Origin of the sequence: Enterococcus sp. AZ095b, assembly GCF_051714725.1 — a bacterium.
GTDB lineage: Bacteria > Bacillota > Bacilli > Lactobacillales > Enterococcaceae > Enterococcus_B > Enterococcus_B pernyi.
This window is the reverse complement of record NZ_JBIOSL010000002.1, coordinates 1-57,671: the sequence shown is the minus strand read 5'-3', so window position 1 is coordinate 57,671 and position 57,671 is coordinate 1. Positions and strand designations below refer to the sequence as shown.

The window sequence follows — 57,671 nt, the reverse complement described above, 5'->3', positions numbered from 1 at the left end:
AAAAATGCATCAGGAAGATTTACCGAAGAGGCACAGACTGTTACTTATGTATATACTAAAGATATTCTAGATCCTGTGTTACCAGTCGATCCATTGGCACCCGAAAAAGAAGTTGATCCAGAAAATCCACCAGAACTTCCTGAAGATCAAGGGACACTGAGTATTGATTTTGCGTCACGCTTTTCATTTGGAACCCAAGGCATTTCTGCGCAGACCAAGCGCTATTATGCACAACCCCAACACTTGTTGAATGCTGACGGAAGCATCAATGACGCAGAAGAGCGACCAAATTATATCCAAGTCAGTGATCGTCGCCCAGAAGAGGAGCGTCACGGTTGGCAATTAGCAGTTACACAAAATAATCAGTTTACGGATCGTCAAGACAATCAACTTAGAGGCGCACGTTTGTTGCTTAATAACCAACAATTTGCATCTGTCCAAGAATCTAACGAACCAATGCTTCAAAATCAAGACGGGATTGTGCTGATCCCAGAAGAAAAAACGCTTCTTGTGACCGCGCACGATGGTCAAGGAGCGGGGACTTGGATTTATCGTTTCGGCAACAGGGAAAGTGCAGGTGAAAGTGTCGCCCTTGAAGTTCCACCAACGGCGAACCCAAGAACAGCTACCTATCAAACGACCCTTACGTGGGAATTGAGTGCAGTTCCCGACAATTAGTTGAAAAAGAAAAGGGCTGCGGCTCTTTTCTTTTTCTTCACAGAAAGAAAAAATTCAGAATTTATTTTATCATTTAGTCTTTATTACCAAAGACTATGTGTGGAGTAATATTTTTAGGGCTATCAGAAAAAGAGTGCATCATAGCTCAGACTCTGATCAATCAAACTGGCTTTGGACGTCGAATGATCATGTAATACATATAAGTAGAAAAAGATTATTTCGATGAGATGATCCAATTGGTCGGTAATGAAAAAGGTTACCAATTTTCTTTTTTTACGCGAAGGAGGTATTATGATAAGAAAGAAGCACTGATTCATGAAGAAAAGCCTTTTTTTGTTTGTGGATCAGTTAACTATGGGGAAAGAACTGACCATCCTTTATAGATGATTTTAGCGAATCAATTATGTTTCCTAAGCCATATCAAAGTAATGAATCAAGTCCCAAAAAAAGTACGCACAGGAAGGCTTGAATTAACAACTTTGCCCACAAGAGAAACAATCTAACGAACATTGTGTGGTTATTGTGAAGGGAAAAGGAACAAAATGAAAAAGTGAGGATAGGTATGCGCGAATTACAAATTGCTTTTATTACGAATGCCGAGATCCGTCGCTGGATGCGGATTTTGACTATTATTGAACGAGAACACCACTTTACGATTGTTGCGGTGAGTGAACGCTTGATGATCTCGCAACGAACGATGGTCAAAGATATTCAAGCAATCAAAAGTTACTTTGGGAAGACCATTGAATTGCTTTCACTGTATAACGGTTTTCATTTTGACGAACGTGACCGGGTAGGATACCAAGAAAAGAAAGAACAACTGTTAGAGAACGAAGTTCTCCTTGATATTGTCGGGACGATTTTTTACGGAGAGCCTATCGCATTAGCTGACTTGGCACACCAGTACAGTTATGCCGAAAGTACGTTGCGTCGGTTTTTAGTGAAAATTGAACCGCTCTTAGCTGAATATAATCTAACATTGACTCTTACCCCCGTGAATTTTGTAGGGGAAGAAGCCGACATCCGCAAGTTTTTTTTTGATTTTTATTACAGCAGTGAACAGACCCCCTTTACGATTCGTCCGCCCGAAGGGCTGCATGCATTGGTTCTGGATGAACTATCTAGCAAGCTGGGGGATTATGAGCTGGGGACAGGGACGACCGTTTCTGCTTTTTATTACCATCTTTATATCACGATGGTTCGTGTCAAACAACATCAGTTTATTTCATTGCCTAAGTGGTTGAAGAACGTCGATTATCAGGAAAAAGATTTTCAGCTACTTTATTCTTTACAAGCGAGGATCCATGAGGAATATGAGATCTATCTGCCAAAGGAAGAATTCGCTTGGGTCCATCTATCGATCATTTCCAAGCGAACGATTCATCGAGTAGATCAAGAACATACATTCAGTCAACGATTCAATCAGTGGGATGGCCTTGAACAAGTGGTATCAGATTATCTGTCGGATCCCTTCTTTGCACAATGGGATACCGACACGTTAGGGGAATTTATGACGTCGTTTTTAGTCTCACGTCTGATCAATGAAGCGTTAAGTCCGGTATTGAATAAAGAGTTAGAAGAAGTCCGTATCATGGCCAAGCAAACCTATGGACAGATCCATGAGATCAATTCCTGCTTCTTACAAAAGCATGCACAGACACTTCGCTTTTCAGCAGTGACCTTTGAAGATGTGGCCGTCAGTTTTACGTTATACATGGATATGTTGTTTCATTATTACCAACCCGTCAAGCAGGTTTTGTTTTTACTGGAAGGAGATTATTTGGTGGTGCAATCGATTCGACTGCAGGCCCAGGAGCTCTTAGGTAAGCATTACAATTTACTCTTTCTTCCACTGCAGGAATTGACGCAGGAAAGCTTGAATGATGCGCAAATTGATCTGATTGTCACCAACTACCGACCGTACCTTTTGGATTACGCACTGGAAACCGAGTATATCTTGATGAATAGTCTTCCGACGGCGCAAGACTGGACACGGGTCAAACATCGATTGAATCCATTGATCGACCGGATTGTTTTTTAAAAGAAAGAAGGAAAAGAAGCATGACAGGATTTACGACAAAGGAGGCCTATTTACAGGGCTTTCATAAAACTTTTGAAGCAGCAGGAAAACGAAAAAGCCCAGTCCTAAAGGACTATTTACACAGGCAAACGGACCGATTGGAGACCCTCATAGCACAAATCTCTCAAGATAATTTTTGGCAAGTCTGGCCAGAGATCTTAGGGATCGATGCGAAGCTGGGAATTGTTTCGGAAGTGCTTGTCTTTGATAATTTTTCGGATGAGGCCATTATTCGAATGGTTGAAACGGATTACCGCACCTATTTCAAAGAATTATGCGGATATGATCTCAGTATGGAACCGAAACATTCCATAATTTTCAATGTTCTATGATTGTTTAATGGGTAGATCGTCCAAATTATTACGAAAAAGATTTTGTAGAGTGTTCAAAAAATTACATTTTGAACACTCTTTTTGATAAGTATTGTTCCAGAAAAAAATTTTTCAACTCTATAAACACGACTAAATAATCTTTTAGTGAAAAATGTGAGTAAAGCTTCTTGTTCAGATAGGGGTATGATCAAAATTAAAAGTTATTGCTTCTTATTTATTGTTCTTTTAGCAGTTAACGTAATTAGGTTCAGTAAGATATTTTCCTAGAGACCAACAGAGTATACCCCAATGTCATTAAGTTAAGGCAAAAAAGTAAATAATAGTCTCAAGTATATCGCTTTTTTCTTATTAACTTGACCAATTTTATATTTTTAAGCAACACAAAAAAACGTCCTATATGGTATAGTCCGATTTATAATATTAGGCAATACGATATAAAAAACCAACAAATTTCTTTTTTGTTATATTTCTCTGGTCACTCCGATTCTGTCGTATGGGGAGGAGATATCTTCTTATCAAAATTTCTACATTGACGGTTTGATCAAGAAAAAATCTTTTACAAATGCCTATAGCTTGTGTGAAATTAAGCTGATAGAACTGCTTTAAAGGAGCTGATAACGCCACTACCTGAGCAATTTCCATTGAAAAGTTGTATATAATGAGACGAGCGTAAATTTCTTGAATAATAAACTCTAGTTTCTTTGAGTGGAATTGGTTTAAACCTAAGGCATATTTTAATTCTCTAAAGGAAGTTTCAATTCCCCAGCGTAAGTGATAAAGTACTTTTAAATCTTCGCTTTTAAAAGTGAAGGAATCAAGATTCGTGACTAAAGATTCATAACTATCCTCACTCAACTTAATCCGAACGACTCTGAGACTAACGGGATAGCTTTCTTTTGAATCGGATGGGAGATAATCAAAGCTGGCTTTTTTACGCACAAATTGATAGCTTTTGTCAGCTTTGATTTTATTGGTCTGTCTTCTTGTTAACCAAAGGTTAACCTCTTTATCAAATGTTCCTTTTTGAGGTAATCCAAGTCCTTTAAGAAAGCCATTACTTTTGGTATCTTTTACTCGAATTACGAATTTTTGACCACTTTTTCTAATATGTTCGTACACGTTAAATGACTCATGACCACGATCTGCAATAATAATTGTCGGCTTTTCAAAAGTAAACTCATCAACCATTTGACACAAACTGCTCCGTTCGTCTAGCTGTCTAATTTTTTGGAAGTTTACCGATGCATAGTATTTATTTAATGGGTCATATAAAGCATTGAGATGAAAAGATCCTACAGATTTATCAAACTTTCCGATGGTGTAATGGGATTCAGGATCGTTTTCATCATAAGGAATATTAATATCGGAGCCATCATGAGCCAATAGTTGGTACCCTTTATATTGCTTGTTTTGGTTACTTGAAGGAATGGTTCGGTAGAAGAGTTGTTTGAAAGCTTCAATCTTTATTTTACTTCGAGCCTGTACAAATGCGGAAGCAGTTGGCGTTTGAAGTGTAAAATCAAAGTAAGAGAGTAATTCACTAGAAAGACTTTGTCCACCGAAAGAGAGAATAATTTTGAGAGTGGTCTCAAAAGATAATTTTCTATTTCGTGAAAAATCAAGCGGAGATTGAGCAAAAATTTCAGGTTGATTTGTAATACAGCGAATTTGATCTTCTAAATTTTGTTTGATTTTATGAGCTGCTTGAAGTGTGGATGAAATGTTGATGGTATTAGACATAAGGGCACCTCCAGAATAAGTAGCGCTATGACGTTTTATTATTGTTAAAATAATTGTATCAAGAGAGTGTCCTTTTACATAGAAAAAATAAAGCAGGGAAACTTAAATGTTTTCCTGCTTTTTTCCTTAACTTAATGACATTGGAGTATACCCTGTTGGACACTTGCGTATCTGTAATGTACTTGAATTTATAGAATCACAACTAAGTTGAGCAATAGGGAATAAATCGCTAGTTAGTATTATTACTAAGTTGTGCTAAAATCTTATTTGATAGCTATATGAATCATAAAATATATACTTTTAATGAACTGAAATATATCATAAAAAAAGATACATTGGGAAATTTATTTCTTAGGAGGGAATTACCATAAAACAAATAGAGTTAGAAAGAATTGATACTGCGGAATCGGTAAGAAGGTTTTCAGAATTGATTAATGAAAAAAAGACATTTTTTTTAAATGGACCATGGGGATCTGGAAAAACTGAATTTTTGAATATGGTAAGCGATCAAGTATCAGAAAAAAAATTTATATATTTAAACTTGTGGGAGTTGAAAGATGAGAGAACAGTAATTCATATAGGAGTTAACCAATTATTTCATAAATGGTATATATTCTTTAAAATATTGTTTGTTATTTGTGTAGCAATTTCAATTTTGGCGACTCCAGTTATTAATTTGGGTTTAGAAGGAATACTTCCTAGTATTCTTATAAAATGTGCTGGAGTAATTGCTTTATTAGTAGCAATTTACCAGTTTTTTAAAATTAAATCAGATCAGTTTTTCTATTCAATCTTAAAATGTAATAGAATAGATAAGCTCCTTAAAAATAAAGTATTGGTAGTAGATGACTTTGATCGTGTATCTGTGAATAAGCAAGATGAAGCATATAAATTATTTAATATATTGCATAATCGCCTACCAATAATTTTTGTAGGTGACATTAAGAAAGTTCCTATTAGCGGAGATAATTATTTACAAAAAATAATTGATAAAAGGATAGATTTACCTTATGTATTACACTCTCGAGATATATGGAATAATTATTTTAAGAAATTAGAAAAAACATTTGATGTCGTTTTACCAGCAGATTTATTAGATCTATTTATTACAGAAAATAGGAATCTACGTGATAGAGTACAATTCAATGATTATGTAAATCAAGAATTCTTTTTACACGGGAAAAAAGACCATGTACAGTGTGGTCAACAGCTAGTGATCATATATATATATTTGTTTCATTATACAAGATACACTGACTTATTAAAGTATGGATATGTGTCATCTAAAAAAGACGAACTCGAACAAACCATAAGTGATCTATTAGGCGATAATAATGACTATCCAGTGTCATTTGCTAAAAGCAAAGAGATGTATTTTATATCTGAATCTGTAAGTAATATGACTGAGAAGGAAATAAATGATATATTGAATGATTTTGAAAATATCAATGAGAACATTTTGAAAAAAGGTGACTATAATGGTGATTTGTATAACTATCTTATGAAAAAATATGATCAATTAGAAGACGAAATTCAGAATATCATATTGAATGCTGCTATACAGAATACTTTGAATAATGATTATAATGATTTATCGAAACTTATAATTTCATTTGAGAAAGAGAAAATAAGAGAAAAATCATTGATACAAAAAACTGATATTGAAAAAAGAATATATGAAAACTGGTCAAAAAAATTAGCAAAATATAGAGTAGATTTGTCACAAAAGCTAAAGTTTATTGAAATGAATTCTATATTATCATTCGATACACTAAGTAAAATAGAACCTGATATTGATGTATTTTCAGAAGAATATTCAGATCAAACGGAAAAACTTTATTATTTATTAACATACTTGTCAAAGTTGGATTTATGGCAAAAGTTTGACAAATGGACACCAAGATTATGGGATAAAATTGAGGAATTGTACCACACAAACCCAAATCATTTTTTATTATACTTTAGATTTAATGGGTTGCTAGGTATTGCTGGAAGAAGAATGGATTTTCTTGAAGAAAACGACTTAATAAGAAATTATGTGGTTTATAAAAAAGTGAAATCGTTAGACAATCCAAATATAGAAATTAAATATATTGAAGATACAATTAAAAAAATAAAACCAAAATTAAATGAGTTGGGTAGTTTAGGTTATCATTTTGAATATTTAGACGAGAAAGAATAACTACCTGTGATAAAAACTTTTTATGACTATGAAAAATGGACTAATTGTAACTCGCTATATAATTATTGATTACTTAGACCTTTCTTTATCCTATAAATAGTTTGTCGGGTTACATTGTATTCTTTAGCAATCTTTGAAATAGCAATTCCCTTATTAAGATCCTCAACGATGCTTTTATAAACAAGGCGACGTTGTGGATCTTTTGCGTCCGCACTATAGAGCTTCGGACGTCCTTTGTAAACACCATTCGCCTTTGCAATCTTTATCCCTTGTGCCTGACGTCGTTTTGATTCAGTACGCTCTTGCTCGGCAATCATTGCCAAGATCTGAATGATCAAATCTTTAATGAATTTATCCAGGAGAGGATTTCCAATTGCTTCAGCCATGATTGGTAAACTAGTGATGATTAGTTGCACATTTTTCTTTTTGAGATAATTGACTGAGTCAATGATTTCGTCATAATTTCTGCCTAATCGATCGATGGCTTCGACAATAAAAATATCTTGTTCACGGACAAAATCTAAAGCTTCCTGGAAAATCGGTCGATGAGTGATCGTTGCTCCAGATTGTTTCTCGATGAAAATTTTTTCTGCACCGAACTTTTTCATTTCTGCAATTTGTCGTTGTTCATTTTGATCAATCGATGATACTCGAATATAAGCAACTTTCAATTTTTTACCTACTTTCTCAAACTATTTAAAATACACCCTAATCATACATTAGAAATCGAGATTTTTCAATGATACGCTAGTGTCTATTTAGGGTACAATCGTGTCAGAAACTTAATAGTTTTTGACACATGATTAAATTCGCGGTACAATAGGATTTATAGTGTTTCATAAACTTATGTCAAAAAGTTAAGGAGATTTTCCATGATTTTAGAGAATAAATTGGGTTTAACGAATCAGGTTGAGCTGGCCAAGGCTGAAGAAAAACTCAGCAAGCAAAAAGCGAAGGAATTATACGATTCAGGAAAAATAAACGAAATCGAAGTCGGCACGTTTAAAGGCTTATCTGAAATTCATGATTTTCTCTTTTCAGAAATTTACGATTTTGCCGGAAAAATTCGTACGGTCAATATTGCAAAAGGAAATTTTCGTTTCGCACCGGTCATGTACCTGGAACATTCGTTAAAGCATATTGATCAAATGCCACAAACTTCTTTTGAAGAGATTATTAATAAATACGTGGAGATGAATATCGCTCACCCTTTTCGTGAAGGGAATGGACGAAGTACTAGAATTTGGCTAGATCTCATTTTAAAGGAAGAATTGCAAAAAGTTGTTGATTGGAACTTGATTGATAAAGCAGACTATCTTTCTGCAATGGAGCGCAGTCCAATAAACGACTTGGAAATACGCTATCTGATTTCCAATGCCCTGACTGATCAAATCGACGATCGTGAGTTATATATGAAAGGAATCGATGTTAGCTATTTTTATGAAGGATACTCTGAATATACGATAGATGATTTGTAAGAGCAGGTGGGTTAAATGACAAAATATGGCTATGCACGTGTCTCAACTGCTTCTCAAAGTACAAAGGAGCAGATCCAACAGCTGCTTGAGAACGGTGTTGAGAAGAAGAATATTTTTTCTGAAAAATTTACAGGTACGAAACGAGATCGACCGAAGTTTAATCAGCTGTTAGCTGGTCTGAAGCCTGGAGACGAAATCGTTGTTACGAAACTTGATCGATTCGCCCGTAATACAAGAGAAGCACTAGAGATCATTGAACCTTTACTCGATGATAACGTCACGATTAAGGTATTGAATCTAGGAACGATCGAAAATACGTCAATGGGTCGAATGGTTACACGCACGTTGTTGAGTGTAGCTGAAATGGAACGTGATATGATTGTAGAACGTACTCAGGAAGGAAAATTGTTTGCGAAAAAGAATAATCCTAATTTTAAAGAGGGACGTCCGAAAGCAACAATCACACCAAAGAAGAGGCACGCATATGAATTGATTACTTCCGGGAAATCGTACAAAGAAGTGGAAGCCATAACGGGGTTCAGTCGTAGTACACTTTTTAGAATTAAGAAACAAATAGAAGGCAGTGATTAGAAGAATGATAAAATGAATATAAAAATCTCTTTCAATTTAAATGAATCGTTGTTTATACGAACATTCTAAGGTCAAGTTCGCTCATTAAGATATATCATTGGTCGAACAGAGCGTCATATTAGCTACGAATAGAGATATTTTTAGGGAGGATCGAAGCAAATGAAAGAACAACAATTAGGCTATACTTTTTGGGGACGTCCATTATACGGATTAGAACGAAGAACGGCTGTATCGATCGATTGTGCTTGCGGTGAGCTGATTCAGCAAAATATTCAAACGAAACAATATCATTGTAAAAATTGTGGGAATTGTTACCAATTCATTGACCAAGACTTCCAATTGCTAAACGAAAAAAATAAGTAGGTTTATTATAGTCAGACAAATAGTCTGACTTTTTTGCTATTTTAGAATGTTCCCCTTTACAAATGCGAACGTATGTTTGTATAATCAAATTGAAATGGGGGAGAAAAACATGCTTGATTACTCAAATGAGCCAGTCAATGATTACTTTTTGATCGATATAAAAAGTTTTTATGCGAGCGTTGAATGTGTCGAAAGAAATTTAGATCCATTAACAACGCCTTTAGTTGTGATGAGTCGAGCAGATAATACTGGATCAGGACTAACTTTAGCCGCTTCACCAACTGCCAAAAGTAAATACGGAATCACAAACGTTAGTAGACCTCGTGATCTACCGTATCCTTTGCCTAAAGAATTACACATTGTCCCACCAAGAATGAACCTATATATAAAGAAAAATATGGAAGTAAACAGTATTTTTCGGCAATACGTCGCAGATGAAGACTTATTGATTTATTCGATCGACGAATCAATTCTTAAAGTAACAAAATCGCTGAACTTATTTACAACAGCTGATACAAGAAGTGAGAGACGCAAACAGCTCGCAAGACAGATACAATCACATGTTTACTGTCAAACTGGTTTGATTGCCACAGTCGGAATCGGTGATAATCCAGTTTTAGCCAAATTAGCCTTAGATAATGAAGCCAAGCATAATAAAGGATTTGTTGCGGAATGGACGTACAAAAATGTGCCAGAAAAAATTTGGACGATTAAAGAAATGACGGACTTTTGGGGTATCGGTTCACGCATGAAAAAAAGATTGAACCACATGGGGATTCTGAGTATTAAAGATTTAGCAAATTGGAATCCGTATTCTATCAAGCGCCAATTAGGTGTTATTGGATTACAGTTATATTTCCATGCTAATGGGATCGATCGAACAGATATAGCTTTACCACCAGAGCCGACAAAAGAGAAATCGTATGGGAACTCTCAGGTGTTACCTAAGGATTATACGAAAAAAGAAGAAGTTGAGATCGTGGTGAAGGAAATGGCGGAACAAGTGGCTGCACGTATTCGACAGCATAAGTGCAAGACTGGTTGTGTTCGCTTGTATATAGGTACGTCGATCCTGGAAACAAAGTCGGGGTTTTCGCACCAAATGAAAATCCCACTCACTGATAACACGAAAGAGCTTCAGTACTACTGCCTTTATCTATTTAATAAGTACTATGAAGGACAAGAAGTGAGACATGTTGGAATTACGTATAGTAAACTCGTTTATACTGATTCCCTTCAGCTAGATTTGTTTAGTGATCCACAACAACAGATCAATGAGGAAAAACTAGATAAGATTATCGACAAGATCCGACAGAAATATGGATTTACGTCGATTGTACACGCTTCTTCTAAGTTAGAAGGCGCACGTAGTATTACTAGAAGTACATTGGTTGGTGGACATGCTGGGGGCAATGGAGGGCTTAATAATGATTGAATATAACGATCGAGGACGCTTGAAATGGGCAGGCTTTTATCTTTCAGATCACACAGAAAAGATCGATGCCGACGTCGAGCAGCGTGCAAATCTAAACTTGGCCAAAGAACAAATGACGACTGAAGAGATTACGGAAGTATTGAACGCTGCTGTCCTGAAGAGAAAAGTTGTTTGTATCCAAAAGGAAGAACGTGATACTGAAGGCTACTATCCGGATGATATTAAGGGAGAAATCCATGGGTATGATGAACTAGGCATTTTTATTGGAGATCATAAGATCCATTACGATGAAATTCGCCACATTGAGATCCAGGAGTTAGATAAATGGAGTCAGCTATGAATATCATTCAGCAGTACGAATGGCGCTATATTTGCTATGAAGAATTACTAGAGGAAATTTGGGGATATGGGCAACAACTAATTAACCAAGTGGGACTTGAGTGCTTTACCTTTTATGTAGAAGCTAGCGCAGGGTATCATAGTTTCCACTATTATATTGCACCGTATGAAAAGAGTTAGAGAAGTACTGGGAGCGAAAAGGCTTTTTAGGGGTCGCTGAAACATCCGTACAGAAAATAGCGTTAAGGAAAGCAGAATAGTTTCTAAATCACCCTTTCCAAAACCTATCGCTATTTTCTGTTTAGTTGTTTCAGTGATCCCTTTTCTACTGAAAATAAAGGGAATTGATGTGTGATAGAATAAATAGAAAGCTATTTGAAGAAAAAATTTATTATGTGCAGATAATAAACAAAAGGAGTAAAAGAATTGAATCGATCAGAGTATAAACAAATGCTGACACTGAAATATTTTTATGAGGAGAAATTGCAAGAAATCAAAAAGAAACATAAGTCCGATCCGGATTTGTTTCATCCGATTGGTAAGGATCGTTATTGTCTATACTGTGAGAAGTATCAAGAAATACAAGATAAGCTACAGCCTATGGTAAAACAATTAATGGAGTATGAAAAAACACACGAAGTCAAACAACCAGTGATTCAACAGTTGGCTGCAGTCCCCAAAAAGGAAAAGGCGAAGCCAAAAAAAGTGTATCAAGTCTATTCTCTCTTGTTCAAAGATGGTTCAGAATATTTGGTTTATACGTTCGCCCAGGAAACTGGTTGTCGTTTATTAGGAAGACAGATTTCAGAATTAAGTAAGGCTGTTCCGATCTCAAAGGATTATTATTCTTCCATTTATTTAGAACAGGAAGATGGCTCGATTATTTCAGTAGAAGCACGCTTGCAAGAGCATTCGACTAAGAAAAGTTGGTTAGTAGCAGAGAAACAGCAAACGAGAATAAAAGCGAGAGGGAATTGTTTTAATGAAAAACCGTTTGAGTATTTGAAATACACTGAAGGACAATACGGCTGTTTGAGAACTTTTTGCGGGAATACGGTGATTAAAAAAACAAAGAAATTCTCAAAAAATGGGAAAGTCGCTTTTGAAACAACGCGTGGCATGATTGCGATAGAGTATGGACAAGTCCTTCTAAAGCTCTTTCCAGGCACGTTCATGGTCATTAGTGAACAAGAATTTAGCGAATATTTTGTAGAAGACGAATCCTTAGTATGGATGAAGAAAGAATAGAAAGGCAAGAAGGGTTAAGCCTATTTTTTTGATGCCGACATTAGGGATTAGTCCTAGTGAATAAAAGAAGTAGACAATAGCAGGTTATAAACGTTAACATATTATTGCGAACGCAATAATAATAATAAGAGAGGTAGGCTCACCCACCATGTCTCGAAATACTTTTGTTTATTCCCACCCAATCAATGTATTTATTATCAAGTATCTAAGTGTTACTGTCGATCAATTTTGTGAATCTTATGGCTATAGTCAAGGGACTGTCGCCAGTTGGATCACACGGAATCGACGAGTTGAATCACTCCCCGTAGGTTTCATATATGACTTGGGACTTGCGGCAAGCTTAAACATGTCTGATGTCTATGAAAAATTATTGATACTAGAAAATGAATACGATCGCTTTACTTCAAATCAGCAGCGAAAATTAAAGACACAAATAGATTAAAAATTTATATTTGACCGAATAATTAAGGTATAAGTTATACATTAATTATTAAAAGTATAAGTTATACCTTTAATAATTAAGTATAGCTTATACTTTTTTTATTGCCTATATTTCAACGTTTTCATAGATCAATATTTAACTTATACTTTTATTATTGACCTTAATTGATATTTAAGTTATACTTTAAATATCAATTAAGGCTTAGGAGGATTTATATGGATAATTTTCAGGGAACTACATTTACAGTTGGTAATTTCAAAGGCGGCGTTGGTAAAACTAAGATTGTCAGCATGCTTGCTTATGACAATGCAATTATAAGAAATAGAAAAACACTCATTATAGATTTAGATCCACAAGCAAACTTAACACAAGTTATTGCAAGAACTTTTGGTATAACCACTATCAACACTACTATAACAACTGGTATTGCAAAGGGAGAATTAGCAAGTAGTATTATTAATATAAATGAAAACCTTGATCTACTAGCATGTGACACAAGTTTTCGATCGTTCTCTTCTTTTGCGAACAAACATGAAAATGAATTAGATCAAGTTACAGTCTTAAAAAAATTACTTCTACCAATAAAGAACAACTATCAAGAAATATTTATTGATGTTCCGCCGACAATTAGCGAGTTTTCCGATAATGCTATGGCAGCTTCAGACTATTCGATAATTTCATTTCAGACAGCCGAAGAATCTTTGGAAGGAGTTAATAAATATGTAAATTATCAAAAATTCATGGTCGATAGATATAATCTTAATTTACAAATTATAGATATTGTACCTTGTATGGTAGAACCAAATGATGATTTTGATAAAGAAATATTAGAAGAAGCAATCGAAAAATACGGAACTGTGGTATCCAAAAACCTCATTCACTATCAAAAGAGATTAAGAAGATACTCTAAAATTGGCATACAATTAAGAAAATATAAAAATGGAAATTTTGATCAATGGGATTATAAAGCACACCAAGTATTTATAAATATTTTGGCAGAACTGGATGCCAGACAAGAGTTTTTAAATAAATAAAAGGAGTTGTATAGGTAATGCCTAAAGACTTTGATATTCCTAAAACAATGAAAAATGGTGAGTTTGAACCATTATTACCAAATAACAAACGACAAGACGTAAATATATCTGGTGAATTTAACTTTAGCAATAGTGCGTTGAGTAACACAAAAAATATATCCTTCAAAAAAAGAGGCCGACCAGTTTCAATTACCGATACAAGAAATAAAGTATCAGTTCCCAAGAAGATCTCTCCAGCATTAAATAGTAAACTATCAATTTTACAAGATTATATGACAGAGTTGCAAAGTGAGAAAGGACGAATTTCTTTTGAAAAAATCGTAAACACATTAGCAGATTCGTATATCCAGCATAGACTAGGAGTAGCAAAAGAAGAACATATAAAAGAAGAAATACAAGAAGAATTTGATAAGCTACCAAAATAATTTTTCCTCATGTAACATCAAATTAAAGTATAACTTATACCATACAAACAGAAATTAAAGTATAAGTTATACATTATTTATTTAAAGTATAAATTAATTATCCACCAATATATTAGCTATTAAATCAGCATTATCATAATTATATTTAAAGTATAAGTTATACATTATTTGCATTTAAAGTATAACTTATACTTATTTTTTTAATGTATAACTTATACCTTAAATGCGGTAGTTGTTTTATTAAGTCTAAATACATGATATAGTTCAATTGTTGAAAATCGAGAATTGATATATAAATTTTTAAGAAAGAAGGCAAACAATGAGTACTTTTAATTATTTAAAAGCAAATCGTGCTTATAACGAATTATACTATCAATACCCAAAAGTCTTTATTGAAAGTGATACTTATAAAGAATTGTCGGAAGGTGCAAAAATTGCATACATGCTATTAAAAGCAAGAAGTGAACTTGCTATATTAAAAAATCAAATTGACGAACAAGGTAATCTCTATTTCGAATTTACTGGAAAAGAATTAGCCACTATGATGAATTGCAGCGAGCGACGTATTACAAGCATAAAAAAAGAATTAGAAGATTTTTGCCTTCTAAAACAAGTGCCTATGGGATTCAACAAAACTACTGGTAAAAATGAAAAAAATAGACTCTATTTAGCTGAACTAGAAGTATCAAATCAAGATGTCTATTTGATGCAAAAAAGAGAAAATTATGCTCAATCCCTTGATAATAGCGGACTAGCAGAATTTGCTACCCAGTCGAAAGAAGCGAAAACTTCCGAATCCCTTGATAACAGTGGACTAGCAAATTTTGCTGCCCAGTCTAAAAACTCTCAATCCCTTGATAATAGCGGACTAGCAGAATTTGCCAAAGAACTTAATAATTCTTTAGACACTAATAGACACAATATAGACACAGAGAAAGACCACCTACAAGATCAATTATTGCTTGATAATTTTGAAACGATCATGAAAGACAATAGCATTGCTACCTTTGTCCCTGAACGAGTATTAAGTTTGATTAAAACATTCTCGTCTAATTATAGTGAAGCTCAAAAAACAGTCCAGACAATCCATAACGCAAAAGCAAAAGCGGAAAAAGACGCGCAGACTAAAATTATTTTTGAGGACCTGGATATTTATGGTCTTAATGCCGAGCAAGAACTATATAAAACACTGTTAAAAGCCTATCAAAAACTGAAAACAGAAAAAGTTGAAAATATTCAAAATCTAATTTTTGTTTACGTTAAGAACTGGTTTATGGAAAATCCGATTGCTGCAAAACAACAAGCTGAATCAAGCGAAGAATTACCTAAGGTCCCTTTACATGATTGGCTAAACGAAAGTTAAAATCAGTCGTGATCATAGGAAGTGTCTAGGTGTGTCTCAGCGTAGCTGATGTGTCTTTTTAGTTGCGAAATAAGTGATCAACTAAAAGTAACTAATCTATAAAATAGGCTACTTCACCAGGTGTTCCAGAAGTAATTAAATTATTCAGACTGTATAAAGCAATATCAGCTGTGGTTCTGATTTTTTCACCGTGGTAGTCTTTCAAGTTAACAATGAATTCTATGTCTTTTTTGTAGTTTATAGCTTTTTTTAGAGCGACTTCTTTCTCATCTGAAGTCAAAGCTTTGTAATATTCAATTCGAATTCTAAATAAAGTAAATAATAAGCTGAAATTAAATACTGGGCGAGAGGATAGAATTTCTCCAAGTTTGTCACAACTCTCTTCTGCCTTAGCTAATAATTCAAAATCAATATTGGTTTTGTCTAAAACAGCATGATCAATCAACGAATCGGTTATGTTAGAGATTGCGGCAGGAAGTACGTGTAAATATTGACAATCGATTGAGCTGATATGATCTACTTCATAATCTTTTAAAGTTTCTAGGAAAAATTTTAAGTGATCAATTTTAAACTTAGGGGTAAAATCTGTAATAAGTTGGAGATAATAGTTTGTTAAATAGTTTTTACTTTTTATTTGGTCAAAAAGTCTGTCCATTTCTTCAGATGTAATCGGTTCGATAAATGGTGCAGTCTGTTCAAATTGATGTTTGATGTATAAATAGCTTCGGTAAGATCGCAAGGATTGATCTTTTTCTGCCTTGGCAATTTCATATAGTTTTTTTAATTCGTTTAAATTCACCTCGTTGGTGATTGATTTTTGAGTAAGTTCTCTAATCTTTGCTGCGACAGCATTTTCCATATTTTCGATGTCGCTAAGATCTGTTATATGGGCATTGAGTCGGCACATGATTAACTCTAATTCGGTGGAAGTTAAGGCACGTTCGCCTCTTTCAAATCTTGAATAAGCGGAGGTGTCCATAATCCCCTTAGCAATTTCAGATTGCTTCACACCCTGTTTGATTCGTAGTCTTCGTATAAGTAAATGAATGTTCATACCATGTCCTTTCAGTAATGTCAATAAAAAAATGGCCATTTGTGAAATTCACAAGTCAGCAGATTTTTAGAGATTTTTGTAAATACTTGTTGTATGATTTATATGACGTCAATATTAAAAGCTGTACAGTAATTAAAAAAAGGAGGCAAAACAGAATGTTTCCATTTCCAATTGATCCACGTGATGCACAAGTAACACGTCCTTAAAAGTTATTTTTATCTCAAATAAACGAATAGACCAATTTATTTAAAGAATCATGTGAAACTTTTTATTATCTTTTTTTTAAAGAAATTGTCTAAACTAAGTATAATTTAGAATAACTATCAAGACAAACTTTTTCTAGTTAGGAAACCTATAGGTATGCGTTTATTTCTTGAATTAAATAAGAATATAGCGGGATTTATCAAAGAGGATTTTTACTAAAAGGGAATAGAGTCTGAATAAATTTAGGATATTTTACTGTTGCCAGAAATATAAAAACCATGTTATCGTTAAAAAGAATTAAATAAAGTACTAGTTTTTGTTCGCCGAAAAGGAGCTAGACATTTTAGTCTAGTTCTTGAAATGAGGGCAAACAAAAAGGAGCACCTTTAGCTCTCTCGCTTCTAACTGACGCCAATCAGTTGGAAGGTCGTTGAGATCCAAAGGGTCCAAACAACATTGTCCCATGTTGAATGGATTGCTCCTTGATCATTGTAGACGATGTCTACAACGTTGCTAATTATAACAAACAACTGAGGGGTATTCATTCGTTTTTGCTTATTTTTAAAATCTTTTTTATAAAACAATCTTAAAAAGTGATTTTATAGATGATGAGCGCGAACGTTTGTGTATGGACTTGGACTAATACGAATCGTTTTTTTACACGTTTGATTCAGTGGGGGAGTACGTGTAAAACGAGCGATAAAATTAGGTGTTATAGGGCGTTGTTGACAACTACAATCTTTGAGGAGGAATTTCACACATGTGGAATTCCTTCTTTTTGTTTGCCTTTATTTTCTGATATGTGTTCGAGAAAGTTAGTGAAGGAGTGGAAAAAAATGAATAAGTCAGCGCAAATGAAGCCCTGTTCTCCCCGATTGATTTTACAACGAGCGATTACCGTTCGTTTAATCGATGGAAGTATATGGGCAAATCTTGGAAATGGAAAATTTGTTCATCAAACGAACCTGACGGTTAAAGAAATAGAGGTACTCTATCCCAAAATTAAAACAGTCGTTGAGAGTGGTGGAAAGATTATGGCCAAGAAAAAACATTTGGCTCAATCCCTGGTCATGCTTGAACCACCAATGAAAGTGAAAGACTGGGCTTGAAAGATCGTTAAACGAAAGACATAGCTGTTTGTAAAGAACGATTATCGTTGTTTACATGATCCTTGAAAACTGGATAGTATCGGACGTTTATCCAAGGCGTTGTGTTTGGCTTTGGAATGAACGAGAAAGGTCTCGCTGTTTTCTGTCTGGCGAGATAGATACATTCAAAAATGACAGACTGCTTGACGTGGTAACTTGAGCAGGAGATCGTGTCTCTGGCATGTGGCGAGAAAAGTAGCGCAGTTGAACGCCTTAAAACCCAGCTGTTTGTTCTGAAAAGAAATACTTTGTACTTCTCAAAATGATGAAGAGAGACAGGTTGTCCGTCCCCCTAAAACGGTCAGGTTCCCACTTATCCGAAAAGTGTCGTACCATTTTTATTACTTGTTTGCGGTTCTTTGTGAACAGGTATGTCTTTAGAGCAAAAGAAATAGGAGTGAGTTGAATGACTGAAATACAAGTATTACTTGCTTTTATGCGTCAGTCTAAGCGTAAGGTAATCCAGCCTAGTAGTTTAGAGCATTGGTTTGAAATGAATGATTATTGGATAAAAGAAAGACAACTCAAGTTGTTTCAACAATTACAGCGAAGCAAGGCACTAAGGATCATGGAAAATGGCGAAATCATCCGAGTCGAGGCAATGCAGGAGTATTTCATGTTGTTTGATTATATGCAGAAACAACGAAAATCACAATTAGCTAAAGCTCACCTTAAACGATGGATCGCCGAACAACCAGCGTGGCATGCAAAAAAGACGGAACGACTGATTCGTCAATTGCATTGCACAGAGACAATGAAAATCACTGAATTTGGTGTGATCATTTCACACGAGAAACAAAAGAAAGGGGAAAATATATGGCAAAATCTACCGCAAAGAAGAGGAATAAAGATAAAAAGAAACGGTTGTTCCAATTGGAAGAACTACTGTTAGAGGAGAAGGATTTGGAGTTTGTGATCGGAAAAGAAGATTTATTTGCGAGCAATATTCAGTTCAAACATGATGAAGTGTTACCAGGCGAACGAGCATATATTGTCACGAATACTGTCGTCCACGCTACCCCTTTATACCAAAAACAATTGACACATTTACGATATATCCATTCATTGAGAATCGTGAATAACTTGGAAGAAGGGCAACTGGTGAAAGAAGTGCCAGTTGCAAAAATTGTACGGTCGAAAGCAGGAATTTACTTTGTTGTCGATCGAGAAAGAATCACACAGTCGTATCATCAACGAAAACAGCGTAACCAACTTCCAGGAGTCATTGCCGAAGAAATATTTCGGAATTACTAAAAGACATAAGCATTCTATCTGAATTTAAATATGGAGCGATAGCAAACGAGGAAGGAGAATATTTTTGGAATATCACCAAAATTTAAAGAATGCCACTACGGTTAAGGAAGTGCAAAAATTGTATAATGAAGGCTTTAAAAAAATGGTGGCAGAGATTGAAGAAGACTTTATTTCAGAAGGAAGAGGGCAACAGCTGGTTTATGCTGATGGTTGTATTGACCTAAGTTTAACTATAGCTGATATACATTTATTGATTTGTGCAGAACATCGAGCAGAACAGCTAAGTAAAAACAAGTCAGAAGGATTAGTGATTGAATCCAACCACGATACGTTTATAGAAGAAAGACTAGTAGAATTAAAAAGAAAAAAAGATACAGAGATTAAAGAATCATCGAAAAAATAGGCTATGTACGTGTCGTATCAGTTGATCAAGTTAATAATTGACAGATTTTACGGAATAAGTTCTTGCCTTGTTCTCATTAAAAATTATAGATGAATTGAAACGCACGTAGACGAAAGGAAAATTAAATGAATAAAAAAAGAGTATTGTGGCTCGTCGCAGGGTTGTATATTTGCATAATAGTTTCCATGATAACTATTTTTTGGTTAACAAATCAGCAGCGCAAATTTGTTATTGATCTGGGGGAACTGAATGCGGGACTACGAATGATCAATTGGATGTTACTAATTCTAACAGGTGGGCTAGCAATTTTAACTAGGAAAATTCTTCCAACAGACAAAAAAGATGAAGTGATATCAGAGAATGATCAAAAGGAAGTTGAAAAAAATGAAATTTTATCGATCTATTTATCGAGTGGAGAATCATTTTTTCATGAAATGGATTCAATGGACCTCGGTAGTCAAGAGATAATCGCTGCATGGAAGAATAAGAACCTTGGTGAGAAGCTCGTTATCGAAGATTCTGACGGCGTGTCAATGTATGCAATGGATCAGATTGCAGCTATCACGATCTTGGTTGAATAATAATTTGCATATAATCCTTGGAAACTTTGAGGAAACTAAAAAATAAAGGACTAGAAAGAAAGGAAGAATGAAGTATGAAATACAGTCAAATGGATCATAAAAAAATGTGGGTAGAAAAATTGGAAAGTGATCTGTCAGAACTCGAATCATTAGGGTATAGCAAAGATTCTAAAGTGTATAAGTCAGCTGTAAAACGGACTGACAAAGCCCGAAATGAACTAAACAATAGTCGGTAATAGACAGATTATACGGAATAGGGGGAAATGAAAATGAAATTAAAAGAATTATTGAAAATTTTACCAGATAAAGCTGATGCAACGTTTGAAATTGTAGAAGAAACTTACCCAACAGGAATTTTAGTAAAAGATATTTTAGCGACTTATCCACGAGCGGCAGAATATGAGGTGACATTACTAGACGCAGGAATTACAACACATGGGGGAAGAGATACTATTACCTTGTGCATTGAAGTCAGTAACGCGAACTAGTCAGTAATTCATTAAAACTGAAAACTAAGTGAGAGAGGTTTTACATTGCAAGATAAAGAAGAAAAAGTACTCCTTATTCTTGGAGAAACAGGAACTTTTTTAGTGGTATTGGTTATGAGAATCACAGGAATTCTTTACGGCGGATTAGTTACCATGATGCTCTGGAATGGGATCATTTCACCTACGTTTGGTTTAGATCAGCTGAATTTTTTTCAGGGCTTAGGTTTAGACCTCTTTATAAGTTATCTCTTTTATAACAGCGGAATCTCAGGAAGAGATAAAAGTGAATCGATTTTTGTTCCAATTATTGAGTCGGTGATTTCAACCACTTTATTTTGGGGTGTTGGTTCAATCCTTATGCTGTTTTTATAAAAGTAACTACTGTTTTTTTGTTTCAGGAGGATAGCAATGTTTATATTGAAAAACAAATATGAGGGATTGTTAAAAGTAGTAGTTCATGTGATTGTGTTTATTGGGATTATATCGATGGCAATGAAAGTACAAATGGAGCAGTCTAATTTTGATAATTCAATAAATAATGTCCAATTTTCTCGAAAGTTAGCCTATGACTCCAATAATGAACTTAAAGAATATGTAGATAAAAATTATATTCAGCAAATTATCTGGAAAACATATCCACTTCTAGTATATCCTGAAAGCATTTCAAGTAGGGTTTTGTTCAAAAGAGAAGCAAATCAAAAAAGTATTGATGAGGCGTGGCAAGATGTAATGAACCTTGTCGAAGATTATGAACAAAAAGAAACTGAATTAGGGCTTCTAATGGAGAATTGAACAATCGGTCAATAGGTGAAAGAAATAGAAGTAGCAGAAGGAGAGTGTCGCAAATAATGATTTCAAATGAATGGACATTAGAATACGAACGGCGACTTGAAAAACTGGCAATGTGTTTTTGGCGAATCTTTATTAGTGGTTTTTTTACTTTAATTTTAGGATCAGTAGTTTATTGGAATTATTATTTTTTAGGACTTTTGTGGTTTCCGCTAGTCCTATTGTTTTTATGGTACTTTATTGTGCTTGGTTTTTTAGTGATTTCATTGAAGTTGATTTGATCGTGCAAATAGTTACTGTAGCAGTCTATTTTACACGTAATTTTAATGACTAAGTTCTTTATTCGGAATCCTACCGTACATTTTCGTCTGGATGGGTACCATAAACCTCAAAATGTGAATACTTTTACAAGAAAAGGTTATTGCAATTAATTATAAAATAAAAATGTTATCTTTTCCAAAATGGTTGAAAATTATTTTTTAATATATGCAATATTAAATCGTTTTTATCGAAGAAAAAGATAATTGGTCTATATTAATAATTGTTTTATTAAAATTGTATGAAAAGACACAGGTTATCGTTTGGCGAAAATTATTTGGTTTGATATGCTTAATTTATAGTTATTTTAATTAAGTGAATCCTAGCTTAATAGTTGCCAGGGAGATCTTTTAAACCTAAACTCCAATTTTTAGTTTAAGAATACCTTTTTTAAAGTCTCAACACTTTACTCTTGAAATATTTTAACCCTAAGCATCCTTTTTGTGAGGGACGCGATCCCTGGCAACTATTAGGCTAGGCGTCATTCGTTTCCCAATGAATGATAATCATTTTGATTATTCATTTTTTTCAATTTATCCTTTCTAAGTGCGACTTGTTTTGCATACTCTTCAATCTCACTTTTTAAGTATAAACGAACTATTGGGGACTCATTGTATTCAATAAAAGGAGCGACCATGTTCGTTCTTACTGCTTGTTGAAAGGCAGGTCCGGACTGACCCGTAATTTTCATAGCACCTTGCTTTGTAACAAGATTATCTAAGATCCATTCTCGAATTTCTTTTGAATCGGTATCTTTCATGTTAACACCCCCTAAAGTATCTATAGAAGTAGTATAGATGAAAAAAAGAAAAAAATCCACGATATAATTGTTGACCTATCATTATATGTATATTATGATAGGCATATAATATAAAAAAGGAAAGAAGGAAGAATAAATGAAAATGTTAAAAGTGTTAGCAATCGGAGTAACCGTTGGAGGAGTGGCGTTAGCTATTCATACGGAAAAGGCAGAAGCCACAGAATGGACACCTCGATCAGTTGAACAAATCAAAGCTGAAATTTCTGGCAATGAATACACGATAAAGTGGGGCGATACTTTAAGCGCCATTAGTGGAGCGACAAATATATCAGTTCAAAAATTAGCTGAGTGGAATAGCATTGGAAATGTAGATGTCATTTTCGAAGGCAATAAGTTAGTATTTGAAGGAAACATTGCTACTGTACAAGATCAAAGTGGGAACACTATTAGCCAAGCAGTAATCAACGAAAACGACAAAGTCAATCCAGGGCAACCAATCGGACAAGCACCAGCAACTGGTTCTAGTACTGATCAAGGTTCTCCAGCAGCGACAGTTCCTACCCCTCCTGCAGTAGAAGACAGTGGGTCAACGGATGCTGGAAACACAGTAACACCGCCGACAGGTGCTGACAATGGATCAACAGGCGGAGGAAACACCGTGACACCACCAGCGGGAGGAGACAATGGCTCAACTGGCGGAGAAAACACTGTAACACCACCAACTGGTGGCGATAACGGTTCCTCTGGTGGGGGTACAGAAACAACACCTCCAACAGGCGGGGATAATGGTTCAGGAGGAGACAATGGCTCCGAGGACAATGAAACTGATAATATTCCTGTTAATATTGGAAATAGCGGCATTTTTGCAGCTACTCAAGAAGAGGCTAATGCACAAGCATATGCATTATGGGCTGAGGATAAATTTGTTGAGTTTACTAGATTCTTAATAAATCCTGCCTTAAATGCTAAAGGCGATATAATTGGATGGACAGTTGTATTTTATAATTAAAAAATAATGTAAAAAAGAGGTAAAGCTGAAAAGCTTGCCTTTTTTTTATGTACTGAGGTGATAAAAAATGAATAGTAGATGCCGAAGCCCGTCATATTCGGAGATTGTTGTAAAGGACTAATGAGCTAATCATTGGTCTTTTTTTGTTGCTAAAAGGCTTATGAGGAGACGATTATGAAATATAAGAAAATGAAAAAAGTGATCAGCTTGTTCTTGCTGACTGTTTTGCTTACAACAGGTTTGCCGATAAATAGTATGGCAACGGTACTGTTGGATCAATCAACAAGTATCAAAATCAATGATGGTTCTGATACGAAAGAAATAGATAGCAATAAGGAAACTAATGAACCTGTTAGTGATCCAGTGTTGCTGCCCTTAATGAACAATCGAGATTTTATTGGATCTATCCAAACCGGAGAGAGCCAACTAGCTAATGACGGGCCGGAATTAATAACTAAAGAAGTACCTGATAATATGAAAGAATTCTTTATCGGAGAAAAAGATCTTCATGAATTGGGGTCGTATTCTGAGCAACAGGAATTAGCTGCACAATCAGATGAATGGCAAAAACTTAAAGAAGAGAAAATGACTAGAAGTTCTTCTTATCGTTTGTCTGAAAATGGTCGTTTAGATGTTAATGTCGCACGTTATACACCTTCTGGTCTACATTATACGCATGACAAGATCATTCGTTGGCAAATTGATGGCGAAGACGTTTTCTGTATTCAAGAAGGGGTATTTACAGAAGCTGGCATTTTATACGATCAAAAATTAGACCTTAATAATGTAGTATCTCCAGAAAGTCGATCAAGGAGACTTCGTTTTATCGGATATTTTGGTTACTATAACCAGCGTAGTATGGAAAATTATGCATTAACACAAATGCTAGTGTGGGATGAAATGGGAGGTAGCTTTATCAATTACGGAACATTTGGTAAAGCAAAATATGATTCGTTCAAAGCTACTGTCGATAAAAAGATTGCTGAACATGATCTAAATCCTTCTTGGCACAACACTACTGTAACAGTTAAAGCAGGTGAAGAAATACGCGTTCGAGATACTCATAACCGTTTTTCTTCTTGGAATGGAACTGTTTCATCTAATTCGGCTGGTGTGAGTGTTCGAAAAGATGGAAATGATTTAGTCATTGCTGCTTCTGCAAATTCTAATGAATCGGGAGTAGTTCGAGTAACAAAATATGACCCTAGCGGATCGGGGATAGGAACTACATTTGCTTATACAAATGGGACAACACAAGATCTTTCTCGTCTTCATTTACCCGATCCAGGAATCGCTGCATTAAATATTAAAGTAGAAAAAAAGGGACATGCAGCTGTTCGTAAATTAGATGAAACTACTAAAAAACCTTTAGCGGGAGCAATTTTCCGTTTTACAACAGATGATGGAAAAACGAAAGAAATAACAGCGAACAATCAAGGAATTGCTGAATGGCGTGATTTAACCCATGATCAAAAGGTGACAATGGAAGAGATTCAATCACCGAATGGTTATGTGATTAATAGCAAGCCACAAACAATTACAATCAAAGTAAATGAAACAGTCACGGCAACCTTTGATAATAAGCCTCAAAAAGGACAACTGGAGCTTTCTAAAACAGTTGAAACAGGTGTTTCTACAGTTGTAAATGAAAGCGATCATGGCGACTACACGACGATTGAATTCGAACAACGAAATGGGGATGGATTTGGCTTTAAGATTCGCCCGACAGAAGATATCGTGACCGGTGACGGCACACTGCGTTATGAAGCAGGGAAATTCTTACAAGCAGATGGTGAAGACATCGTTTGGACTACAGACGAAGATGGTAAATTTACGACAGACCCACTACTGTTTATCGGTAAGTACGAAGTCGTTGAAGTTTCTGCACCTGCAGGTGTCGTTCTTTTAGACGAACCAATTCCGTTTTCGATCGATTATGCAGGACAAACGGTTGATATCACGTCCTCTTCTTTAGAAGTAGAAAACTTCCTACAAGATCTCAATATCTATGGTCGAAAAATGCAAGAAGTTCTAACGGGTTGGGAAGATGGTAAAGCAGTTGTTGAATTAGAAAATGCGAAAAACGGTCAAATATTTGCCCTACGATTAGCAGAAGAACTACTTGTTGGAGAAGAAGAATTAGCTGCTGATACTACGTTAGGTTATTCAGTAGTCGAAGAAGGCAAGATTGCTTTTGAAGGACTGAAATTGCCAAATCAAACAATCCCGATGTATATCCAAGAAATCTATGCAGGTCCCGATCATGTAATGGATGACACGAAGCACCACTTTGTATACGATCCACAGAACAACGATGTTTCATTTGATATTCAAGTAGAAGCGAGTCAAGACGAAGCCGAAGGTGAAGATGCTGAAGAAGACCCTGACGCTGATTCTGAGGAGGACGACGTAGAAGGAGTGGCAACTAATGCCAATTTAGATACTGAAACTCCTGATACTGAAGAAGATGTAGATCTGGAAGAAGAGCCAGAAGAGGACCTGACAGGCGCAATTATTAATCGTTTAGCTCGTGCAGGTGTTCAAGTTATCAAAACCGATGGAATGGATCAAAAACCGCTAGAAGGTGTTGCTTTTGATTTATACCGAGTGCCAGCACCAGAAGTTGATCCTGAAGAAGATATCGAGGAAGCGCCTGAAGAAAGTGAAGACGTTGAAGAAGATACTGACACTGAAGAGAGCGAAGACGCTGTAAAGACAACCAATTCTGATGAAATCGACACCGAGGATTCAACTGAGTCAGAAGACTCAACAGATTTAGAGGGTGAAGATGAAATCGATGAGGAAACTCCTGAAGAAGCTGTTCTTATTGGAACGTTCTTGACAGATGAGAATGGTGAGATCAATATCGATGGATTGCCAACGGGACATTATTTGTTGGTGGAATCCCAAGAATTACCTTGGTATCACGCAAACGAAGAAGAGTATACGTTTGAAGTTTCACCTGAAAATGATGGAGAAGTTATTGTATTTGAAGTAGAAAATCACCGCTTAGATTTAGAAGTAGAGACGCTATTTGTGGAAACTGAAACTGGAAGTAAAGTTTTAGATCCGACAAAAGACAATCACTTAACCGACTTTACTTGGATTCGTGGGGGGAAAGAAAATCATGAATACTACATGCTTACGCAATACATTAAAGTCAATAAAGACACAAAAGAGCAAGTAGCAGTCGTTTCTGAAGATACTTCATCGGTTGTATCCACTGGAGACGAAGAACAAGAATTACCAATTACACTAGATTTGCCAGCAAACACAATGGAGAGCGGATATGAATTGGTAGCGACTCATATGATCTATGATGATCCTGAAATGGAGAATCTGGTAAACGAGCATTTCGACTTAGAAAATGAGGACCAAACAGTCCTTTTCCTAACTCCAGAAGAAGAACCTGAATTACCAGTTATACCAAAAGATTTAAAGACACCACAAGTTCCGTCAATCCCACAAGCAGGAAATACAAACTTTTGGGAAGAGCTTAAGGCTGTTTTTTCGAACCTATTTTAAGATCAAAATAGATGATTAAGAAGAGACGAAGGGAGAAATTCCTTGTCTCTTTTTTAGTAAATTTGGTCCAAAAAAACGAAAAAACATTTTGATTCATTTATCTCTGAAGGAAAGGAGCAATGCATTGAAGGAATTACAAATAAAGCTTAGAAGGATTCGATTAAAATTTAAGCAGCACCCGCACAAAAAGAAAATTATCCTTGGGATATTGAGTGTGATTTTACTAATAGGAACGATTGTCGGTATGATGCACTATCGACAGAAACAGTTTGACCAACAAATTTCAGATCTACAACAAGCTGGACTAAGCGAAATGAGTGGAAAAACGCCATATAGAAGAGTTATTGGTGATTATTCAGGAGACGATGTTGAAGATTTACGCCCCCAAAATCTTTCGATTGATTCGAACGATTTGATTCAAAAATATGGGGTGGGAATTATACGGATACCGATGATAGGGTTGGAATTGCCCATTTTGGAAGGTATGACACAGGCCAATCTTAGTATTGGAGCAGGAACTGTGAAACCGAATCAACGAATCGGACGAGGAAACTTTGCCCTGTTGGGCCATTATATGACCAATAGCGGACTATTGTTTGGTGGGTTGAAGAATGTTTCTGTTGGCGACCAAGTAGAAATTACTTTCTATGGAAAAACAGCTACGTATGAAGTACAAGAGACACGAATTATCCATCAAAGTGAAGGACAGTATATGTTGGATAATCCGGAAGAGCCACATTACTTGACCTTGCTGACATGTGATGGAAGTCGGGCTGGTACGGACTATCGATTGATGGTTCGAGCAACAATGCTAGAGTGACAGATATGATCAAAATTTAGGAGGTATTTTCAATGGTAATGGATTTATCACAAAACCAACCAGAGCAAGAAAAAAAGAATCCAAATATATCATTTGAGAAGGTAGAAGAGATTGCTATTCTCAATCGTACAAAATGGGGGACAACAGTTGAACTAAATAAAGTTTCTTATAACGGCCGTGAGGCGGTTTATGATTTACGTAATTGGACACCAGAAGGGGAAATGCGAAAGGGTATCACACTTACTGATCAAACGCTGGCGAACCTCTTGATAGCCTTAAAGAATCATTTAGAAGGCGACTTATCAAAAGATGAATCAGAAGATTTGGCAGATTCAGATATTACAGCGCACCTTCCTAATGATTTTTGAAGAAGGAGGCTAGAGTATGAGTCAATCGCAACAAGAAGCCTATCAAGTGATTTGTAAGGGGACGCCACAAAAGTTATATCAAGTGTTTCGCTTACTATCGATGTTGAAGCAAGCAGCTAAAAGCAGAGAAATGAAGCAACAAGCGGAACAACTTACAGCAGACAATTGGGAAAAGTTTAAAAATCTTAGAGAGCAGCTTGGACTGCCTGATAAACCGGAATTAGAATTCAAATTTAAACAATTGCCGAGAGAGAAACAAATGGAATTGATTCGAGATTGTGAGAAAAAATTGCTTGTACAAGCTGGAGAAAAAGATTATGAGTTCTTATTATCCTCGAATAAAATGCTAGCAGAGCCACAACTTTTAGATCAAGCGGTAAATTTGGACCAATTGAAAAACATGATGACAGAGTATGGTTTACAATTCCACGTAAAAGAATTTCCGGACATGACGTCAGAAATGTACTTTTATGCCAAAGATGCTAATATTGCTTCTCGTGCGCTTGAGAGGACCGTAGAAACAATCATAAACGATCCAGAAACTGTGACAAAACCAACACTTGAAGCACTAATTGAAGAGGCGAAAGGAAAGACGAAAGAAAAAGTTGCGGCAGTCGAAGAGGCCAAAGAATCAAGTGTCACTGCTATTAAAGATGGTACAAAAACTGCAGCAGATACCACAAAAGAGGCCAAAGAAAGCCTAGATGCTTTGTCTCTATTTGATGATATAAGCGGAGGGATCGATCTATGACAAAAAAACAGTCAATTATTCCTTACGCGCTTTTTGGTGGTGTCGGAGGTTTTGTAGCCAATCGTGCAACTGAGCTTGCTATGCATGCACCAGAAGGGGAGAAGCTCTTAGCAGCACTTCAGGTGAATAAAGAAATATTTTATAACCCATTCCATTTTTCATTAGAAAATTCTTCCTTACTCGCTTGTGGCGCTGTTTTAACGTTAGCGTCTTTAACCTATCTTGGGCGAGATACGAGAGAATATGAGCCAGGAAAAGAATACGGAAGCGGTCGCTGGGGAACAAAGAAAGAAATGAAGAAGTTCAGGAATAAAAAGAACTTTTCAGACAATATCATTCTAGGGGACGGCTGCTATAAGAATTTCTATGAGGGAAGAAATACTCGATTGAATCGAAACAACAATGTAATGGTCATTGGAGGTTCCGGATCGTGGAAGACGACATCTTACATTATGTCGAATATTGCTCAAATGAAGTCTAGTTTTGTTCTGACAGATCCAAAAGGGAGAACAGTCAACCGAGTAGGGAAAATGTTAGAACGTAGAGGATATAAGATCAAAGTTGTTGATTTTGATACGTTGACAAATACCGATCATTTCAATCCATTTGCGTATGTTAAAGACGAGATCACACTCAAAAAAGTGATCAGTGCATTGATTGATGCGACAAATGCGGATCATGAGAAAAAAGGAGAACCATTCTGGGACAAAGCCGAAGAGTTGTTAATTACCTCCTTATTTGCTTATCTATATTACCGTTATCGTGGGGGAAGAAAAGGAAATGAAGAAGTAAAAGGGGACGGTATTATGCCTAGCCTAGATCAAATCGGTACCTTGATTCGGCTTTTAAATCGTGAGAATAAAGACGTAGAAAGTCCGCTTGAATTTATGTTTAAAAGTTTTGCGGAAGAATTTGGCGAAGAAAATTATGCCTATCTCCAATGGCAAAACTTCCTTCGAAACTTTGAAGGAAAGACTAGGGACAGTGTCTTAGCTATTTCGATCACTCGCTTTTCCTTATTTGATTTAGAACAAGTCAAAGACTTTATCAAAGAGGATAATCTTGAGATTGAAAAATGGGTTGAGGAGAAGACGGCGGTATTTTTAAAGATACCGGATATGGATGATACGTTCAATTTCTTACCACTCCTTATTTTTATACTTTCTTTTCGAACGCTTGAACACAAAATTGATAATGAAATGGGTGGAGAAGCAGATATTCCTATCGAATTTTTAATGGACGAATTTGCCAATCTCGGAAAAGTACCAAATATCAAGCAGGCCTTGTCTGTATTTAGAAGCCGTTTGATGAGTATCACGATTTTATTACAAAGCGTCAATCAAATCGTTGCTATGTACAAAGAGGATTGGAAATCCTTTTTTGGAAACTGCGACGCTTGGGTTTATCTATCTGGATCGACAGAGCCAGATACCACAAAGTTCTTTTCTGAAGCAGCCGGAAAAAAGACAATTTATATTCGTAAGCGTGATAAAGGTTCTGTTCGCAGTGAACCCGTTGGAAAAGATGTTATTTCAGGCAGTGAAGTCGGGGAGTTAGATCGACTTCACGCCTTAGTAAAAATTGCTTCAGTACCCATGTTTAAAGTACCAAAATACAATTATAAAACTCATCCAAATGCCAAAGAGTTCGGTCATAAAGAAGGTGATCCGAATTGGTATGAGGTGAAAAGATACAAAAACAGCTTAGAAAAATTCGAAGCAAATGTTAAAAAAGAGGCATTTTCAGATCCAGTAGTATTGGATATTGATTTTGCGGCGTAAAAAAAATAGCAAATTGAATGGAGAATGAAAAATGAAATCACTTTTAATGAATGTAACAACGAGCTTGGAACCGCTAGTAATGGCAAATGCAAATGCAACCGCTCAAACAATTGCAGGAGGACTGCAGTGGTTGATTGCTGGTGGTGGCGCTTTGTTAGCTGTTTGGGGAATTGTTCAGATCACTCAAGCAGGAAGACAAGGAGATTCTCAAGGGAAAATGGAAGGCTCTTGGCTGATCATTGGTGGCATCCTGTTACTTGCGATTAGTGCGGGAACTATGATTACCGGAGTATTTTCAAATCCTCCAGGTATGTAGTAAATAAATTAAAGGAGGATTCATATGGATTTAGTTGAAGCCCTCACTCAGAATATGGGGGATTTTTCCCAAAGTACATTAAATTGGGTCAACAATATCGTGGCTAAATCAACCCGTGAAGTTGGTCTTTATTTAGTAGGGATACTCTTAATTTTAGAAATTGCAAAAATGTTTGAAAAAGCGAACTCTTCTAACGCAGGAATCGTGACCTTGAAAATGTTTCAAGGTCTTTCTTTTCGTGCGGCATTAGGCGGAATCATGGTCACTTTTTCGAGTGTCATGTTAAATTTCATTTTATCGATCGGTATCGGAATGGCAAATCTCATTTCCCGAAATGCGAGGGGTGCTTTTGATGTATTTAATCTGCCAAGTGTGGAAGTACCAACGGATACACTATCTATTTTGGGGGAATTAATCGGTGCATTATTGAATCCGACAGAGGCACTAAGAAGAGGGATCATGGTCCTTTTATTAGTTGTTGTCGGTGCTTTAGTTACATTAGCCGCTTATGTAATGGTGTGGGTAATCGTTATGCTTCGATTCTTTCAACTCTATGTCATGTTAGCCTTGATGCCTGTTCCGATGGCCTCTTTTGCGTCTGAAGAACATGACAACATAGGAAAAGGATATTTAAAGCGAATTTTAGCCTATGCCTTTCAACCTGCGGTCATTATGGTTGTGTTCGGTGTTTATCATTTTCTTTCCAGTATTGTATTGGATCTGACTGGTTTAGGAAATCCAATGAATCTGGATATGGAAGTACAATTCTTTCAGAATTTGATTTTAGCGATCGTGTTCATTATTGTTTTGTGGCAGACACATAAAAAATCTTCAGAAATGTTTGGGGTGTAAGAAATGGAAATTAAAGTGTTCAAAGACGCTTCAAAAAGGGAAAAAACGTTTATTGGTTTAACTGGCGCACAGTGGATTTTTATTGTAAGTCTCCTTTTAGTGATCGGATTAGATGTTCGAAATGCTATCTATTCGGTTTTGCCTGTTGGGCTATTTCGAGTGATATTTTTCCCCTTGTTAGCACTAAGTGCGTGTAACGCAATGTACAAACCACATGGCTATACTTTTTCTACTTGGGTGAAGCTGTTTTTTAAATTCCAAACAACGATTCAAGTAAGAACTTATAAAAAAGGAGAAAGGATGAGAATCTATCGTGTTCAAGACTTTAAAAAAGGAAAAAAAATCAAAGAAGCGACCAAAAAGACAAAAAATTCAAGCCGCTAGCACGCAAAACTCGTTGTATTATACTTCTTTGTTTGAAGATGGGATCATGCATGTTACAGAAGACCTATTTTCTAGTACGTATACATTAGGTGCAGTTAACTACACAACCGCGCATGTAGATAAGCAGAAACAAATTCTTTCACAATATAATAAGGCAATCAATTTATTGTCTGAAAAAGACCATTTTCAACTCACGCTATTGGTAACTAAAAATCCAAAAGGTGAATACATGAAAAAGACAGCCTATCCTTTACAAGGCGATCCTGGCGATCCCCTTAGAGAAGAGTTAAACCAACTAATTGAGTCTAGTTATGATTCTGGAAGAAACAATTGGAAAGTTGAACGTTTTGTGACTTTAGCGACACACGCAACGAACCTTCGTAATGCCCAAAAAAGATTGTTAAATATTGGCGAGTCGTTTGCGGATGAACTGATGAGTATCAAAGGCACAGTTGATGTACAAGGTGGCATGGAGCGATTACGGACGATGAACAAAATCTTGCGACCTGGTAAACCACTTTTTGGAAATTTTGAAGATATTGAACGAAGCAGAAGATCCACCAAAGATTTGATTGCTCCAGGCTATTTAGACTTTAAAAAATCAGGGAAAATTGATTTTCAAGTGGACGATAACTTTGGACAAGTGCTGTATCTGCGCGATTTCCCTCGAAACTTATCTGATCATATGTGCAAAGAATTGACAGAAGCAGAAATGGAGATGGTAATCACTATTCACGCAAGCCCGTATTCAATCTCTCAAACAACAAAAAAATTACGGACAGAAGCGACTAACCTTGAAACAGACGTAATCAAGCGTGAAATGAAAGCTAGCGAGCGAGGATATTCGAGACAGCATATTGCACGCGTAATAAGAGAACATCAACAAGATATCAATGAACAAATAGAATTTGTAGAAGAAACTGGTGATAAACAGCTTTCTTCTACTTTTTTGGTTTATGTATGGGACGAATCGAAGGAAGCTTTATACCATCAAATTGAAAAGGTGAAAGCGGTAGGTGAAAAGTTCGGTGCGGTATTTGAACCGTTATATCTTACACAGGAACAGGGATTTAACTCATGTTTGCCTATTGGTAAAAATTATTTAGATTTTGAACGAACCTTTTTGCGCGACTTGATCACGCCTAATATTTCAATCAATTCTCCGTTTACTAGTCAAGATGTACAACATAAAAATGGCACGTACTATGGAACCAATCAGTTATCAAAGAACAACATTCTTATTAATCGAATGGGTAGTGAAATGAAGAATTCCAATGGTGGCATTATGGCTGTGTCTGGAGGAGGTAAGTCGTTTGCAGCTAAGAATGAAATCATAGCGACACGATTGAGAAAACCTGAAGCAGAAATTATCATCCTGGATATGGAGCGTGAGTATCTGCCACTAGCGAACGCACTGGATGGCGAGATCGTCACTGTCGCTCCAGGAAGTGGCACCTCTATTAATATTTTGGAACTAGCAGATGAACAATACCTAGAGGTCGGGGACGATCCAGTTTCCATCAAGTCAAACTTCTTAATCAGTTTAATTTCTCATTTGGTAGGTCATGTCTCAGCTGGGCAACAAACCAAAATTGATTCAGTCACACAACAGACCTTTCGTGAGCTTGAAAAACCAACGCTTCAAGACTGGTATAAAGTGTTGCAACGTGATACCAGTCTTGAAGCAAAAGAGCTGATCGATGCAATGGGGTTATATGTCACGGGATCATTAAACATGTTTGCCAAAGAAACGACCGTCAATACTTCAAAAAATTTAATGATCTATGATATGTATTTATTGAAAAATCAAATGGCGACCTTTGGTTATTTAGCCATTCTAGATCGAATCTGGAATAAGGTGGTAGAAAACCGTGCGAAAGGTATTGAGACTAGGGTCTATATTGATGAGTTTCAAGTTATCATCAATCAGTCACAACCTGAGATATTACGTGTTCAAGCGGCTGAAATTTACTCAAGGATACGTAAATATAAAGGTTGTCCCACGTTTATGACCCAGTCAGCTGAAACGATGCTTTTAACTCCAGAAGGTCGCTCGATCCTGTTTAACTCTGACTTTTTGATTTTACTTGAACAAAAAGGGGAGGTATTGGATGCGTTAGTCGAACGATTTAAATTAACGGAAAAAGAATCGCTCTATCTCGAAAATAATAAGGTAGGAACTGGGCTAATTATCGCTGGTGGTCAGGTGATTCCCTTCTCAAACCTAATCCCCAAAGACACAAAACTGTTTGAATTGATGAATACAAGTCATGCGGATCAACAACCGGCCTAAAGAGTACTTTAAATTACCCAAAGGCACTCGCTTTAAGGGAGAGCAGAGGTCTTTAACTGTTCGTAAGGGAACAATCGCCAAATTCAATCAACGAGCTGCATATGGCTATACACTCGGTAAGCAGAAGAATGAAAGCCGTATAAACTCATTCAAAGGAAAAAAAACACAATCTGAAGAAAAACTAAAGTCAGAAGAGTCTTCATTTTCAAAATTAGAAAAGAAAGGCCAAAAAATTCATGAGAAACGTTCATCGAAACAGTCGTTTCTTACAGATAATGAGTCTGAAACACTAGATTCAGTATCAAAAGCAAAGAGAAAGAAGCGTCATGATAAAAAGAAAAAGAAGAAACTTGAAAATGATCTAAAGAAAAAGAAAGATGATCTGTTTCATACAAAGCAGAAAGAGTCTTTTCACCAAGCAACTAGCAAAAATCAATCGATCAATTCCGATTCAAAAGGCAATTTTTCTTCTTCTGCCAAACAGGTGGCCACGAAGCAATTGATCAATCAAGGATTCAATGTGATGGCTCAAGAGGAGGATGCAGAAGAGCTAAAACAATTTCAATCTAGTGTTAAAGATGGGGAACGTGTTTTTAAAGGAACGAAAAAAGCGAATAAATTTTTGACAAAAAATCGGAAATTTTCTCAATCTGTAACCATTGGAAAACTTGATGATTTGCGTTTTACTTCAAGTCATACTGTAAAGGCTGCAAAACCAGTGTCAGATGTAGCTTGGAAAGCGGCAACCAAAACGGCTACTCAGCAGACTGCATTCTCGCAAGCTTCTTTAAAAGTCCAACAGGCAATCACAAGCGCAACTAGTAAAGCACTTAGCAGTTTCACGGTGAGTAATCCAGTTGGGTGGATCATTACAGGGATAGCACTTCTCTTTCTCGTGTTTGTGGGTTTATTTTTTATCTTTAATAGCCAAAGCAGCGCGTCTTCTGAGGATGGCGTATTTTATGTTGAAAAATGGGATGGACCTGACGCCTATAACTCCTCACTTTTGGCTCAGCGGTATGGAATCACTGCCGAACAAATTGATGGGTTTATAGCCAATGAGGGGTACACGGTAGATTCTAGAGCAACCGGCCAAGAGTTTTTACGTCTTCAATCATTATCAGGAATTGATGTCCGTCAACTTGTGGCATTTGCCCAATGGGAAAGTTCTTACGGAACAGCCGGTGTCGCCTTGCAGTTCCCGAAATCGAACATTTTCGGATATGGTGCATTTGACAATGATCCTAATCAAGGAGCTTCGTGGGACAATACACGAGCAGTCACTGAATTTCGAAATACGCAGATCGATACGTATGGCAATCGAACCTTAGCAATCATGGATGCACGTGCCAAAGCTTTTCATGACAATACATTAAAACCAGGAGAATTTGTTTACTGGACTAAATTAAATGCAGGAAAATCAAGAGCTGAGACAGCGGAAAAATTCAATCAATGGATTGATGATAATGGTGGAACACCGAAGCCACCTGGTGGGTATGGACCTGTTGGCGGTGGTGGCGCTGGTTTAGCTGTATTAGATCAAAGGCTTGGGACAGTGATTGGTGGCGAGTTTGGTGGTTTAACCGGAGAATGTTATGCTGTTTCGGCTTATTATGCCAATTCAATCAATTCGTCCATTATTTTAACAGGTGGGGTTAAAGCCAGTGATATTGGTACTGATTATCCTTGGGAAAGTTGGGGATGGTCAGTCATTAGAAATCCTAGCTATAACCAAATTAAAGCAGGTGATATTATCAATTACAATACTGGTGGAAATATGGGTTCCTGGTTTGCCCATTCGATGTACGGTCATACTGGTGTAGTAGGAAAAACGTTAGGAAACAACCAGTATTTATTATATGACCAAAATCCAGGACCATTAAAAACGTGGACAGTGACTTTTCACTCTGGCAGTGTATCGTCAGTAGTTCGTCCACCTAATTAAGCAAGGAGAAAAATGAATGCAAGATAAGCGGAAATTTAGGCTATTAGTAGGGGTCGGGGTGGTTACCTCAGCATTGATCTTTATTGGTTTGATTTTATTAGTTGTTCATTTTATGAACGCTGAACCACCAACCTTGGAAGTACCAAATCAGATTCAGTCTTCTCAAGCTGAATCCCAAGAAACAAAAACGGAGGAAAGTAGTCGTGTGGCTTTAGTTGATGGTTCGTCTTCAAGCAAAGAGGAGACCATAAAGACCACTGAATCGAGTCGGCCGCCAGTGAGAGAAGTAGACGAAGTTTCTAATATCCGAAATTTTTTAAGTGTTTACTTTACCTGGGAATTGCAAGAAGACTCAGTGACCGAAAGGGCTGAATTATTACAAGAATTGATGACAGAGAAACTCTATGATAAGAAGGAAATAGAGGCAGATAGTGAAGTTTTGAAGGAGTTGATTGATACGTTCAATGAAACGAATGAAATAAATACTTCCAATTCCATGCAACTCTTGTCCAGTCGCTATCTTTCTTCTCAGATTTATCAAGATACCAACGATGAGACGCTTTATCGAATAACTGTACGTATAGCAAAGCAGGCACCATATCAAGACGCACCTTTTATGATAGAAGAAGCGTACCATTTACGCTTTGAAGATAACCATGTGACTGATCTAGACGGACCAAAAGATCAATTAAGGAGTGACACAAATGACTCAGAGTAAATTAGAAAAACTTAAATCAAAATTAGCAGATGCCGAAAAGAAACGAGTGCAGCTAGATAAAACAATTAAAAGATTACAAAGTCAAATCAGTGAAGAAGAGACCAAAAGCTTTCGAATGACGCTGACAGAATTAGACTTGTCTGTTGAAGAGGCCATAAGTTTTCTTAAAGAGAAAAATCGACCATCTGCAGCACAGTTGGCTCATTCATTTAATCAAGCAGCGCCACCAAGTGATTATCAAAATGCCGAAGGAAAGGAGCTAAAGGTTAATGTTTAGAAGAAAGCCAAAGTTTATCTATGAACTATCTGAGTGTACCTTATTGAAAGAAGAAGAGATCTTTAATCCGGATGATCTCTTTCGATTTATTCAGGAGGAAGATTACCGGTTTCGAAGAGACTATTTAAAGGGTTCAGTCGTTGTGACTAAAGTGAGGAATAATCTGGAAGGTACGGTTTATTATGCGAAGCGTCTTCATCTACCACAGGAAGAAGGATTTGATTGGGTCGCAGAATTAGCTGATTTTTATACGAAAAAACCGATCGATTATTTTTTAGAGGAGCCGATTGTCGAGTCTGTGAATGATTCAGAACCTGTTCTTTCCGTGGATTCAGATGAAGCACTCACTTTAGATGATTTTGAAGCTGATATTCAGCCAGTAACAAAAACAGATAAACCGGAACAAACAGAGTCAGAAATAGAATCAGTACTTAGCAGCTCTTCAGAGATGGAGAAAGAACAAGTTTTATCAGAAGAAAACAGTGAAGAATTCGTACAGATTTCAAAAAGTGAACTACAATCCATCAAAGAAGCACTTGACCGTCATCAAAAAGAAATAAAACAATTTAGAGAAGAAAAAGCGACAGAAATCCAATCAACAACTGCTTCTGCAGAAACACTGTCAGAAGATAATATGTTAGAGGAAATGACAAAATTTATGGATACAGAGCCTGTAAAAGGTGAATCACTCGACATTGAAGTTGCTGCAGATGAGATTGTACAAGAGGTTCTACAATCTACGAAAGTTGAATTTGGACAAGCATTGACCAAATTTATTGAGACAGAGACGAAGAAAATCAACCAAGAGATCCAACAATTAGATAAGCGTCATTTGATCGAGGAATCAGTTACGAAGCGTTTAGAAGCAAAGAAACAAGAAGAATTAGCTAATTTAGAAAGCCAGTTGATCAATCAAAAGCAGCAACAAGTCCAAGAAGAAAAATTGCGACACCAGCAAGCATTACAGAATATCGAAAAGTCCTTTACCACACAGCTTGAAGGAGAAACTGCAGCAATTAAAAATAGCTATAAGGAAACGGTTGATCAGACAATCAAAAAAGAGTATGAACAACAAACAGAGCAGCTGTCTCGTGTATTACAGGGGAAAATGGATGAACTAAAACTTCGGCAACATACGGTGAATACAGGTTTAGAAGCGAACTTTAAGGAGATTTTGGAAACATTTAACCGTGAGCATACACAAGTGATTCATGAGGTGGAGCAAAAAAAGCAACAGTCGCCGATCATTTTAGAAGAAAGGAGATTGCGATTACAGGCTTAAATTGATAAAAGGGGAAGCGTGTGTCGCTAGAAGAGAAAGAATCAAGTATCGATTAATATGAGTAAATTATTGTTCAAGAAGTCAGATCCAATCCTTAACTTTTCAAGGAATGAATCTGACTTCTTTTTGTTTGGATCTAATATTACCTCAGAAAAAATAATTATTTTCATTAAGGAAGGAGCATATTTATGGCTAACTACAATCCAAATCGATTGATGGAGATGGCCAAACAAAAGAATATTTTAGATGTGGCTAGTTCTTTAGGACTAGAGTTAAAACGTGCAGGGCATCAGTATGTATGGATTGAACATCCAAGTTTTAAAATTAATCCGAGAAAAAACACCTTTTCTTGGTATTCAAAAGGGAATGAACTTCGTAACCAAGACGTGATCAAGATGGTTGAGGTAATCAATAATATGTCGTTCAAAGAAGCGCTACATTATCTCCTTGAAACAGAAGCTGGCGTCTTTGATGGGGCGAAGATTCCAAAGAAAGAACCATTTATTTATCGAGTGAGAGAAGCGAATACATTTGATTATGCCAGGAAGTATTTACGAGAAGAACGTGGCTTATCGGATGAAACAATCGATTTTTTTCTGAATAAAGGAATCATGGTACAGGGCATTCATAAAGATTTCGATACAGGTAAAACCGAACCAATGATTGTATTTAAGCACGTAGATATCGAAGGAAAGATTGTTGGAGGAGCTAGACAAGGAATCTGGTATAATAAGCAACTTTATCCGGAAAAAGGTCGATTAAAAAAGACTCTCTACAATAGTGAGGGGACTAGTGGCGTGATTGTGGATATTGGTGATAAGGCACAATTTAGTAAAGCTACATCAGAAAATCCTTTCACAGTCTACGCTTTTGAAGCTCCTATCGATATGATGAGTTATTACGAATTGCACAAAAACCGATTAACCAACTGTCGATTAGTCGCCATGAATGGCTTAAACAAAGGAATTATTTCACGTGCAGTCGTTGAGGCACTTTGTGCAGATAAAAGTTATGTAAAGAAAATTGAAGAAAAAGTGAGTGTCGATCGCTGGCTACAAAAAATTGATGATTTAGCAGGATCTGCAGGTGTAAGACATGAAAAGTTAAAAATTGTTCTCGCTTTGGATAATGACGAAGCAAAATTTAATCCAGAAAGAGGGAAAATCGAGAGGCCAGCGAAAGACTTTTATAACAGTTTTGGTATAAACAACATCGATGTAATCCCACACTTTCCAAAATGCCACGAAGGAATGAAGAAAAATGATTGGAACGATGAGTTGAAGTACCAAAAAGGCTTACTGAAGGGAATAGAAGCAACAGCTTCCCTACAACAAATGATTAACAATGTTCAACAAGATGTTGCAACGAAAGATCTAGCAGCAATCCAGCTATAGGAGGAAATTATGGAAGAAAACACATTTAATGAAACACAGTTCAGTAACTTTATTCTTCGGTTGATCCAAGACTATCAAGAAGGAGAACTGACTGAGTACAAAAAAGGAGCTGTTTCAGCACTTTTACAAGTTTCAGATCAATTCCAAAAAATGGTGATAGAAACGTCTTCTACTGAGAATTTAATCGACTTAAGAAAGGATGAATATCAAGATAACGAGCAAGCTTTTGATAGAGACTAAGGAAGGGAGCTATGTTAAGTGGAAAATCAATTAACTTCGTTACTTAAAAAGAAATATGGGACAACCACTTCGTCTCCGCTAGTGTTTACTGAAAAGGATACTTTATATACCGCATTTCGAAAGCTGGCCGATAATATTTATAAGAATGGCACGTGGACGCAAGAAGATGAGCTGAGAGCAGTAGACACGTTTATTCGGAATAGAGATGGTTATCCGGTAGGCAAGGAAGACGCAACGTTTCATGACTGGAATGGCCAACCCTGGTCAACGGAAGTTAAGGTAAGACCGATTGATGTAGTTGAAAGTTCTTTTCTCCGAAGTGAAGCCGAGGGAAAGAAAATTTACTCAGCTACCGCTATCAGAAGAAAAATCAATGGATCTGAGGAACACGTCAAAAGTGTTGATGTACTTTTAGATCCAAAGAACAAGAGTGGCACAAAACACGGTGAATTCTATTATTTTTCGTCTAGCAATTCTAAAGATCCAAGTTATTACGCATTAGGGAATATGAATCGAGCGATTGGATACGATAAATTACAGCGAGATATTTTAAAAGAATTTGATGATACTGTTCAGGAGCTTAAGTTTGATAGACGGGACTTAGAACGATTACTGGAGAGACTGTCAATTGCAAGTTATACCGGAAAAAAGAATGCTCATTTATTCCAAAAGAATCCCCATGGAGAATTGACGAATACTTTTTTGGCCACACTTCCTAGAGATGAAAGAGAAAAGTATCTTGATAATCCTTCAAAAATGAAATCAATGCTAGAAAATAATGAGGTACAAGGTGAAGAACGTCAATGGCTAGAGGAACAAGTTGCTGCTAATTGGGGAGATATGTCAAATGATCCGACAAATCCAGTGAAAGTAAATCTAGATAAGTCTCCGTATCTGCTCAAAGAAGGAAACCGAACAACCTATCTCTATCCGAAAACGATTCAGAACGCTCGGAAACAAAACGAGTTAATCAGTTTTGTAGAAGAATATATTCAAAGTACCTACGATATTTTTCTTCAACGAGAGTATGAAAAAGATATTGATAAGCAAACCAGGGCTTCTGCATGGCAGACAAAAAAGAATATCAATAAAGATACGCGTAAAATAATGGAATCAACGTCGTTAAATAAGTATTTCCAATTTGTTGAAATAGATAACGATGTGGATCTAACGCTGTTTTCACAGTTTGAGAAGGAAATGGAACGTATGCACGACATTTTACCGAAAACTGGCGATAAACTACCAGAGTTGCGTTTGAGGAAGCTTGGGAATCATAAAGCTCTTGGACTGTATGTACCTAACAAGAATACGATTGCTATAGACTTTAGAGATACAAACGATGAAATTGGTGGCGTGGGTATACAATCATTTGTTCACGAGTATGGTCATGCATTAGATTATGGTACAGACAACGGTCGTTTATTGAGCATGAGAGACGATTTTAAGCCAATTGTTACAAGATATAGAGAAAACCTTTCACTTAACGGCAAAGGCAGCTACGTAGCCGAGAAGGCAGGATATTACACGGCTCCTACAGAAGTATTCGCCAGAGCTTTTGAGTTATATGTAAACGAAGCTGGACTGAATAGTATTTTTCTTAAATCAAAAGAGACTTATGCAACAAATATTGAATATGCTTTGTTTGATCAGAATATGCGTGATAAGCTCACAACTTTTTTTGATAGTGCCTTTCCGAATTTGAAAACTGCAGTCTTAGAATCAAATAAAGAACAAATTGATGTAGAACAAGGAACAAGGTCTGATCAGGAGTTACTTAAGACACAAGTTGATACAAAAATAGAAAGTATCAAGTCGGTAAAATTTATTCATGAGAACGAAGAACTGAATGTTGGAGACGCTTTGGAAACTTGCGAACTTACTTTAATAGATAAAGCTTCAGCTATTCAGAAGCAAGAAGAAGCTATTCATTTATATATGAACGCTATTCCTCAAACGGACACGATGGAACAAATTACAGCGATTCTCAAGGATTCCCTGGAAGAAATGAAGGAACAGTCTGAAGAGACGCTTTTTTTATTTGATGGATCTGAACTTGCTGACTATTCAACAGATTTGAATGAAATGCTGACAATGATTACAGAAAGGGCAGTATTTAATGATGTTTATGGAAATTCGTTGCAGGAAGTACTGTTAGAAGTTAACGGACAAGCTGAACAAGCGCACCAAAACATTAGCGCACATGCACAAGCGCTCATCGACAGTAAAGCAGTTATGCCAGGGGAGAAAAATCCAACACTTTATTTTGTTAAAGGATTGAAAACAGTGGCCTTAGAGCTACAAGAAACTGGCGATTTTCTTCCATCCGAGAAATATAAACCTCAAACAGAGACAGAAAAAGAAGTGATAGGGGCTTTACTACGAAAAAATGAAGTAGGGGATATTAAAGTTAGACGAAACCATAATAATAAAATAGGCAATCAACCAGTCGAACGAGTACAAGGAGTGAATGATTTGGCAGAAGTACAAGTTTTAGAAGAGAGAAAAAGTAAGAAGTATATTGAGTTAGGCAATAAAATTGAAACATTGAAGAAAGAACGTATTGATTTTAGAGATCAATCCAATTGGAAAAAAGTTTCTGAAACCGATTGGGAACTACGGAAGTTAAATTTAGCTGTGGAAATACTAGACAAGAATACTATCGAGCCTATTTTAAGTGAAATAGCTGAATTTGAAATAGACATTGCTGGATTGGAAAGTATCGATAGATCCAATGTTAATTTAGAACAGTCCAACTCTATATTGGAAAGGATTAATCGTTCAAAGGGTTACATTAAAGAGCTAAAAGAAATGAAGGACGATTATTCTAACTTTTATCAGCAAGGACTTGAGGAAGAGATCAAATCTTCACCACAAGGCTCAAATAGTTTACCAAAAGAAGAACAGCAAGAACAAGATCAGTCGAGCAGTATTGTTTCTTCGAACGAACAGCTTCAACCTTCTAATCACTCTTTTATCCAGGAGATCAATGTTTCTTTTGATGAAACGAAGCAGGAAGTCGATGCCTTTCTTAAGCAAGTAGGATATAAGGGAGAGCAATTCGGTAGCATGGCTGATATAGAGAATATTTTAGCCACACATTTAAAGCAAGTTGAAACCATTGTTAAACAGTCAATAGAGGCAGTGGATGCTTTGAGCGAGCCGACTGAGAATCAGATAAAAGAAGAAACAACCAAAGTAAAAAGAACAATCGGTCAAATTTTGTCTGATTTCAAAGAAAACTTAAAACAGTATGTTAGAACACAAAAGAATAATACAGTGTATCAAGTGACGAACACAATGGATGACATTCGTTTAGGTTTGAAAAATTCATTTAATCGCAAACTTTTATCAATCAACGGCTTGTTAAAAAAATTGTCAAATACAATTGATCGAAATTTTGTCATTGAGGAAAAAAGAAATCAAGCACCTTTAGCTGAGAAAACGCAAGAGGTACAGGAAAAGGATTCGCAAGAACCAGTTCAAAAAGAACAGGAGAAGGTTTCAGAGGAGCCTAGCGTACCTGAAACTCAGCCAACTATAAATACCGCTGAATCAGTGAGTGATCACAATAAACAGCATTCGGAAGAACCTACTCTACAGAATGAGCCTAAACTATCAGATGAGGAAAATGCTCCAATAATTGCTGAAGAGGCTGAACAAACAACAGCTGAAAATACAGTAACAGAAGCAGAACAGAATCAAGCGGATAAGAAAATGAACAATATCGAGTTGCAACAATTAAAACGAATCGAAGATTTAAGCAATCAGTTGGGACTTAATGCGAGCGCAAAACAAACGGAAACGATTAAAGATTTAAATCAGACACAAAAATCAGACTTGATTCGATCAATGGAAATAGCTGTTGAAGAAAAAAACAAATCTGTTTCCGTTAAAGAGACAGAGACGGAACTTGAAGTGGGATAAAGGAGGGCAACAAGAATGCCAACATTGTTTCCTGACAATTACGAAAAAGCGAATATAGCGAAAAGAAAAAAGTTGGCCAGAAATTTAAAACTCAAGAATGGATTGTCAGCTTTAGACATTGCTTTACATGCTCATGACATTTTCGATTATCTAACGGGATACGGAGTAGAAAAACGGAATAGTGCATTTGTTTCATTGTTTCAATATGCGGCAGAAGCGTTAGGCGTACCATATGAAATAATTGAAGAGGCGTTTTTTACACAAACGCCTCTTTCAGAAGAAGAGTTGTTCGCTGTTTCTTATTTATTCAATCCGAACGCAAAAATTATTGACAAACAAGATTTACCAATCGTTCCGATAACCATTGATTTTTATTCGATGTGCCTTAGCTTGTTTGATGAACTTCCCGCTTCATTTTGGAAGGATTACGTAAAGGCAGAGGCATTACTGCCTGAAACGAAATTGGATGCTTATGATCTTGAAAAGCTCTTGCAAGCTTTTGTCCAACAAGTATGGTTGAAGACAAAAGATAGCATAGGAAAAGCTGAAGGGAATGAAATTGAAAAAGCACGTCAAATGTTTTTGGCATATTTTTATCGAAATGACCAAAAGTTTTATCGAAAAGAAACGCAGGATATGTTGCTTGGTTTGTTAGAAAATAAAATAGCGGAACAAGTAGAAGAAGCTTTTGTTATTGATGATCACTTTCAAAAATTGTTAGATGAAGGAGATTCAAATAGTATCTGTGCCTATGTTATTGATCACTTAACTGACTGGACAGATGAAAAAAATTATCTACGCTTTTTAAGAAGTATACCTAAGACAAAAAACTTATCGTTAATGAATCAGTTGTTGCTTCTTTATCAACGTGCAGAAGCAGTTGAATCAAAAGAAGTCCATGATTGGATTCGAGAAAATAGGACGTTGAAGAATAATGCGGAACCTGTCTTTCTATTTGGAGGAAACCAACAAAAAGTGAATAGTGAAACTGGGGAGATCCTGAAAGAAAAACAAACGCTGCTTACACCAATCACTCATGCCCCGATCGTTCCATATTTTGAAAAAACGGAAACGCAAGGAAAAGAAGAAACTAAAAAAATAGAAACGAGTCCGAAAGAAGTTTTCGCTATCTTGGAAAAGAGTGCGAATCAGACAATCGTTTTTGAAGAAAGAGAAGAATCAATCCTTGAAGAGCATACGATTCGAATAAAATCGAATCAGGGAGAAGAACAAACACTTGCTGATTTGATTATTTGTCTTTTAGAAAAAGAGAAACGATCGGTGGACGATATCATTCGATTTGAAAATGAAAGTATTGCGTCTATTGTAATGATTGTTTTTGGATTTAATCCCGTGCCTCTTAATTTAAGTTTGTTAACTCAGTTACGATCAATGAATAACGGAAAAGTGAAATTACAACAATTGTTTACTGACTTGATTGTTCGAAGCGATACCTTTTTACAAAAGATTGCTGCGCATATGTACGAAAAAGAAATTGAGCAAGTTCGACCAACATTGGAAGAAGAAATCAAACGTGCGCGAGAACTCCAAAGTCGAGCAATGGACAATGTCGCAACAGACAAGGCGAATAAAAAAGAAGAACGATCTGAGGAAGATTATAATTTAGCGGATACTTTAGAAAAATTAAAAGGCAATTCAGAAAGTAGCGAAGATGATAAAACTGATTAAAAAGCGACCTTTGTGTCTGTATTATCTTTGGAAAGTTTGTCAGCGATTTGAACGAGACGAATCTCAAGAACTTATTCTTCCACCAGTAAAAGCAGTGATTGGTCAGTTGCAATCAGAAAGACGAAACTTAGAAAAATTTGAGAAAGAATCAATCGCTATTCACATTTCTAGTCTTGCTTTGTTAGAGGAAATACTAAAAAATGAATCTGAACAATCATTCAGAAAGCTCATTTCGGATCTCGAAGAATTCGTAAAAGGTCAATGATGTAATGAAAGAAAATGGGGTTTGGGGCATGCCCCAAGTTTAAAACCAAAAAAGAGGAAACTCGTAAATCGTAGATTTTCGGGATTCCCTTCTTTTTTGGTTTTTCGTGAGGTGGTACCACCTCGCTATGCTTGCCACTGTCGAAACTCCGCCCCTCCTGGGCGGAAGATTTTGGTTCGGGAGTGGGCAAGGCATAGCCTTGCGAAGCATTAAGTGATTATCGTAGGAGAGATTCAAATGGATAAAAAAAACTTGTTCCGTAATGAAATAATAAAAGTATATGTTACTGAAGAAGAAAAGCAACGAATTAAGAAAAATATGAACTTAGCGAGAATAGGAACAATGACTAATTATATTCGTCTAATGGCCCTTAACGGATGGGTAATCAATATAGATTTTACAGATTTGAAGGAAGCTTTAGGTGAAACGGGGCAATATGTTTCTGAGTTGAATATGATCGGCAATAATATCAACCAGATTGCCCATAAATTAAATCAGACAGATCTTGTAGAAAAAGAAGATATCCAATATCTCGTTTCAGAGTTCGCGAAAATGCAAAACAACTATGTACGTTCACAAGACATTTTGCTACAAGAAATTCAGAAGCTAACGAGGAGGGAGTGAAGTGCCAACGACTAAAACGCTCACGATTAAGCAAGAAAGATATCTAAAAGAGGCGATAAGATACATTCTAGATCCAGAAAAAACAAAAAATCAAACTTTAACGAGTGGTCATAAAGTTAACGCCGTGAACAATGCTTTTTTTGAAATGAACTTAACAAGAACATTGGCTCAAAGAGTCCGTGGAAAAATGAATAAAAAAAAGACTGAGGAAGTAATTGCAAGACATATTGTTCAATCGTTCGATCCTGAAGACAATCTCACACCTGAAGAAGTTCATGAAATTGGAAGACAGACAGCGCTCGACTTCTTAGGTGAAGATTATGAATTTGTCATTGCCACCCATGTTGATAAAGACCATTTGCATAACCATATTATTTTTAATACAACCTCAAGTGTCGATTTAACTAAGTTCCGCTGGCAACGAGGAACAGCGGCTCATTTAAGAAATTACTCCGATAAGTTAGCGGACTATCACGGCGCAATGATCCTCGATACGCCTAAAAGAAACTCACATAAAAAGTATCAAGAATATCGAAGAAAGAATGCGTATCGAGTGGAATTAAAAGAACGTTTAAATTTTTTGCTTACCCATAGTACAAGCTGGGATGATTTTTTAGTTAAGGCAAGGCTTCTAAATATTGATGTTGACCCTAATCATAATTCAGAAGAATATGGGAAAGTGATCAACTACAAATTATTGGATCTGCCACAAAAACGTCCAGCTCGTGATTATACGATAAATAAAAAACAACGAATCTACAATGAAGAAAATATTATCGAGCGGGTAAGTAAAAATAAACCGGAAGCGGTTTTCAATGCAATGGATATTGCAAAAAAATATGTCGAACAAAAAACAGAAAAAGAATCTTTACCCGATCTAATCTTTGTCATTGAACCCTGGCAAATACAAAGAGACACCATGACAGGGATTTATGTTGAGATTGCCTATGGCCGGTATGAAACAGGGGTGGTCAAAGTTCCTGATTACATGTTAGAGAAATTGGAAGACGGACGCTACGAGGCACATTTTAATTATAAAGATATTTTTTATTTTTGGAGTGATGAAAAAGGGCAGAAAAATAAATTTGTTAAGGGAGCGTCTTTGGCAAGTTATCTTTCTGGAGAAAGTGGGCTGTTTCCAAAACGAAAAAATTCTGCTATTCAAAATGTCCGAGAAATGGTTACAGCTTTAAATATTTTGTCAACCCGTCAAGTCAGCAGCGATCAACTACCACATGTTTTAGGGAAAGACTTTTATGATAATTATGAAATTGTGCAAGCAGCAAGAGCAACTTTGGACGACAAGTTATTTAGAGCGAACGAAAAACTAAAGTATGATCCGTCCAATCTTGAACAAATAGAAAAAGTAAAATCCTTACATGGTGAGAAAAAAGAACTTGAAAAACAAGTAAAGTTGCTTGAGAAACAATTAAAAACTTACGATGCAGCATTGAGTATTTTGACAGAAAAGGCAGTATCCGATTCGGTTGATCTTGATAAATAGACACGAAAAAGCTTTACTGTACGCCCTGTACGTGCTATAATATTATTGTCAGGAGGTAGCTTGAAATGCCCATGACAATTAGAGAAGCAGAGAAATTACTCAAAGATGCTGGCTTTGTTGAAGTGAAGGGTGGAAAGGGGTCACACAGGAAATTTATAAAGAAAAATTTTCCTAGACCAGTTATTCTTACCAGTCATTCAAAAGAGTTATCTAGAAGAGTAGAGGATTCTGTTCGAAAAGCAGTGGGCAAATAAGCCCACTGTGTCTATAAGAAAGAGAGGGATAGAAATGAAAAAAGTTTATCCAGCTATATTTGAAAAAGATCCTGTTGGATACGGAATTTATTTTCCTGATGTTGAAGGAGCGGTCACGCAATCGGAAGATATCGCCCAAGGATTAGAACTTGCGGCAGATGCGTTAGGTATTATGCTTGGAGACCTAGTCGAAAAAAACATGCCTTTGCCAACACCTACGGCTATCAATGCCCTTTCTGTAAACCCTGAAACAGAATTTGCGACATTGATTTCTGTCGACTTAAATGATTATTTAAAAGATGTCCAACTTGATAAAAAAACAATCAAAATTCCACATTGGTTGAACGTGCGTGCGACGAATGAAGGAATTAATTTTTCTAAAACGATGACTGAAGCATTGGCTCAAAAATTAAATGTCTGATACTGGAGGTGGTCAACCTATGGATACTACGGCACTCGCAAAATTCATTCAATCATTGGGTAGTTTGAATAATTACGGCAGCTCTGTTTATCAAACGAAAAAAGCGTTAGATTTGAAATCTACGAAACCACTCCGTCAAAATAGAGATGATATAGCTATTTTTATGGATAGTGTAAAAGGGATCAATGCGATAAAAGAAAAAGGTTTTTCTGTAGATGGTATTATCGAAGTGAACAAGCAATTTGATTCACCGTCTGAAGAACAGCCCAAATTACCTGGTCATTTGCGAAATTCATATTACAATGAAGATGATCGGATAGCTATTGTTCTTGATCAAGCTAGTCAAGAACACTATTTCCCTAAAGAGATTATTTCTAGGGACGATTTACAAGAAATCGTGGATCAGTTTGAACAATCTGAACGAACAGAAAAAGATGCCTGGTGGGTTTTCGCTAGACTGGCTAAATTACAGGCTTTTCAAGATGGAAATAAGCGTACAGCGTTAATTTCAGCCAATGCTGCATACGGCACATTGGACAGCGAAAACTATTTGATGGTTCCTTTTCATGATATCAAACGTTTAGAGTTTACTTTTAATCTGATGTCATTCTATCGAGCAAAGGATCATTTAGAAGAAGAACAAGCATTTGAGGGATTGTATCGTACATTACCTTCGAAAAAAGAACGTGAGTTGTATTTGCGTCAACCGATTGAAGAGCGAAATGTGGCCCAAGATCTTTCTACTTTTCGAGTAAAATCTGAACTTCGATCAACGGAAAAAGACAATGAGCCAGAGCTATGAAGGAAAAATCATGGTACAACTTATAATAAAAATAATGATGACATAAAAGCATTACCTACTCATTTTGAGAGGTAATGCTTTTTGTATTAAGGAGACTGATATGAAACGTAAGTCAAAATTCATACTCGCAGCATTATTTAGTTTGTTTGGGTTTACTGCTTCTTTGATGGACTTATCTGAAATCAATGTTCAGTTGCCTGCTTTTTTCGGTGATTGGGCCTATCAGGAAGAAATCTCAGTTGAAGAGGTTGAGAATCTGCCTGATTATGATGGTCAGAATGTTGTTATCCAAGTAAACGGCAATTATCCGAGTTTTAAAGCTGAAGAGATGTCGATAGATGCAGGCACTTGGCAAACATTTTCTAATCTCGACTCCCTTAATCGGGTCGGTGTCGCAGATGCACTATTGCACCAATCTATGATGCCAACAGAAGAACGGGGAGATATATCGAACGTTTATCCAACAGGCTGGAATCAGAAAAAACTAGAAAGTGGTGTGTGGCTCTATAATAGAAGTCATTGTGTGACACGTTTCCTTATAAGTATGTAAATACGAAATAGGAGAACTACAAAATATGTAGTTATAACTAATTAAGTGAAGTTTGGAATGAAAGCCTTCAAGTTGAGCTGAAACAAACTATCTGATACTCCTGCATGCAACAAATAGGAATAGCTATTTATTGTGTGAAGCCAGGTGAAGTCGGCTGAACAAAGCCTAAGTCTGTACCTAAGATATGGCTGAGGATAGGTCGGGATGCTATAAATTATCTATGGTAAGAATGTCAAACGTTGACTGACGAACTTGCGAATGAACGGGTCTAAATCGGTAATATAGTGAAAACTATATACTGCGTGCGCAGGGTTAATTACCGAAAAGTATGGTGATGAGGAAGAAATTCGGAATACCTAACAAAGAAGATATAAATTAACAGGCTCAAAGTAAGTACCTAAGGATATATGCAAAGCTAACTTAATTGGAACGTGGAAAGCAAGGAACTGCATGAGAACCATCTAATTCATGAGCAGGTATATATAAGAGAACAATCGAAATTATTTTATCCTTGTGAGAGTAGGGGCACAGTACTGTTGATATGTGGTAATTCGCATGGAGGGATAGCCCCAAGTCTTATTATTATTGAATTTTAAAACAACTGAATGAAACTTACAGGGTCGAGTAAGATGATGGGACTTCCAAAATAGGAGTGAGTTATCCATCGGTGAGTACGTATTTACGATATGTAGAATATTACGGTATGCAAGAAGTATTAGACGATTTATATGAGAGAAGCAAAAACAAATCCACAACATTTGTCCCTTTGTATGAACGAATTATCTCCAGAGAAAATATCCTCTTGGCATACAGGGTGATTAAAAATAATACAGGTTCAAAAACAGTTGGAGTAGACGGGATCGCGATCGATGATTATAAACTAGCAAATACAGAAATGTTTGTCAGATATATTCGAAGTGTACTGTCGGATTACAAACCTCAGAAAGTAAGAAGGGTTTATATTCCAAAAAGTAACGGTAACAAGAGACCACTAGGAATTCCAACAATGAGAGACCGAGTTATCCAACAAATGTTTTTACAGATCTTAGAACCAATATGTGAAGCAAAATTCTATAACCATTCGTATGGATTTAGACCTAATCGGTCAGCTAAACACGCAATGGCAAGATGTAAATTTCTAACGCGAAAGAATTTTCACTACGTGGTAGATATTGACGTAAAAGGATTCTTTGACAATGTAAATCACAATAAGCTGATAAAGCAACTATATACGATAGGGATAAAAGATAAACGAGTTTTAGCAATTCTAGCCAAGATGTTAAAAGCCCCAATTGAAGGAGAGGGTGTTCCGAAAAAGGGGACTCCGCAAGGAGGGATATTGTCTCCCTTGTTATCTAATGTGGTATTAAATGAGCTTGATTGGTGGATTGCCAACCAATGGGAATTCATGAAAACGAGAGAGCCATATCACCCATCTTCAAGATTAAGGGGCTTAAGGCGGAAAACAACGCTAAAAGAAATGTTTATCGTTCGTTACGCTGATGATTTCAAGATATTTACTAAAAATCACCAGTCAGCAATTCGAATTTACCACGGTATAAAAGGCTATTTGAACAATCATTTATCTTTAGATATTTCACCAGAAAAATCTAAAATAACTAATCTAAGGAAAAGAGAATCAGAATTTTTGGGCTTCACGTTAAAAGCTGTCAAAAAGCGAAAATCCTATGTCGCTCATACGTATATAACAAAAGCCAAAAAGAAACAGATAAGTGAAAAACTTAGATGCCTTATTCGTGAAATTCAGAAAAGCCCTATACAAAAATCAGCCTACAAATACAATGCGTATTTACTAGGAACAAAGAATTATTTTCAATCAGCTACACATGTAAATAAAGACTTTCACGAAATCGCCTATCGTCTTATGCAGACTTTCCGTAATCGGTTGAAATCAGCAGGGAAATATGGACCACCCACTAAAGCAAACGCAACTTATAAGAGATTACACAAGAACAGCTATAAAACCTACAATATTGCAGGAGCGTACCTATATCCGATATCAGATGTCCAAACGAAAAATGATATGTGCTTTAGCCAAGATATATGTTTCTATACAAAGAAGGGGCGAAAGAAAATTTACAGCCAACTTTTGCCCAATATATGTACAGAAATTTCAAAAATGGTTATGTACCTTTCTGATAATAAAAATATAGAATACGCGGACAATAGAATTTCAAAATATTCTATGCAACAAGGCTTATGTGCAGTCACAGGAGCATTTCTTAAAGCGGAAGATGTCCATTGCCACCATAAAATACCCAAACATTTAGGTGGTACGGATAGCTTTGATAATTTAGTTATTGTTCATAAATGGGTTCATATTTTGATTCATGCGGTTTCTAAAGGCACGATAAATAACTATTTAAATATCCTTCAGTTAAACGGAAAACAACTGACAAAAATTAAACACTATCGTGAGTTATGTAATTTAGTTGAATTAGAAGAAATGATATAAGATGGAACGCCGTATGAGGTGAAAGTCTCACGTACGGTGTGGAGCGGGGGAAAATCCGGAGATAATATCAAAGGATTACCTATCGCTATTACTCGGATTTCAACTAACTGGTGAAAATGCAAACTGGAAAAACCTATTTACTGGCACACAAGAATTAAATCAGATTCACATGGTCAAGTATGAAAATGAAATTGCGCAATACTTAAAGAGTACAAATAATCATGTACGTTATAGAGTAACACCTATTTTTACGGAAACAGAGTTAGTCCCACGCGCTATCCAATTAGAAGCGAAGAGTATTGAAGACAAGCAGATTAATTTCAACGTTCTGATACCAAATATACAGACTGGAATAATCATTGATTACTCAACAGGAAAAGCGACAAAAGAATAAGTAAAAAACAAGAGATCAAGATCAAAACCAAAAGGCAAGTTCAAGGTCAAGGGCTTAAATTTCAAAGCGATTTTCAGCTCGTTCGTCCGATGTCTTGATTAAGCTCCATTTCTTCCCAAACCACTGTTACCCTCAGCGTCACTGCTTATACACCTTCCGCAGTCAGAAAAAAAGGGGCGGGAAAACTTTTGAGAAGATCACTCAAAACTTTTCCCTACAGCACTCCCTTTTTTTCTGCCTGCTACAGGTGTAGGGCATAAGCACGCCGAGGATAACAGTTGGAAGAAATGGAACGAAGTTTAATCAAAGAAAGGAGCGAAATCTAACGATCTGAAAATTGAAATTTTTTAAAACCTTTTCGCCTCAGAAAAACGTTAAAAAAAATGTATGTTGAAAACCCAAAACCTTAAAAGAAATGAGCTGAATTTATGGAAAAAGTCTATGAAATCGTCAAAATCAAGCAAGAATGTCGTGTTTATGAAGAGTTTCCACCGTTAAAGATTACCTCGTCTTATTCAATTGCAAAGTGGTTGCAAGATGAAATTGGCTATGACACACAAGAAAATTTAGTGCTGTTATGTTTAGATACCAAGAATAATATTAACAGTTACTCAATCGTCCATAAGGGAACGTTAAACTATACTACTTGTCACCCAAGAGATATCTTTCAACGTGCGTTACTATCAAATGCTTGTCGAATTTTAATCGCACATAACCACCCCTCGAACAAGCCGAATCCAAGCAAGGAAGATGATATTGTGACCGAAAATATTGAATCGTGCGGAAAAATGTTAAATATCGAGCTTTTAGACCATATTATTGTCGGACAAAATACTTACTACTCATATCGAGAAAATAATCGGATAGGTGCTTTCTAGTTTATGGAAAGCACCACACAATAAGAAAGGAGAATTGAAATGAATGAATTAATAGAAAAGGCACATGCCAAGATGATGGAAGAAATGAGTGAGGAACGTCCAAGGTCGGAAGATATTATACACAATTGGTTGTGCCAACAGGTACAAGTAGATAATGAGCTTTTAGAGGGGATTCTAAAGAAAGGGAAAAGTATTAGAAAGGCAATGCAGTATTGTTACTCGCAGGCAATGAAGCAAGCAATTGGAGGGTGCGCACTAATTATCCATGATGATGTTTTTCAATGGGTGACAGATTACTTTAAGAGTGAAGAAGTTGAAATAAAGCAACCAAAGATGAGCGTAACGAATCCATCAGTAACAGTAAGTAAGCAATGCGAAAAAGAAAACCATGTTCCTAAAAAAGAAACAAAATCACCGGAAGGAGAGCAATTAAGTTTGCTAGATTTTCTATGAAAAATGCGAATGATTATGCTAAAAATTGTCTGAAACCGCCAAAAGCATTCTTTGATTGGTGCTATGAACAAATGCCAACGTACGTATGGAAAAATAAGGAAAAAGAAATTATTGCTTCGGAGAGAAACCATAATGACGTACGTGAGAAAAGGTTAACTAAAAAATCGAGACTAACTTTTTACGACAGAAAAGAAAATTTCATGACTGTTCTTTGTACGAAAAAGCGAATTGAAATACAGACTTACACAATCGTTTCAAAATTTGAAAATGGAAAACAAATTTTTTTAAGCTACTTGTTAAACCTAGAGCAGTTAGCAAATGATAATCATATAAAAATTGGACTTAGAAATATTGATCATTATGAATTTGGTCTAACGAATACTGGAACAATGTTCAGCTATAGTACACAGTATCTGCTTTTATATCAAAATAATTGGTTAAATCGTATAGGTGAAATTTCTGAATTAAGATATTTAGACTTAGAAGAAGAATATCCAGAAGAGTTACCTCATATTTATAAGTATCGACGATTAATCGAATTTGCACAGAAAATAGGGGCATGTGAATTAGCTTCGGAAATTATTGCGCAAAGATTAGATATGCGTAAAGTAACTGTTAACTGGTTAAAAAGGAATAAAGAATTTTTTAAAAAGAGCGATAGAAAATATAGTACGTGGGAATTAAAAAATGAGATAGAGAATAGAGGGAGTAAGTTAATCGACGGTGCTGAAAAATATTTGTCAAGTCGACTATTAGATGAGGTTCCTAATGGATTATCTTTAATTAGATTTCAAAACTATTTAATTAAGCATAAGGTGAATGCTAGATACTATGTAGATTACATTAACACCTTAAAAGATTTGAATATTTCATTAAGTGAAAGTCACATACTTCCCAAAGATATCTATAAAGCACATGACGAGGCAGTAGCTAGGTTGAATGCAATGAAAAGGGAAGTTGTCCGCAAGGAATTTGCTAAACGAGCGAAAGAGCTAAAAGAATTAGAAATGAGAGTTCAAGGTTATCAATTTCTATTGCCAAAAGATGCAAAGGAATTAATTGAAGAAGGAAAATCTTTAGAGATGTGTGTCGGTGGGAGTAGCTATATTAATAGCCATGCCAATGGTGAAACGACAATAGTATTTATTAGGAGGGCTACTGAGTTAGATAAACCTTATTACACCTTAGAGTACAGAGATGAAAAAATCATACAATTACATGGTTACAAAAATAAAAATGCAGATAAATTTCTACAAGAAGCCAGTAATGAATGGTTAAAGAGAGTTAACGAGTTAATCGGAGGGGAGATACGACATGTTTCGTAACGTCTTAGGAAACAAAAAAAGCCTATCTTAATCGGTAGTTAAGATAAGCACGCAATATAGCCTACAGCGAAGCATTGCTCCTTTAGTATAACAGTATCTAAAGGAGTAATGCAATAGGTATCATAAGACGGAATTAAGTGAAAAACGAAGCAATAGGAGGAGATTATATGTACAAAATCAAGTTAATTGGAGTACAGTATGTCGTGTTTAAAAATGGTGAGAAGATAAAAGAATTTCCGACTCTTAAAGAAGCGGAATCTTACGTAGATAAGTTGACTATCTACCCTGAAAAAAATAGACGCGATCCAAAGGAGTTGGTTATTTATGACTAAAACTCTCGATGGGAATCATGCAAAACAGCAAATCTATTTATCTTTAAGTGAATTAGTCGATTTATTAATAGATAAAAGAGTTTTAGATGAGAAAGTTGCTAGCACGTTGATGACTAATCATAGCTATCGATCAAATGCCCTGGAAGAGGAAGGACTACCTACCAGCTTATTATTTGATTTGATAAAACTAACTGGACGAAAACTAAGAGTATATCCGAGTACAGACAATACAATCTACTGGTTAGAGTAGGGAGAGAATCAAATAAATATGATTATCATAATTCTTTCAATATCCATCAATTTAATTTACTAACAGAGGAAATTAAATAGAAAGAGGGTTAAACCATGTTAAAAGTAGGAGATTTAGTCCTGTGGGGAATAAACGTCAATCCTGCGTGGCATATAGTTGTCGAAAGAACTCAATTTAAATCTGCAACACAATATAGTTTTGTAACGCTAACCACTGGTACTGTTACTACTGAGTGGGTTGATACACTAGAGGATTTGTACGAACGTTATAAAGGCTTCATTACCTCACATATAAGTCCTGATTTTTCACCAACAATTGAAGAGGTAAAAAATGAAAAAAGTAAAAGAATGAAAGTAGCGTTGGAAAAAGATATAAAAATGATGGATGAGTTGGGCTATCAACTTGATGAACAGAAACTGAAAGAAATAACCGAATGGTTAGAACATTAAAAAAATTATTCTAACGGAAGATATTACCAATAATAGAAGAAATATGTTAAGACAATTTGAGTTAAACCAATATATTCCGAAAAGCGAATATATACACTAACTAAAATTACAAATAAAAAAGTTAACAGGAGATGACACTATGAAATTAATCGATATTTACGATAATAATAGCTTAAAGTATATGGGGTCTTTTGAACACACCGATAAAAATATTATCAATTATGTAGCAGCAATCCCACAGTTCAATTTTATACGATTAGTTGAATTATCTAGTGATGAGATAGTTCTAACGACAATCGGCAATTTCCTTGACTATGTACCTGATCAAAATTGGTTAGAAAAAATTCGACCTAGCTTGATTGCTAAACAGATGAAAGAGGATGTTATAGATGAAGTG

The 57,671-nt window shown here is 36.1% G+C and carries 63 protein-coding genes and 1 pseudogene (1 of these 64 running past the window's edge); 59 read left to right on the top strand and 5 right to left on the bottom strand.

The window, feature by feature from the left end; genetic code table 11:
• From IGJ99_RS14540 to IGJ99_RS14530, 3 genes are all read left to right on the top strand, one after another.
• Positions 1–678 carry the 3' end of a WxL domain-containing protein gene (locus IGJ99_RS14540; protein ID WP_438770946.1) on the top strand. The gene continues 1,890 nt to the left of window position 1, outside the view, so 678 of the gene's 2,568 nt are visible here — the last part of the coding sequence; the start codon falls outside the window, past its left edge; the stop codon is at positions 676–678.
• A 562-nt stretch (positions 679–1,240) separates the two neighbouring features.
• Entirely contained in the window at positions 1,241–2,719 is a 1,479-nt protein-coding gene (locus IGJ99_RS14535) for a helix-turn-helix domain-containing protein (protein ID WP_438770945.1), read from the top strand.
• A gap of 20 nt (positions 2,720–2,739) precedes the next feature.
• A complete protein-coding gene (locus IGJ99_RS14530; protein ID WP_438770944.1) occupies positions 2,740–3,090 on the top strand; it encodes a DUF7006 family protein in 351 nt (116 codons plus the stop codon).
• A gap of 420 nt (positions 3,091–3,510) precedes the next feature.
• Here IGJ99_RS14530 and IGJ99_RS14525 read toward each other — a convergent pair whose 3' ends face one another.
• Positions 3,511–4,830: an IS4 family transposase gene (locus IGJ99_RS14525; RefSeq protein ID WP_347082699.1), complete on the bottom strand. Its 1,320-nt coding sequence runs from the start codon at positions 4,828–4,830 to the stop codon at positions 3,511–3,513.
• A 427-nt stretch (positions 4,831–5,257) separates the two neighbouring features.
• Between IGJ99_RS14525 and IGJ99_RS14520 the strand changes: the two genes are divergently transcribed.
• Positions 5,258–7,012, top strand: a complete 1,755-nt coding sequence (locus IGJ99_RS14520; protein ID WP_438770943.1) for a P-loop NTPase fold protein — start codon at positions 5,258–5,260, stop codon at positions 7,010–7,012.
• Positions 7,013–7,074: 62 nt separating this feature from the next.
• Here IGJ99_RS14520 and IGJ99_RS14515 read toward each other — a convergent pair whose 3' ends face one another.
• A complete protein-coding gene (locus tag IGJ99_RS14515; RefSeq protein ID WP_438770942.1) occupies positions 7,075–7,683 on the bottom strand; it encodes a recombinase family protein in 609 nt (202 codons plus the stop codon).
• A gap of 201 nt (positions 7,684–7,884) precedes the next feature.
• Between IGJ99_RS14515 and fic the strand changes: the two genes are divergently transcribed.
• The 11 genes from fic to IGJ99_RS14460 all read left to right on the top strand — a co-directional run bounded on the left by fic (position 7,885) and on the right by IGJ99_RS14460 (position 15,730).
• Positions 7,885–8,490: a protein adenylyltransferase Fic gene (gene fic / locus IGJ99_RS14510; protein ID WP_224434960.1), complete on the top strand. Its 606-nt coding sequence runs from the start codon at positions 7,885–7,887 to the stop codon at positions 8,488–8,490.
• 15 nt (positions 8,491–8,505) lie between these two features.
• On the top strand, positions 8,506–9,081 hold the full coding sequence (locus tag IGJ99_RS14505) for a recombinase family protein (protein WP_224434961.1): 576 nt from the start codon (positions 8,506–8,508) through the stop codon (positions 9,079–9,081).
• 159 nt (positions 9,082–9,240) lie between these two features.
• Positions 9,241–9,444, top strand: coding sequence for a hypothetical protein (locus IGJ99_RS14500; protein ID WP_010734340.1), 204 nt, complete (start codon positions 9,241–9,243; stop codon positions 9,442–9,444).
• A gap of 109 nt (positions 9,445–9,553) precedes the next feature.
• Entirely contained in the window at positions 9,554–10,879 is a 1,326-nt protein-coding gene (locus tag IGJ99_RS14495) for a Y-family DNA polymerase (protein WP_438770941.1), read from the top strand.
• Complete coding sequence (locus tag IGJ99_RS14490) at positions 10,872–11,219, top strand: hypothetical protein (RefSeq protein WP_430608650.1); 348 nt, start codon at positions 10,872–10,874, stop codon at positions 11,217–11,219. Before IGJ99_RS14495 ends, IGJ99_RS14490 begins: the two co-directional genes overlap by 8 nt.
• A complete protein-coding gene (locus tag IGJ99_RS14485; RefSeq protein ID WP_438770948.1) occupies positions 11,216–11,398 on the top strand; it encodes a hypothetical protein in 183 nt (60 codons plus the stop codon). Before IGJ99_RS14490 ends, IGJ99_RS14485 begins: the two co-directional genes overlap by 4 nt.
• 246 nt (positions 11,399–11,644) lie before the next feature.
• Positions 11,645–12,466 carry a hypothetical protein gene (locus tag IGJ99_RS14480; protein WP_438770940.1) on the top strand — a complete coding sequence of 274 codons (822 nt, stop codon included), beginning with the start codon at positions 11,645–11,647 and terminating at the stop codon, positions 12,464–12,466.
• A 148-nt stretch (positions 12,467–12,614) separates the two neighbouring features.
• The gene (locus tag IGJ99_RS14475) at positions 12,615–12,908 is read left to right on the top strand and encodes a type III secretion system protein PrgN (protein ID WP_153830637.1); all 294 of its coding nucleotides are present in this window, start codon (positions 12,615–12,617) and stop codon (positions 12,906–12,908) included.
• A 215-nt stretch (positions 12,909–13,123) separates the two neighbouring features.
• Positions 13,124–13,942: a ParA family protein gene (locus IGJ99_RS14470; RefSeq protein WP_153830638.1), complete on the top strand. Its 819-nt coding sequence runs from the start codon at positions 13,124–13,126 to the stop codon at positions 13,940–13,942.
• A gap of 17 nt (positions 13,943–13,959) precedes the next feature.
• Positions 13,960–14,367 carry a hypothetical protein gene (locus tag IGJ99_RS14465; RefSeq protein ID WP_142433693.1) on the top strand — a complete coding sequence of 136 codons (408 nt, stop codon included), beginning with the start codon at positions 13,960–13,962 and terminating at the stop codon, positions 14,365–14,367.
• 319 nt (positions 14,368–14,686) lie between these two features.
• The gene (locus IGJ99_RS14460) at positions 14,687–15,730 is read left to right on the top strand and encodes a replication initiator protein A (protein ID WP_438770939.1); all 1,044 of its coding nucleotides are present in this window, start codon (positions 14,687–14,689) and stop codon (positions 15,728–15,730) included.
• 91 nt (positions 15,731–15,821) lie between these two features.
• Here the strand turns inward: IGJ99_RS14460 and IGJ99_RS14455 are convergent, their stop codons facing one another.
• Together IGJ99_RS14455 and IGJ99_RS14450 are read right to left on the bottom strand one after the other, a co-directional pair.
• On the bottom strand, positions 15,822–16,784 hold the full coding sequence (locus tag IGJ99_RS14455) for a helix-turn-helix domain-containing protein (protein ID WP_410301158.1): 963 nt from the start codon (positions 16,782–16,784) through the stop codon (positions 15,822–15,824).
• 605 nt (positions 16,785–17,389) lie between these two features.
• Positions 17,390–17,572 (bottom strand): hypothetical protein, encoded by a 183-nt coding sequence (locus tag IGJ99_RS14450; RefSeq protein WP_438770938.1) that lies wholly within the window; start codon positions 17,570–17,572, stop codon positions 17,390–17,392.
• Positions 17,573–17,824: 252 nt separating this feature from the next.
• On the opposite strand from IGJ99_RS14450, the gene IGJ99_RS14445 reads away from it, so the two are divergent.
• From IGJ99_RS14445 to IGJ99_RS14400, 10 genes are all read left to right on the top strand, one after another.
• Positions 17,825–18,097, top strand: coding sequence for a hypothetical protein (locus IGJ99_RS14445; RefSeq protein ID WP_326273978.1), 273 nt, complete (start codon positions 17,825–17,827; stop codon positions 18,095–18,097).
• A gap of 445 nt (positions 18,098–18,542) precedes the next feature.
• The gene (locus tag IGJ99_RS14440; RefSeq protein WP_244063232.1) at positions 18,543–19,028 is read left to right on the top strand and encodes a hypothetical protein; all 486 of its coding nucleotides are present in this window, start codon (positions 18,543–18,545) and stop codon (positions 19,026–19,028) included.
• Positions 18,953–19,390, top strand: coding sequence for a hypothetical protein (locus IGJ99_RS14435; RefSeq protein WP_169059351.1), 438 nt, complete (start codon positions 18,953–18,955; stop codon positions 19,388–19,390). Before IGJ99_RS14440 ends, IGJ99_RS14435 begins: the two co-directional genes overlap by 76 nt.
• Positions 19,391–19,454: 64 nt before the next feature.
• The gene (locus IGJ99_RS14430) at positions 19,455–19,793 is read left to right on the top strand and encodes a hypothetical protein (protein ID WP_169059352.1); all 339 of its coding nucleotides are present in this window, start codon (positions 19,455–19,457) and stop codon (positions 19,791–19,793) included.
• Between the two features lie 185 nt (positions 19,794–19,978).
• On the top strand, positions 19,979–20,374 hold the full coding sequence (locus tag IGJ99_RS14425; protein WP_438770937.1) for a hypothetical protein: 396 nt from the start codon (positions 19,979–19,981) through the stop codon (positions 20,372–20,374).
• A 74-nt stretch (positions 20,375–20,448) separates the two neighbouring features.
• Entirely contained in the window at positions 20,449–20,610 is a 162-nt protein-coding gene (locus IGJ99_RS14420) for a hypothetical protein (RefSeq protein ID WP_438770936.1), read from the top strand.
• A gap of 33 nt (positions 20,611–20,643) precedes the next feature.
• Positions 20,644–20,862: a hypothetical protein gene (locus IGJ99_RS14415; protein WP_169059340.1), complete on the top strand. Its 219-nt coding sequence runs from the start codon at positions 20,644–20,646 to the stop codon at positions 20,860–20,862.
• A 45-nt stretch (positions 20,863–20,907) separates the two neighbouring features.
• On the top strand, positions 20,908–21,234 hold the full coding sequence (locus IGJ99_RS14410) for a hypothetical protein (protein WP_104776075.1): 327 nt from the start codon (positions 20,908–20,910) through the stop codon (positions 21,232–21,234).
• Positions 21,235–21,270: 36 nt separating this feature from the next.
• Positions 21,271–21,654 carry a hypothetical protein gene (locus IGJ99_RS14405; protein ID WP_169059276.1) on the top strand — a complete coding sequence of 128 codons (384 nt, stop codon included), beginning with the start codon at positions 21,271–21,273 and terminating at the stop codon, positions 21,652–21,654.
• 56 nt (positions 21,655–21,710) lie between these two features.
• Positions 21,711–21,932 carry a hypothetical protein gene (locus IGJ99_RS14400; protein WP_169059277.1) on the top strand — a complete coding sequence of 74 codons (222 nt, stop codon included), beginning with the start codon at positions 21,711–21,713 and terminating at the stop codon, positions 21,930–21,932.
• 518 nt (positions 21,933–22,450) lie between these two features.
• On the opposite strand, the gene IGJ99_RS14395 is transcribed toward IGJ99_RS14400, so the two are convergent.
• Complete coding sequence (locus tag IGJ99_RS14395) at positions 22,451–22,729, bottom strand: hypothetical protein (protein ID WP_438755284.1); 279 nt, start codon at positions 22,727–22,729, stop codon at positions 22,451–22,453.
• A 136-nt stretch (positions 22,730–22,865) separates the two neighbouring features.
• Here IGJ99_RS14395 and IGJ99_RS14390 point away from each other — a divergent pair, with 136 nt between their 5' ends.
• The 34 genes and pseudogenes from IGJ99_RS14390 to IGJ99_RS14225 form a co-directional block, all read left to right on the top strand.
• On the top strand, positions 22,866–23,738 hold the full coding sequence (locus tag IGJ99_RS14390; RefSeq protein WP_169059279.1) for a LysM peptidoglycan-binding domain-containing protein: 873 nt from the start codon (positions 22,866–22,868) through the stop codon (positions 23,736–23,738).
• Positions 23,739–23,912: 174 nt separating this feature from the next.
• The gene (locus tag IGJ99_RS14385; RefSeq protein ID WP_438770935.1) at positions 23,913–27,263 is read left to right on the top strand and encodes a SpaA isopeptide-forming pilin-related protein; all 3,351 of its coding nucleotides are present in this window, start codon (positions 23,913–23,915) and stop codon (positions 27,261–27,263) included.
• 214 nt (positions 27,264–27,477) lie between these two features.
• Complete coding sequence (locus IGJ99_RS14380; RefSeq protein WP_438755289.1) at positions 27,478–28,083, top strand: class A sortase; 606 nt, start codon at positions 27,478–27,480, stop codon at positions 28,081–28,083.
• Positions 28,084–28,115: 32 nt separating this feature from the next.
• On the top strand, positions 28,116–28,451 hold the full coding sequence (locus tag IGJ99_RS14375) for a PC4/YdbC family ssDNA-binding protein (RefSeq protein ID WP_023520645.1): 336 nt from the start codon (positions 28,116–28,118) through the stop codon (positions 28,449–28,451).
• 16 nt (positions 28,452–28,467) lie between these two features.
• Complete coding sequence (locus IGJ99_RS14370) at positions 28,468–29,202, top strand: hypothetical protein (protein ID WP_438770934.1); 735 nt, start codon at positions 28,468–28,470, stop codon at positions 29,200–29,202.
• Positions 29,199–30,983, top strand: a complete 1,785-nt coding sequence (locus IGJ99_RS14365; RefSeq protein ID WP_438770933.1) for a VirD4-like conjugal transfer protein, CD1115 family — start codon at positions 29,199–29,201, stop codon at positions 30,981–30,983. The genes IGJ99_RS14370 and IGJ99_RS14365 overlap by 4 nt, the downstream gene beginning before the upstream one ends.
• Positions 30,984–31,014: 31 nt before the next feature.
• Positions 31,015–31,299: a hypothetical protein gene (locus tag IGJ99_RS14360; protein ID WP_023520648.1), complete on the top strand. Its 285-nt coding sequence runs from the start codon at positions 31,015–31,017 to the stop codon at positions 31,297–31,299.
• Positions 31,300–31,323: 24 nt separating this feature from the next.
• On the top strand, positions 31,324–32,151 hold the full coding sequence (locus tag IGJ99_RS14355) for a type IV secretion system protein (protein WP_066025994.1): 828 nt from the start codon (positions 31,324–31,326) through the stop codon (positions 32,149–32,151).
• Positions 32,152–32,154: 3 nt separating this feature from the next.
• Positions 32,155–32,535: a PrgI family mobile element protein gene (locus IGJ99_RS14350; RefSeq protein ID WP_023520651.1), complete on the top strand. Its 381-nt coding sequence runs from the start codon at positions 32,155–32,157 to the stop codon at positions 32,533–32,535.
• Positions 32,465–34,828: a VirB4-like conjugal transfer ATPase, CD1110 family gene (locus tag IGJ99_RS14345; RefSeq protein WP_023520652.1), complete on the top strand. Its 2,364-nt coding sequence runs from the start codon at positions 32,465–32,467 to the stop codon at positions 34,826–34,828. Before IGJ99_RS14350 ends, IGJ99_RS14345 begins: the two co-directional genes overlap by 71 nt.
• Entirely contained in the window at positions 34,806–36,773 is a 1,968-nt protein-coding gene (locus IGJ99_RS14340) for a CHAP domain-containing protein (RefSeq protein ID WP_438770932.1), read from the top strand. Before IGJ99_RS14345 ends, IGJ99_RS14340 begins: the two co-directional genes overlap by 23 nt.
• Before the next feature lie 16 nt (positions 36,774–36,789).
• Positions 36,790–37,491 carry a hypothetical protein gene (locus IGJ99_RS14335; RefSeq protein WP_265262173.1) on the top strand — a complete coding sequence of 234 codons (702 nt, stop codon included), beginning with the start codon at positions 36,790–36,792 and terminating at the stop codon, positions 37,489–37,491.
• On the top strand, positions 37,478–37,768 hold the full coding sequence (locus tag IGJ99_RS14330) for a hypothetical protein (protein ID WP_169059090.1): 291 nt from the start codon (positions 37,478–37,480) through the stop codon (positions 37,766–37,768). The genes IGJ99_RS14335 and IGJ99_RS14330 overlap by 14 nt, the downstream gene beginning before the upstream one ends.
• Positions 37,761–39,050, top strand: a complete 1,290-nt coding sequence (locus IGJ99_RS14325; RefSeq protein ID WP_169059091.1) for a hypothetical protein — start codon at positions 37,761–37,763, stop codon at positions 39,048–39,050. The genes IGJ99_RS14330 and IGJ99_RS14325 overlap by 8 nt, the downstream gene beginning before the upstream one ends.
• A 188-nt stretch (positions 39,051–39,238) precedes the next feature.
• Positions 39,239–40,444 carry a hypothetical protein gene (locus IGJ99_RS14320; RefSeq protein WP_438752341.1) on the top strand — a complete coding sequence of 402 codons (1,206 nt, stop codon included), beginning with the start codon at positions 39,239–39,241 and terminating at the stop codon, positions 40,442–40,444.
• A 9-nt stretch (positions 40,445–40,453) separates the two neighbouring features.
• A complete protein-coding gene (locus IGJ99_RS14315; protein WP_169059085.1) occupies positions 40,454–40,684 on the top strand; it encodes a hypothetical protein in 231 nt (76 codons plus the stop codon).
• Between the two features lie 18 nt (positions 40,685–40,702).
• The gene (locus tag IGJ99_RS14310; RefSeq protein ID WP_438770931.1) at positions 40,703–44,608 is read left to right on the top strand and encodes an LPD1 domain-containing protein; all 3,906 of its coding nucleotides are present in this window, start codon (positions 40,703–40,705) and stop codon (positions 44,606–44,608) included.
• 15 nt (positions 44,609–44,623) lie between these two features.
• A complete protein-coding gene (locus tag IGJ99_RS14305; protein WP_438770930.1) occupies positions 44,624–46,297 on the top strand; it encodes a hypothetical protein in 1,674 nt (557 codons plus the stop codon).
• Positions 46,281–46,562 (top strand): hypothetical protein, encoded by a 282-nt coding sequence (locus IGJ99_RS14300; RefSeq protein ID WP_438770929.1) that lies wholly within the window; start codon positions 46,281–46,283, stop codon positions 46,560–46,562. The genes IGJ99_RS14305 and IGJ99_RS14300 overlap by 17 nt, the downstream gene beginning before the upstream one ends.
• Positions 46,563–46,799: 237 nt before the next feature.
• Complete coding sequence (locus tag IGJ99_RS14295) at positions 46,800–47,186, top strand: plasmid mobilization protein (protein ID WP_077152001.1); 387 nt, start codon at positions 46,800–46,802, stop codon at positions 47,184–47,186.
• A 1-nt stretch (position 47,187) separates the two neighbouring features.
• Positions 47,188–48,690: a relaxase/mobilization nuclease domain-containing protein gene (locus IGJ99_RS14290; RefSeq protein WP_347082423.1), complete on the top strand. Its 1,503-nt coding sequence runs from the start codon at positions 47,188–47,190 to the stop codon at positions 48,688–48,690.
• Between the two features lie 65 nt (positions 48,691–48,755).
• Positions 48,756–48,944, top strand: a complete 189-nt coding sequence (locus IGJ99_RS14285; RefSeq protein ID WP_023520664.1) for a type II toxin-antitoxin system HicA family toxin — start codon at positions 48,756–48,758, stop codon at positions 48,942–48,944.
• Between the two features lie 34 nt (positions 48,945–48,978).
• Positions 48,979–49,365, top strand: a complete 387-nt coding sequence (locus tag IGJ99_RS14280) for a type II toxin-antitoxin system HicB family antitoxin (protein WP_034690421.1) — start codon at positions 48,979–48,981, stop codon at positions 49,363–49,365.
• A 19-nt stretch (positions 49,366–49,384) separates the two neighbouring features.
• Positions 49,385–50,167 (top strand): Fic family protein, encoded by a 783-nt coding sequence (locus tag IGJ99_RS14275; RefSeq protein WP_347082425.1) that lies wholly within the window; start codon positions 49,385–49,387, stop codon positions 50,165–50,167.
• A gap of 100 nt (positions 50,168–50,267) precedes the next feature.
• The gene (locus IGJ99_RS14270; protein WP_438749080.1) at positions 50,268–50,717 is read left to right on the top strand and encodes a hypothetical protein; all 450 of its coding nucleotides are present in this window, start codon (positions 50,268–50,270) and stop codon (positions 50,715–50,717) included.
• Positions 50,718–51,420: 703 nt separating this feature from the next.
• Positions 51,421–53,193, top strand: coding sequence for a group II intron reverse transcriptase/maturase (ltrA, locus tag IGJ99_RS14265; protein ID WP_438753811.1), 1,773 nt, complete (start codon positions 51,421–51,423; stop codon positions 53,191–53,193).
• Positions 53,194–53,275: 82 nt separating this feature from the next.
• Positions 53,276–53,587, top strand: a pseudogene (locus IGJ99_RS14260) (DNA/RNA non-specific endonuclease); the annotation flags it as partial.
• A 428-nt stretch (positions 53,588–54,015) separates the two neighbouring features.
• Positions 54,016–54,465 carry a JAB domain-containing protein gene (locus IGJ99_RS14255; RefSeq protein WP_010736452.1) on the top strand — a complete coding sequence of 150 codons (450 nt, stop codon included), beginning with the start codon at positions 54,016–54,018 and terminating at the stop codon, positions 54,463–54,465.
• A 39-nt stretch (positions 54,466–54,504) separates the two neighbouring features.
• Positions 54,505–54,918 carry a Cas9 inhibitor AcrIIA9 family protein gene (locus IGJ99_RS14250; RefSeq protein ID WP_347082654.1) on the top strand — a complete coding sequence of 138 codons (414 nt, stop codon included), beginning with the start codon at positions 54,505–54,507 and terminating at the stop codon, positions 54,916–54,918.
• Positions 54,915–56,243, top strand: coding sequence for a PcfJ domain-containing protein (locus IGJ99_RS14245; protein ID WP_347082652.1), 1,329 nt, complete (start codon positions 54,915–54,917; stop codon positions 56,241–56,243). The genes IGJ99_RS14250 and IGJ99_RS14245 overlap by 4 nt, the downstream gene beginning before the upstream one ends.
• Before the next feature lie 167 nt (positions 56,244–56,410).
• Positions 56,411–56,575: a hypothetical protein gene (locus IGJ99_RS14240; protein WP_271525124.1), complete on the top strand. Its 165-nt coding sequence runs from the start codon at positions 56,411–56,413 to the stop codon at positions 56,573–56,575.
• Complete coding sequence (locus IGJ99_RS14235) at positions 56,568–56,825, top strand: hypothetical protein (protein ID WP_347082650.1); 258 nt, start codon at positions 56,568–56,570, stop codon at positions 56,823–56,825. Before IGJ99_RS14240 ends, IGJ99_RS14235 begins: the two co-directional genes overlap by 8 nt.
• Before the next feature lie 95 nt (positions 56,826–56,920).
• Positions 56,921–57,274 carry a hypothetical protein gene (locus tag IGJ99_RS14230; protein ID WP_438749059.1) on the top strand — a complete coding sequence of 118 codons (354 nt, stop codon included), beginning with the start codon at positions 56,921–56,923 and terminating at the stop codon, positions 57,272–57,274.
• A 139-nt stretch (positions 57,275–57,413) separates the two neighbouring features.
• A partial coding sequence (locus IGJ99_RS14225) for a hypothetical protein (protein WP_438770928.1) occupies positions 57,414–57,671 on the top strand: 258 nt, incomplete at its 3' end.

What these genes read in the sequence shown, in the direction of transcription:
- IGJ99_RS14535 (WP_438770945.1), top strand. Translation starts at nt 1,241, where the DNA reads ATGCGCGAATTACAAATTGCTTTTATTACGAATGCCGAGATCCGTCGC.
- IGJ99_RS14530 (WP_438770944.1), top strand. Translation starts at nt 2,740, where the DNA reads ATGACAGGATTTACGACAAAGGAGGCCTATTTACAGGGCTTTCATAAA.
- IGJ99_RS14525 (WP_347082699.1), bottom strand. Translation starts at nt 4,830, where the DNA reads ATGTCTAATACCATCAACATTTCATCCACACTTCAAGCAGCTCATAAA.
- fic (WP_224434960.1), top strand. Translation starts at nt 7,885, where the DNA reads ATGATTTTAGAGAATAAATTGGGTTTAACGAATCAGGTTGAGCTGGCC.
- IGJ99_RS14505 (WP_224434961.1), top strand. Translation starts at nt 8,506, where the DNA reads ATGACAAAATATGGCTATGCACGTGTCTCAACTGCTTCTCAAAGTACA.
- IGJ99_RS14500 (WP_010734340.1), top strand. Translation starts at nt 9,241, where the DNA reads ATGAAAGAACAACAATTAGGCTATACTTTTTGGGGACGTCCATTATAC.
- IGJ99_RS14495 (WP_438770941.1), top strand. Translation starts at nt 9,554, where the DNA reads ATGCTTGATTACTCAAATGAGCCAGTCAATGATTACTTTTTGATCGAT.
- IGJ99_RS14490 (WP_430608650.1), top strand. Translation starts at nt 10,872, where the DNA reads ATGATTGAATATAACGATCGAGGACGCTTGAAATGGGCAGGCTTTTAT.
- IGJ99_RS14485 (WP_438770948.1), top strand. Translation starts at nt 11,216, where the DNA reads ATGAATATCATTCAGCAGTACGAATGGCGCTATATTTGCTATGAAGAA.
- IGJ99_RS14475 (WP_153830637.1), top strand. Translation starts at nt 12,615, where the DNA reads ATGTCTCGAAATACTTTTGTTTATTCCCACCCAATCAATGTATTTATT.
- IGJ99_RS14470 (WP_153830638.1), top strand. Translation starts at nt 13,124, where the DNA reads ATGGATAATTTTCAGGGAACTACATTTACAGTTGGTAATTTCAAAGGC.
- IGJ99_RS14465 (WP_142433693.1), top strand. Translation starts at nt 13,960, where the DNA reads ATGCCTAAAGACTTTGATATTCCTAAAACAATGAAAAATGGTGAGTTT.
- IGJ99_RS14460 (WP_438770939.1), top strand. Translation starts at nt 14,687, where the DNA reads ATGAGTACTTTTAATTATTTAAAAGCAAATCGTGCTTATAACGAATTA.
- IGJ99_RS14455 (WP_410301158.1), bottom strand. Translation starts at nt 16,784, where the DNA reads ATGAACATTCATTTACTTATACGAAGACTACGAATCAAACAGGGTGTG.
- IGJ99_RS14445 (WP_326273978.1), top strand. Translation starts at nt 17,825, where the DNA reads ATGAATAAGTCAGCGCAAATGAAGCCCTGTTCTCCCCGATTGATTTTA.
- IGJ99_RS14440 (WP_244063232.1), top strand. Translation starts at nt 18,543, where the DNA reads ATGACTGAAATACAAGTATTACTTGCTTTTATGCGTCAGTCTAAGCGT.
- IGJ99_RS14435 (WP_169059351.1), top strand. Translation starts at nt 18,953, where the DNA reads ATGGCAAAATCTACCGCAAAGAAGAGGAATAAAGATAAAAAGAAACGG.
- IGJ99_RS14425 (WP_438770937.1), top strand. Translation starts at nt 19,979, where the DNA reads ATGATAACTATTTTTTGGTTAACAAATCAGCAGCGCAAATTTGTTATT.
- IGJ99_RS14420 (WP_438770936.1), top strand. Translation starts at nt 20,449, where the DNA reads ATGAAATACAGTCAAATGGATCATAAAAAAATGTGGGTAGAAAAATTG.
- IGJ99_RS14415 (WP_169059340.1), top strand. Translation starts at nt 20,644, where the DNA reads ATGAAATTAAAAGAATTATTGAAAATTTTACCAGATAAAGCTGATGCA.
- IGJ99_RS14405 (WP_169059276.1), top strand. Translation starts at nt 21,271, where the DNA reads ATGTTTATATTGAAAAACAAATATGAGGGATTGTTAAAAGTAGTAGTT.
- IGJ99_RS14400 (WP_169059277.1), top strand. Translation starts at nt 21,711, where the DNA reads ATGATTTCAAATGAATGGACATTAGAATACGAACGGCGACTTGAAAAA.
- IGJ99_RS14395 (WP_438755284.1), bottom strand. Translation starts at nt 22,729, where the DNA reads ATGAAAGATACCGATTCAAAAGAAATTCGAGAATGGATCTTAGATAAT.
- IGJ99_RS14390 (WP_169059279.1), top strand. Translation starts at nt 22,866, where the DNA reads ATGAAAATGTTAAAAGTGTTAGCAATCGGAGTAACCGTTGGAGGAGTG.
- IGJ99_RS14385 (WP_438770935.1), top strand. Translation starts at nt 23,913, where the DNA reads ATGAAATATAAGAAAATGAAAAAAGTGATCAGCTTGTTCTTGCTGACT.
- IGJ99_RS14375 (WP_023520645.1), top strand. Translation starts at nt 28,116, where the DNA reads ATGGTAATGGATTTATCACAAAACCAACCAGAGCAAGAAAAAAAGAAT.
- IGJ99_RS14370 (WP_438770934.1), top strand. Translation starts at nt 28,468, where the DNA reads ATGAGTCAATCGCAACAAGAAGCCTATCAAGTGATTTGTAAGGGGACG.
- IGJ99_RS14365 (WP_438770933.1), top strand. Translation starts at nt 29,199, where the DNA reads ATGACAAAAAAACAGTCAATTATTCCTTACGCGCTTTTTGGTGGTGTC.
- IGJ99_RS14360 (WP_023520648.1), top strand. Translation starts at nt 31,015, where the DNA reads ATGAAATCACTTTTAATGAATGTAACAACGAGCTTGGAACCGCTAGTA.
- IGJ99_RS14355 (WP_066025994.1), top strand. Translation starts at nt 31,324, where the DNA reads ATGGATTTAGTTGAAGCCCTCACTCAGAATATGGGGGATTTTTCCCAA.
- IGJ99_RS14350 (WP_023520651.1), top strand. Translation starts at nt 32,155, where the DNA reads ATGGAAATTAAAGTGTTCAAAGACGCTTCAAAAAGGGAAAAAACGTTT.
- IGJ99_RS14340 (WP_438770932.1), top strand. Translation starts at nt 34,806, where the DNA reads ATGCGGATCAACAACCGGCCTAAAGAGTACTTTAAATTACCCAAAGGC.
- IGJ99_RS14335 (WP_265262173.1), top strand. Translation starts at nt 36,790, where the DNA reads ATGCAAGATAAGCGGAAATTTAGGCTATTAGTAGGGGTCGGGGTGGTT.
- IGJ99_RS14330 (WP_169059090.1), top strand. Translation starts at nt 37,478, where the DNA reads ATGACTCAGAGTAAATTAGAAAAACTTAAATCAAAATTAGCAGATGCC.
- IGJ99_RS14325 (WP_169059091.1), top strand. Translation starts at nt 37,761, where the DNA reads ATGTTTAGAAGAAAGCCAAAGTTTATCTATGAACTATCTGAGTGTACC.
- IGJ99_RS14320 (WP_438752341.1), top strand. Translation starts at nt 39,239, where the DNA reads ATGGCTAACTACAATCCAAATCGATTGATGGAGATGGCCAAACAAAAG.
- IGJ99_RS14315 (WP_169059085.1), top strand. Translation starts at nt 40,454, where the DNA reads ATGGAAGAAAACACATTTAATGAAACACAGTTCAGTAACTTTATTCTT.
- IGJ99_RS14305 (WP_438770930.1), top strand. Translation starts at nt 44,624, where the DNA reads ATGCCAACATTGTTTCCTGACAATTACGAAAAAGCGAATATAGCGAAA.
- IGJ99_RS14300 (WP_438770929.1), top strand. Translation starts at nt 46,281, where the DNA reads ATGATAAAACTGATTAAAAAGCGACCTTTGTGTCTGTATTATCTTTGG.
- IGJ99_RS14295 (WP_077152001.1), top strand. Translation starts at nt 46,800, where the DNA reads ATGGATAAAAAAAACTTGTTCCGTAATGAAATAATAAAAGTATATGTT.
- IGJ99_RS14285 (WP_023520664.1), top strand. Translation starts at nt 48,756, where the DNA reads ATGCCCATGACAATTAGAGAAGCAGAGAAATTACTCAAAGATGCTGGC.
- IGJ99_RS14280 (WP_034690421.1), top strand. Translation starts at nt 48,979, where the DNA reads ATGAAAAAAGTTTATCCAGCTATATTTGAAAAAGATCCTGTTGGATAC.
- IGJ99_RS14275 (WP_347082425.1), top strand. Translation starts at nt 49,385, where the DNA reads ATGGATACTACGGCACTCGCAAAATTCATTCAATCATTGGGTAGTTTG.
- IGJ99_RS14270 (WP_438749080.1), top strand. Translation starts at nt 50,268, where the DNA reads ATGAAACGTAAGTCAAAATTCATACTCGCAGCATTATTTAGTTTGTTT.
- ltrA (WP_438753811.1), top strand. Translation starts at nt 51,421, where the DNA reads ATGCAAGAAGTATTAGACGATTTATATGAGAGAAGCAAAAACAAATCC.
- IGJ99_RS14255 (WP_010736452.1), top strand. Translation starts at nt 54,016, where the DNA reads ATGGAAAAAGTCTATGAAATCGTCAAAATCAAGCAAGAATGTCGTGTT.
- IGJ99_RS14250 (WP_347082654.1), top strand. Translation starts at nt 54,505, where the DNA reads ATGAATGAATTAATAGAAAAGGCACATGCCAAGATGATGGAAGAAATG.
- IGJ99_RS14245 (WP_347082652.1), top strand. Translation starts at nt 54,915, where the DNA reads ATGAAAAATGCGAATGATTATGCTAAAAATTGTCTGAAACCGCCAAAA.
- IGJ99_RS14240 (WP_271525124.1), top strand. Translation starts at nt 56,411, where the DNA reads ATGTACAAAATCAAGTTAATTGGAGTACAGTATGTCGTGTTTAAAAAT.
- IGJ99_RS14235 (WP_347082650.1), top strand. Translation starts at nt 56,568, where the DNA reads ATGACTAAAACTCTCGATGGGAATCATGCAAAACAGCAAATCTATTTA.
- IGJ99_RS14230 (WP_438749059.1), top strand. Translation starts at nt 56,921, where the DNA reads ATGTTAAAAGTAGGAGATTTAGTCCTGTGGGGAATAAACGTCAATCCT.